This window comes from Kitasatospora sp. NPDC088783 (genome assembly GCF_044750705.1).
GTDB classification, from domain to species: domain Bacteria; phylum Actinomycetota; class Actinomycetes; order Streptomycetales; family Streptomycetaceae; genus Kitasatospora; species Kitasatospora fiedleri.
This window is the reverse complement of the sequence record NZ_JBIVKJ010000007.1, coordinates 402,766-445,202: the sequence shown is the minus strand read 5'-3', so window position 1 is coordinate 445,202 and position 42,437 is coordinate 402,766. Positions and strand designations below refer to the sequence as shown.

The window sequence follows — 42,437 nt, the reverse complement described above, 5'->3', positions numbered from 1 at the left end:
TCATGCGGACCCACTCCATCGCCGGCGTCCGCCTGCGCAGACGGGTCCGCACCACCGTTCCCGACCCGGCCGCGAGGGCTGTCCCGGACCTGTTCGAGCGGGACTTCACCGCCACCGAGCCGGGACGCAAGTACATGGGCGACATCACGTATCTGCCGCTGGCGGGCGGGGAGTTCCTCTACCTGGCCACCGTGCTGGACTGCTTCAGCCGCAAGGCCGTGGGCTGGTCGATCGCCAGCCACATGCGCACCGACCTGGTCACGGACGCGCTGCGGATGGCGGCCGCGACCCGCGGCGGCCTGGACGGCGCGGTGTTCCACTCCGACCACGGCGCGCAGTACGGGTCCAGGGCCTTCGCCGGCCTGTGCTCGCACCTGGGCGTCACCCGCTCGATGGGCGCGGTCGGCAGCAGCGCGGACAACGCGGCCTGCGAGAGCTTCCACGCCTCCCTCAAACGCGAAACCCTCCAGGGCGCCCGCGACTACGGCGACCCCGCCACCTGCCGCGGGACCGTGTTCGCCTGGCTGACCCGCTACAACACCCGCCGCCGGCACTCCGCCAACGGCCACCTCAGCCCCAACGACTACGAACACCGACACCACACCGCTAAACTCACACTCGCCGCGTGACAACCAACCGCGTGTCCACCTTCACGGGCGAAGGCCCGGGGAGGGGCAGCAGGTGGACGTGGTGGTGAGTTGGACCGGCCGATCCGCCTGCTGGCTCCAGGAGTCCCTGCGCGACACCAACGAGGCGTTCGCCAGTCGGCTCGGCATCGGGCTGCGGACAGTGGCCAGCTGGCACAAGAGCCCGGAGCTGGTACCGCGCACCGAGATGCACCAGCTGCTCGACCAAGCACTGGAGACGGCACCGCTCGCCGCGCAAAAGCGGTTCGCCCTGCTGCTCACCGAGCCCAACGGCTCGGTCACCACCGCCCAGGCCCTGCGGGTGGCCATTGCCGTGGTGGTCCGCGGGGCCGAGATGCTGCTCGTCTGCCGCCGCGACGACGAGACCGCTGGCATTCGGTGGCAGTTCCCGGCCGGCGTCATCAAACCCGGGGTGAAGCCCGAGTCGGCGGCCGTCCGCGAAACGCTGGCCGAGACGGGCGTTCACTGCGCTGTCCGCCAAGACCTCGGTGGCCGGCTCCACCCAGCGACCGGCGTGTGGTGCGAGTACTTCCTCGCCGATTACCTGGCTGGCGAGGCCCAGAACCAGGACACGGTGGAGAACGCCGACGTGATGTGGGTGCCGCGAAACTCGCTGCCCCGATTCATCCCCGTCGATACGATCTTCCCGCCCATCCTGAACGCACTGGAGGAGCCACAGCATGACTGAGCCGACCAGCACCAAGCCGGGCATTGCCGCCGCCATCGTGGTCCAGGACCACCGCGTCCTGATGGTCCAGCGCCGCATCGCCGAGGGTGAGCTGTCGTGGCAGTTTCCGGCCGGTGAGATCGAGGCCGGCGAATCGCCGGAAGCAGCTGCTGTCCGCGAGACCGCGGAAGAGGTCGGCCTGACAGTGAAGGCCACCCGATTGCTCGGCGAGCGCGTTCACCCGAAGACCGGCCGGCAGATGTCGTACGCCGCCTGCGAGGTGCTGAGCGGCACCGCCACGGTGGTCGACACCGAGGAGCTGGCCGAGCTGGCCTGGGTCACGCACGAGCAGATCGCCGAGTTCGTGCCGTACGGGCTGTTCGAGCCGGTGCAGCAGTACCTGGACGAGGTCCTGGCCCCCGAGGAACGCGATTAGGCGGGTACAGATGGACATCCATCTGTACCCGCCTAGTCATCCGCTTCCAGGATCGGCCGTACGAAGCCGGGGTCATGCGGTCCGGCGGGCGGCCACATCCGTGATGGCCAAGATGGCGATCACCACCACCAGCGCCCACATGGTCTGGCCGTGGACCTGACCAGTGGCGATGTACACCGCCAGACTGGCCGGCGCGACGCCCCGGTAGTGCACCGCAGCCCGCGCCAGCTTCTGCCGGGGGTCCGCGACCCGAAGCGTCCAGCCGTTCGGCTTCTCCACATCGTTCCTGCGCCCCTTTCGCGAGCTGGGACGAGCAATGCTCGGAACCTGTGGATCACCGCGGGAGCGGACGCGGAGGGCGTACTTTCCCGAGTGATCCTGTGATGGTCACCGAGTAGGCCCGCGTTCGCAGCGCGGGTCGGGAAGGCACGCCCGTGCTCAGCGTAGTCACCGACGACGGCTCGACCCTGTCCGGCTCCTTGATCGACGAGATCGTCCGGGAGGGCGCCCGCCGGATGCTGGCCGCCGCTTTGGAGGCCGAGGTCAACCAGTACATAGCCGAGCTGGCGGCCGAGACCAACGAGCACGGGCGGCGGCTGGTGGTTCGCAACGGCCACCACCGGCCGCGCACCGTGGTCACCGCGGCCGGGCCGGTCGAGGTCAGGGCCCCACGGGTGAACGATCGCCGGGTCGATGAGGAGACCGGTGAGCGCAAGAGGTTCTCCTCGAAGATCCTCGCGCCGTGGTGCCGCAAGTCCCCGAAAGTCTCCGAGGTGCTGCCCCTGCTCTATCTGCACGGCCTGTCGTCCGGGGACTTCGTGCCCGCGCTGGAGCAGTTCCTCGGCGGCGCGGCCGGCCTGTCGCCGGCGACCGTGACCCGGCTGACCAGGCAGTGGAGCGACGACCACGCCGCCTTCCAGGCTCGCGACCTGTCGGAGCGCGACTTCGTCTACGTGTGGGCCGACGGCGTGCACCCCAAGGTCCGGCTCGGCCAGGCGCACTCCTGCGTGCTGGTCCTGCTCGGCGTGCGGCTGGACGGCACCAAGGAGCTGATCGCGCTCGCCGAGGGGCTGCGGGAGTCCACCGAGTCGTGGGCCGACCTGCTGCGCGACTGCCGCCGGCGCGGCATGCGCGACCCCGAACTGGTCGTCGGCGACGGTGCGATGGGCCTGTGGAAAGCACTGCGGGAAGTGTTCCCGGCCGCCCGCCATCAGCGATGCTGGGTCCACAAAGCCCGCAACGCCTCGAATGCCCTGCCGAAGTCCGCACAACCGGGCGCAACCAAGGCCATGCAGGAGATCTACAACGCGGAGGACCGCGCGCACGCCGAGAAGGCGATCGAGGCATTCGCCAGGACCTACGGCGTCAAGTGGCCCAAGGCGGTCGCGAAGATCACCGACGACCGCGAGGAACTGCTCGCGTTCTACGATTTCCCGGCCGAGCACTGGATCCACCTGCGGACCACCAATCCCATCGAGTCCACGTTCTCCACCGTCAAGCTCCGCACCAAGGTCACCCGCGGCGCCGGCAGCCCGGCCGCGGCTCTCGCGATGGTTTTCAAGCTCGTCGAGTCCGCCCAGGACCGCTGGCGGGCGATCACCGGCGCCCGCCTGGTCGCCTTGGTCCGCGCCGGCGCCCGCTTCGAGAACGGCATCCTGGTCGAACGCCCGGAACCTGCGGCCGCAGCCTGACCACCGGCCGGCGCGAGGCCCGCTGATAGCCTGACGATCATGGACCTCACCCGGGTGTTGGACGCGTTCGAGACAGAGGCCGAGGCGCTCGGCAGGGAACTCGCGGGGCTGCCCGAAGCCGTATGGGACCGCCCGACACGATGTGCGCCGTGGTCCGCCCGGGAACTGCTGGGCCACGTCTGCGTCGTCCTGGACTGGGTGCCCGACATGATCGACGGCCATGCCCCCGAGACCCCGGAGGTCTCCGCGGCCGAGTACTACAGGCCGGACCGCCGCTTCAGCACCATGACCAACGCGGCCCGAATCGATCTGGGACGGGACCGTGCCGCCCGTCACCGCTCGGGAGCCGGCCTTGTCGCCGACTTCACCCGGACCTGGCAGAAGGCCCAGGAGCTGTGCCGCACGGAGGCGGAGCACCGGGTGGTGCGGACCCGCCACGGCGACGCGATGCTGCTGGCCGACTTCATGCTGACGCGCGTCTTCGAAATCGCCGTGCACGGGATCGACTTGGCCGATGCGATCGGGCTGGAGACATGGCTGACGCCACCGGCCGCGAATCTGCTGCTGGAGCTTCTCGTCGGACCGGACACGAGCGGGGTGACCGAGCTGGGATGGAGTCACGCCCGGTTTCTTCGGAAGATCACCGGACGTGAGCCGCTGGAGCCGGAGGAGTCCTCCCGGATCGCTCGACTGGACATCACCTGGCTCGCGCTGGGGTGATAAGCCCCTGACTTCCGCAATCACAGCCCGTCAGTGGCCGGTCCTCCCGTCCACAGGTTTTGACAATTGCTCAGCTGGGACAATCACAGCTCGGATCGTCATCCTCGCCAAAGGCCTGGTCACTGGACACGTCCGCCCCCTCAATGAGGTGATAGAGATCATGGTTGGACAACCGCATAGCACCCCACCCCGACCGTAAGATCGAAGTGTAAGGCAAATCTTACAGTATGCCGCCGGGTAGGTTCCCCAGGCAGCTTCAGGACCAGACGAAGGACGCCCTCATGCCGAGCGACGACAAGACGACGAACGCCGACGAGGCGGTCAAGAGGCTTGCCGCCGGCCTGTCAGCTCTGCGCCAGCGCGCTGGGCAGCCCAGCCTGCGCGAGATCGCCCGCTTGTCCAACGGGACGCTGAGCCATACGACCGCCGCGGAGGCGCTGAGTGGCAAGAGGGTTCCGTCCTGGCAAGTAGTGGCCGAGCTGATCCGCAGTCTGGACGGCGACGAGAAGGAGTTCCGCCCCTTGTGGGTGGCCGCCACAGAGAAGTCGCCGGCCCCGACGGCATCCGAGCGCGAAGACCTTCTCTTCCTCACCCGCTATCGCCGCATGGCCATCAACTACTTCAGCGCCAGCGCTCCAGGCGCTCGTAGCGACTATCGCCGCTTCTTCGACTTCTACGAACCACCACGCATCGTACGAGTTTCAGAGCCACAAGATAATAATTGCAGTGTCGAGGAATTCGACCATGCGATCCACCATGCACTGCTGCTTGGCGATACTGCCTCTGGGAAGACCATGCTCTGTCATGCCCTAGCGCTTCGACATGCCGTTGATGATAGAAGTCCAACAGCTTTCTTTGTGCCGCTACTCCGGTTCTCAGGGTTCTCCACTCCGAGTACATCAGTCGTGGGCTTCATCGAGCACAGCCTTGAGAGCGTCTTTCAACTGCGTCCGCCAGCTGGCTTGGTCGAACGTCACCTAGATCGCAAGCCAACGCTAGTCATGTTTGACGGCCTCTCTGAAATTCATAGTCAGAGCCGAGTCAATGACATGATCACAGCGATAAAGCTCTTCAGTGTTGCTTACCCAAAGGCACGAATCCTCGTCACTTCATCTGACCCCTCGCATCGCCATGCTGGTCGCCTTGATCCCAGCATTTTCATCACATACGCCTTGATGGGCACGTCCGCGGCACGAGAAAAAAAGAACACCCAGATCCCTGAACACGAAGCCATCCCCGCCGAAGTCCTATCGGCGCTTAAGGTGATTCGAGACCTGATGCACCGCTCCAGGACCGAACCAGCCTTTGGGCTACATGCAGTTACTTGGAGCTGGGGAACGCTAGAGAACTGCCTGCAAGGGATGATCCGGGATCAAGATGCACGAGACGGGGAAGATACCCACAGCGAGCCTTCCCATAGCCTCTACGGAGTGCGGCTAATTGCTGAAGCCGAGGCTCGCGGTCTAATTGCCCGAAAGGATTCTGAGCGCCTTCGCTCAGCATGGTACCTGCGGAACCAGATCGCGCATAGTCAGCAGCCATCAGCCACCTTGGCCGCGTCGGCCATCAATGATGCAGTGGAGGGTGTTGTGCAAGTCATTTATCGGCTGTACGAGACAGCTTCCCAAGGCTCCAGCCAATAGGCCACGGCCAGAATGAGATCCGGGTCTAATCCTACCGCCCGGCGGCCAACAGCTTTCCTATTTAGGTGCCACCTTCGGGACGAGTCCACGGGCCGCCAGGTCTTCCTCCAACTGCTCTGACCGCTCAAATAGCCAGTATGCCAGCCGCATGATATTGATGGGCTTGTGGCCTTTGACTTCGTTTCGCGAGAGCCACGTATCAAGTACCAACGAGACCCAACCAGTAAGCTGTGCCATAAATCCCAGTGGGTGATCGCCAACAGGCCCAACCTCCATGTCACGGCTAACAGATTTGATAACTTGCGAAGCCACCTCGTAGCGAGTCAGAAATCCTGGATGTGTTTCTCCTTGCTCACTTGTGACCCACCATGTGTCATGAATGTGGGCGAGGGCTGTTAGTCCAACGATGGAGCCCAGAGTCGCCCGGTAGGTGCGTGCGTGCGATTGGGCACCCACGAACTCGCCCATGATAATGAAAAGTGCAAGGACATCTGCACGCAGCTCGCCGAGCTGAGATGGGTTCAGTTCCTCGCCAGAAGGAAACACCACCGAGTATCGCTTCAGAGCTTGATCCAGCGCCTTGTTCACGTCAGCAGCTCGCCTATACCCATCGTCGGTGTGACCGAGGAGGTGATGGGATAACTCGTGAGCAATAACAAATTCCTCGATACACACCACCGCATCCGCATAGCTGGCCTCACTGCGCCCTGCCGGGAGCTCGTTCAGAAGCGGATGTGCGGGATGAACCTCACCTTTCTGAAGCCAACTGTCCCTGGACCGCTCAGCAACAAGGATCGGTTCGAAGCCACCGCGCTCAACCTATTCCAGGATCATGAGTAGGATCTCGTCATCCTCATCGTCAGGGTCGTCCCAGTCGATTTTGGTTCCGAGCGTCTCAAGCATCGCGAAGTATTTGCAATAGAGAACTGCATAGATCACGGCCGCCTTGGTGATGCCGTAGTTCATCTCCACCACACCAACCTCGCCGGAGCGCCACGCCTCAGCATTGGCTTCGCCGAACAGATTACGTCCGACGTAGATGTTGCGGATACGCGCCTGCCAAGCAGTCGGCAGCAAATCAGTCAGATCTTCCACCACTGCTGCGATCTCAGGACAGTTTGATCGCTGTGGCACCGTCTCGAGGTAGGCCGAGTAACGTGGATCTGCCAGAGGCTTAGAATTTCCTTGCCACTCAAAGAGCGTCTTCCAGATATTCTGGTCAGGCAGCCTCCGAATCTCGTGAAATGACTTGCGAGATTGAGAGAGACTAAGCACGGAATCCTCCAGATAGGGTTGACGAATCCATTGGGACCCAGAAAGCTCATCGGGCACCACCCCAAACCACTCACCATACGGCGAATCCAGCTGTGCGCTGGCCAATCGGAAAACTGCCGACCTGAGCCCAGGCACGGCCTCGACCCCTTCCGGCCCGCCGGCAACGGCTGGAGGGCCCCACCTCTGGCGCACTCGAAATTTGGCGCCTCAAGGGGGATACGCTTCCGGATAGCAACAAAAGGGATGTCTGGAAAATGCCTTACTGAAGCCGGACGAGGATTGACTTTTCGATCATGGAATGATATACTGGATGTTCAAGGTCGAAAGCAAAACAGCTTTTTCTTGGGACCAACGAGGCCGCCGAATCAGAGGCCTTTTGTATTTCTGGGGAGTGGACGCGCCAACCAGCGTTCGTCCGCGCGACTCGTGTTCGACTGACGCCAGATCGGTCTGAGCCTCCTTCCCACGGAGCATCTTGATCCGCTCACCCGTGGTGAAGTCCTGCCACTGACTCACTGAGCCTTTTCAAGGCGGCCACCGATCGGGTGACGGTCGGGTGCTCGCGGGCGAGGAAGAACCGGCAGAGCCCCCTGGCTGTTGAGTGAGGTATCTGACGTCTCAACTCTGTTGCCGGGGAGCCCTGGTGGTTACCTATCCTGCCGCACTGAACCTGCCGCACGCGCTCGTCGAGTGGGTCACCATGCTCATCGTCACCCGTGAGGGTGACCGCCGCTGCAAGCTCCGTCCCTCCCAGCGGGCCCTCGTCGCATTGGTCTACCTGCGCAAGCACGACACTCTCGCGCAGATCGCGGCCGGCTTCCGGATCAGCGTCGGTACCGCCCACGCCTACGTCCACCAGGTCACCGACCTGCTCGCCCGCAAGGCGCCCGGTCTGACCCGGGCCCTGCGCGAGGCCGACGCGGAGTACGTCCTGGTCGACGGCACCCTCGCCGAGTGCGACCGGGTCGGCGACGGCCGCGCGGACTACTCGGGCAAGCACCGCCGCCACGGCGTGAACCATCAGGTCATCACCGGCCCGGCAGGCAAGCTCGTGTGGATCTCCCGCGCCCTGCCCGGCCGCACCCACGACCTCACCGCAGCCCGCACCCGCGGCATCGTGAAGACCTGCGTCCGGCTCCGTGTCCCGGCCCTGGCCGACATGGCGTACACCGGTGCGGGCGGAACGTTCGCGGTGCCGGCAAGGCGCCCGCCCCGCAGCGAACTCGGCACCACACAGCGATCGTTGAACCGGGCCCACGCCCGACTCCGTTATCCGGTCGAGCGGGGCGTGGCGACGATCAAACGCTGGAGGATCTTCCGTCACGCCCGCTGCAGTCCGAACTGGCTGACGTCAGCAGCCAAAGCCATCCTCACCCTTGAGCTCCAACGCTGAAAAGGCTCATTGACGGATTCGCCGTTGGACCTGGCCGACAGGTTGGTCGGTGCCGTGACCGCCGGGGACAGCGACACGGTGCGGACCTGTCTGGAACAGGGGGCGGCGGCGGACACCCCGGGCCCGGACGGACTGCCTCTGCTCTGCACGGCCGTGGCCGGGTTCGACCACCGCGTCGCCGAAGCCCTGATTGACGGTGGCGCCGACCAGGACCGCGAACTCCCCGACGGTGGAACCCCCTTGCTGCGGGCGGTCGACACAGGCTCCCCCACTCTGGTCTCGATGATGCTGGGAAACGATCCGCGGCTTCGCCTGCCCGAGGCCTCACGGCGACAACTGCTCGACCTGGCCCGGCACTGGCACGGGACGGGCGTGGTCGAAGAACTGCGCCGTCGGACCGGAGTGGCGGAACCGGCCGTCAAGCGGCAGGTCGACGTCCCCCATCAGGGCGACGTGATCGACGAGTTCTCCCTCGGCGGGCTGACCGTACGGAACGGCCACGGCGCCATCCTCACCCACCTCGAATGGGCGTTCGGCCCGTTTCCGCCCCTCGACGAAGTGATGGGACGCGCCCTCCCCCACGCCGAGGAGGGGGACAGCAACTGGTTCGCCGCCGCCTACCACCTGGGCCTGCGCCGGGAGCCTCTCGACGGATCGGACCTCGCCGCGTTGCGCCGGCACCCGGACCCCGCCCACCGGCTCTTCCTGGCGCAGGTCGTATGGCACCGGAGTTTCCATGCCGGCCTTGGCCACTCGCCGCACACCGCCCACGATCTCGACTTCCTGGCGTCGTGGGTGCGGGAGGAACCCGACGGCCAGGTCATCGCCGCGATCCTCGACGCTTACACCGGCCGCGACCATCCGGAGCAAGAGGCCATCGGCCTGCGTCACATCGACCACCCCGACCCAGCCGTACGCAGCGAGGCCGTGTTCTGCCTGGATCGGGAACGGGCCGCACCGGTGCTGCTCGACCTCGCCCACGATCCCGCCCCCGAGGTCCGGGCCGCCCTCGCCCAGACGGTTCCCTCATGGTTCGCGTCCGACAAGCGACTCGAACCGGCGGTCCGGGACGCCCTGCTCCTGCTGATCCGCGACGAGAGCCTCGGGGTCCGGTACCACGCCGCGCAGTCCCTCTCCGGCTACGACGACCGGAGCGCTCCCGTCCTGGACGCCTTCCTCGCGCTCCTCGACGAGGACGAGGCGGAGCTGCGGCTGGAAGCGGCCTGGGCACTGGCCCTCCGCGACCACCCGCGCACCGAGGAGGCGTACGGGCGAGTCGGACCGCTTGAGGGGTTCTCGGAGCACGACCACCGGACCTCCGGCCTGTGGCGCTATCGCGCCAACCACCGGAACGGCCCGGCCTGACGGAGTTTCGCCCGCCGGGGAGTGGGTTCGGCTACTGCGGACGGAAGTAGCCCCGCGAACCGGGCGCCGACACGCGGGAGCCGTTGTCGGCGCCCGGTGGCCGGGCCCGTGCTGGCGGGCGGGCCGACCGCGAGGTTCTGTCAGCTCACTGGCGTGCCCGAGCGGGCCTGGCGCCGCCGTCAGGCCCACGCCCGCCGGGGTGGGCAAGCCGCAGGACCGTGGCCGCGCCCGACCCGCGAGAGCATCCGGGAGCCGCCTGCCGGCGCGTGCTCACGTGCCCGGCCCGGGGCCACCGCAAGGTACGGGCGGGCCGCCGAGTCTCCCCGGCGACCGTGCTGCGGCTGCTGCGGGACGAGGGCCTGCTGGAAGCGAACTACCGGCGGAACCGGCGCCGGTTCGCCGCCCGCCGCCCGCCGCCCGCCGCCCGCCGCACGACCGTCTTGGCGATCGACTCGCCATCAGGTGTCAGCCGGCGAGGATCCGCTCGACTCCCTCCCGGTAGCTCGTGACCTGGAACTCGGGAAAGCGGGCCGCGAACTTCGAGGTGTCGAAGATGTTGTCGGCGCGGTAGCGGACGAGCAGCTCGTACATCTCGTCGAGCGGCTTGACGAAGCGGCGGCCGAGGCGGAAGGCGAGCATCGGCAGCACCGTGTAGCCGATTCTGCGGCCGGTGACCTCGCCGGCGGTCCCGATGAGCTGGGCGTAGGACTGCCGGTCCGGGTCGATGGGCAGGTGCCACGTCTGGCCGTAGGCGTCCGGCGTGTTGCCGAGCAGGGCGAGAGCGCGGCTCGCGTCGGGGGTCCAGATCAGGGAGCGCTTCGCATGGGCGTCGATCGGGACGAACGGCCGCTTGCCCGCCTTGATCCGCTCGAAGACCAGGGAGTTCGTGTAGCTCTTCGTCCGGCCGGGGCCGTAGAACTCGGGCGCGCGGCCGATCAGGGCTTCGACCCGTCCGGCCTGCACGGCGTCGAGCAGCGTGGTGGCGATCCGTGCGCGGACCCGGCCTTTGCGTCCGCCCGGTGCGAATGCCGTCGACTCGGTCTGGGGCGTCGGATCCCCGGGATACATGTAGGTGTTGTCGAAGAAGACGAGCTTCGTGCCGTGTTCGGCGCAGGCGTCGATGACGTTGCGCATCATGGCGGGGAACTGCCGCTCCCACAGCTCCGAGTCCAGGGGCAGGCCGACGGTGAGGTAGGCGATGTCGCTGCCCGCGACGGCACGGCTGGTGGCGTCGGCGTCGGTGAGGTCCGCGGCCACGAGCTCGTCGGTGTCGTTCACCCTCACGGGTTTGCGGCTGACGAGGCGGATGTCCTCGGTGTGGTGGCGGTGGAGCTCGTTCACGAGCTCGTCGGCGATCGGTCCGCCGGCGCCGAGAACGGTCTGCATGGGATCTCCTTGAGGTGGGTGGTGCGGGTGTCGGCGGCAGCTCGACTGCGAGGAGTGCCGTGCCGCCACGTGACGATGCGGCCGACCACCGTGGCCGGGGCGCGGATCCGGCCGATGTGGTCGTCGGTCGAGCCCGCAGGCGCCTGGTCACCGGTGTGGTGCCAGCGTGTCACCGAGGTGGGCGGGAAGAGGCGAGCGAGGTGGTCGACTGCTCCGATCGGTGCCAACGCGCCGTCGTCCGGGCTGATGACGGGGGCCGGTGCAGTGGCCGGCCGGTCGAGCGTGTGCGGCGGCCGGCCGGTGAGCACCGTGCGCGCCCGTTCCCGCGTCGAGGTGCGCGCCCCGGGGCCGCCGAACGCCGGCTTCGGGAGGTCGCCGAACACCGCTGCCGTCGCCGGGACCGCCGGTGCCGCCGTGGCAGCGGCGTGGAGGCCCCCGTAGGGCCGCGCGGGTGACTGCGCCCGCGGGGCGGCGACCGCTCGTGCGATGTCGTCGATCTCGTCGCGGTGGGCCCGGTTCCCGCGTCGGCCCGCCTGTGGTTCGCCGCGCTCGGACCCCCGCCGGCACGGCGCTCGGGCTCATCACCCGTGTCGCTCACACTCAGCGACCAGTGGTCGGTAGTAGCCGGAGTCGGTGGCCACCGCCGGCGGGACGAGCACGATCGGCGCGCTGGTGCCGCCCCGCTCAACGTCCGCCGTGGGGCGCCGTCTGCGCGGTGACCACAGTGAAGGAGATGCCGGCGTCGCCGAGTCGGCGCAGCAGGTTCTCTCCCATCGCGGTGGCGGTGGTGACCTGGCCGGCGGTGGGTGGGTTGTCGTCGAAGGCCAGGCACAGCGCCGACTCGGCCAGCATCTTGGCCGTCTCGGTGTAGCCGGGGTCCGCGCCGCTGACCCGGGTGTGCACGGTCCGACCGCCGCCCTCGCCGATGACGTCGACGGTGAACCAGGTACGGTCGCGTCGCTCCGCCGACGGCCCTTCTCCCCGGGGGATGCGTCGGCCGATGGCGCGGCGCAGGGGAGGGACCTGCACGGCTGCCAGGGTCGCGACGAAGCCGACCAGCGCGCCGGCGACGGTGGCGACGCGTCGGACTCCGGCGTAGTGGGTGTAGGTGAAGTCGGGCCCGTAGTCCGGGCGGGCGAGTGCGGAGCGCCGTACGACGTCGGGGTCGATCGTGGGCAACGGGATCAGCCAGGCTCCGAGCGTACGGTCGCGGCGGGGGCGGCCGATGCGGGTGCGGACCTGTCGTCCGCGCGGTCGCGGTTCGAGACGGCGGCGTCCGGCCGCGGCCTGCAGCATGGCGCGCGGGCGCGCCAGCTGGCCGAGAGCGGAGTGCAGCGTGCCGCCGGAGATGGTGGCGTTGGTGCGGACCACTCCCCGAAGGGTCACCGGTACCCCGGCCGGCAGCTGCTGGACGGCGAGGAGCGCGCCGAGGTCGTGCGGGATCGAGTCGAAGCCGCAGGCGTGAACGAGGCGCGCACCGGTCCGCTCGGCCGTCGCGTGGTGCTCGACGTACATCCGGTCGACGAACTCGGGCTCGCCGGAGAGGTCGACGTAGTCCGTGCCGGCCGCGGCGCAGGCCGCGACCAGCGGTTCGCCGTGCTCCAGGTAGGGGCCGACCGTGGTGATCACGACCCGTGCGGACTCGGCGACACGGGCCAGGGACCGCGGGTCGGAGGAGTCGGCGTGCAGCAGTGCGGTGTCCTGCAGTTGCCGGTTGATCCGGACGAGACGGTCGCGAGCGGCCTCCAGCCCGGCCTGGTGGCGTCCGGCCAGGGCGAGTCCGGCTCCGGGAGGGAGGTGGGCTGCGAGGTACTCGGCGGTCAGAGCACCGGTGAAGCCGGTGGCGCCGAGGAGCACGACATCGAAGCGGCGCGGATCCGTGCGTGGGGACATCGAGGCTCGGTTCCTTCGGACGTACGATATGTTTACGGTGCTAACACAGCATAGGAGGACTAAGTAAGCGATGTCAACATCCGAGAAGAGCAGCTACCACCACGGCGATCTGCGAGCGGCGCTGCTGTCGACCGCAATGGAGATGCTGGAGAACGGCGAACCCTTCTCGCTGCGCGCCGTCGCACGCCAGGCCGGCGTGTCGCCGACCGCGCCGTACCGGCACTTCAAGGACCGCGACGCCCTGGAGTCCGCGCTGGCCGTCGAGGGCTTCCGCGACCTGCTGACCGACTTGGGCGGCGGGCGCGGCCTGCCCGCCTCGCCCTCGGACCTGGCCGAGTTCGCCGTCGCCTACGTCGCCTTCGCGCTGCGGCGCCCGGCCCTGTTCGGCGTGATGTTCGGCAAGCCCTGCGACAGCGCCGACGACGAGCGGATCAAGGCCGCCGACGCCCTGCACGAACTGCTGGCCGACGCACTGGATCGCGTCTTCCCCGGTGCGGACGCCTCGGCACTGGCGTCGGCGGGCTGGGGGCTCGCCCACGGGCTGGCCTGCCTGCACCTCGACGGCAAGCTGCACGCCGCATCGGAGGAGGAGGTCGCCGACCGGGTGCGCAGCGCCTTCCTCGCCATCACGTCGGTCGGCTCCTGACGCGCGCCACCCAGCCCTCGCGCGCCTCGCACCCTCTGTTGTTGACGGTGCTCACATCCCGTGCGACCCTCGATGTTAGTGATGCTCACATTGGAGGAGAGGGCCCATGTCATCAATCGGCGAACCGACCGGCCGGACCGTGGAGGTCGACCTCGGAGGGCGTCTCGTCCCCGTCCCCGAAGGCGGCCTCTACGACCGGTTCCGCATGGACACCGACCTCGACGAGGTCGTGCGGGACCCGCGGGTCAGCAGCGTCGACTTCTTCCGCCGGATGCCGAAGAGCCGCGTGGACTCCCGCATCGGGCCCACCCTGACGCCGAACTTCTACTACCGCATCTCCACGGCCCGGCTCACGATGCTCGCGCCGACCAGGGCGGTCCGGGCCCGCCTGCCCCGAGAGCTGGACCCGCTCGAGATCGCCCCGGGGCTCGGGGTCGTCTCCGTGATGGCCTTCCGCTACGACGTGTGCGACATCGACTTCTACACCGAGGCCGCGGTCGGCATCGCCGTGAAGCCGGCACGGCACGGTGGACTGGGCCTGCTCGACCTGGCCACCGGGCTCAAGAACGACTCCCTGCACTCCTACGTCCTCTCGCTGCCGGTCAGCACGGAGATCGCACAGGTGCGCGGCCACGACGGCTACGGGTTCCCCAAGTGGGTCACCGAGCTCGACGTCGGCATCGACACCGAGCGCACGTCCGCCAGGATCGCCAACGACCGGGGAGGGCTCGACCTCGCCCTGGCGGCGCCCACCCCGAAGCAGACCGCCCGGCCCACCGGGGCGCACGTCTCGACCCTGACCTCCTACACCACCATCGAAGGCGCCTGGCACTCCACGACCAGTCAGATCAACGTGCTCTCCTCGGGAACCACGCGGTTCCCCCGCGGCCTGGACCTACAGCTCGGCCAGGGCCGGATGAGCGACGACCTGCGTTCGCTGAAGCCGATCCGCACGATCCGGCTCGACGTCACCACCGAGGGCCAGCTGGCACTGCACATGCCCGTGCCCACCTCCGTCCGGGACCGGAGCTGAGGACGAGATGACCACCACGGACACCGGCCACCTCCGAGCCGCCCTCCCGACCTCGCTGACGCCGGCCCGCCTCGCCCGCCTGGCCGCCCTGGTGGCCGCCGGTGCCGACGCCCGGCGGGTCACCACGACCTCGCCGTACACCGGCGCGCCGCTCGCGGACCTGCCGGTCTCCACCCCCGACGACGTCGAGGACGCCTTCGCCCGGGCACGCGCCGCCCAGGCCGGCTGGGCGGCCACCCCGGTCGCCGACCGCAAGCGCATCATGCTGCGCTTCCACGACCTCGTCCTCCAGCGGCAGGAGGAAGCCCTCGACCTGATGCAGGCCGAGAGCGGCAAGACCCGCCGCGACGCCTTCCTCGAGGTCGGCGACATCGCCGTCACCGCCCGCTACTACGCGCGCAGCGCACAGCGGCTGCTCTCGCCCAAACGCCGCAAGGGCGCGATCTCGGTGCTGACCCACACCACCGAACTGCACCACCCCAAGGGCGTCGTCACCGTCGTCTCCCCCTGGAACTACCCGCTCAGCATGGCCGCCGGTGACGCCATCCCGGCCCTGATGGCCGGCAACGCCGTCGTGCAGAAGCCCGACACCCAGACCGCACTGACCGCGCTGTGGGCGCTGTCCCTGATGCGCGAGGCCGGCCTGCCGGCCGACGTCTGGCAGATGGCGGTCGGCCGCGGCAGCTCCATCGGAGACGCGCTCATGGCCGGCGGGGACTACGTGATGTTCACCGGCTCCACCGCCAGCGGACGCCGGATCGCGCGCGAGGCGGGCGAGCGGCTGATCGGCGCGTCCCTGGAACTCGGCGGCAAGAACGCCATGGTCGTCCTCGCCGACGCCGACGTCGACAAGGCCGCCGCCGGCGCCGTCGCCGCCTGCTTCCCCTCCGCCGGCCAGTTGTGCGTGTCCATCGAACGGCTCTACGTCGCCGACGAGATCCACGACGCGTTCGTCACCGCGTTCGTCGCGCGCACCCGGGCCATGCGCGTGGGCGCGGCCTACGACTTCTCGGTGGACATGGGCTCCCTGACCACTCCCTCCCAGCTCGACACCGTCAGCTCGCACGTCGACGACGCGGTGGCGAAGGGCGCCACCGTACTGGCCGGAGGCAGCGCCCGGCCCGACCTCGGCCCCCTGTTCTACGAGCCGACGATCCTGACCGGTGTGACCCCGCAGATGACGCTGTTCGACCACGAGACGTTCGGCCCCGTGGTCTCGCTCTACCGCTACCGGTCGGTCGAAGAGGTAGTGGCGATGGCCAACGCCACGCCGTACGGCCTCAACGCGAGCGTCTGGGGCCGCAACGGCGCCCGGGCCCGCAAGGTCGCGGCACGCCTGCGCGCCGGCACCGTCAATGTCAACGAGGCGTTCGCCGCGGCCTGGGGCAGCATCGACGCCCCCATGGGCGGCATGGGCGACTCCGGCCTCGGCCGCCGTCACGGCGCCGACGGGCTCCTCAAGTACACCGAGGCCCAGACCGTCGCCCACCAGCGCCTCCAGGGCTTCGCCCCGCCCCGCGGAGTCGGGCCCGAGCGGTGGGCGCGGATCCTGACCCGGGCGTTCAAGACGCTGCGCGCCCTGGGCGCCCGCTGACCCCTCCCCGGGACGGTGCGCCGCCTCGCTGTCCCGGCCCGCACGAAGGAAGATCAGTCATGACCAAGCGCGTCCTCCACGTCGTCACCAACGTCGGCCACTACGACGACCCGTCCCACGCCACGGGCCTGTGGCTCTCCGAACTCACGCACGCCTGGCACGTCTTCGAGGAACACGGCTACGAGCAGGCGCTCGTCAGCCCGGCCGGCGGCGCGGTGCCCCTCGAACCCCGTGCGCTGAAGTTCCCGAACTACGACAAGACCGCCAAAGCCTGGCGCGCCGACCCCGGGAGGATGGCGCTGCTCCGGAACACGGCGAGCCCGGACCGGATCGACTCCTCCGAGTACGACGCGATCTACTTCACCGGCGGACACGCGGTGATGTACGACTTCCCCGACAGCGAGGGCCTGCAGCGCATCACCCGCGAGATCCACGAGCGCGGCGGCATCGTCTCCTCGGTCTGCCACGGCTACTGCGGCCTGCTCAACACCCGGCTCTCCGACGGCTCCTACCTCATCGCCGGCCGCAAGATGACGGGATTCGCCTGGACCGAGGAGGTCCTCGCCCGTGTCGACAAACTGGTCCCCTACAACGCCGAGGAGAGGGCCAAGCAGCGCGGCGCGCTCTACGAGAAGGGAGCACTGCCGTTCGCCCCCTACGTCGTCACCGACGGCAACCTCCTCACCGGCCAGAACCCGGGCTCGGCCAAGGCCACGGCGAAGAAGGTCGTCCAGGCCGTCGAGGGCGACGCGTCCGAGGAGCGCGGCTGAGTCGAGACGCGGTCCCTCCGGGACAGGAGGCCGCCGGGTGGATGTCGCCGGAGGACGCGCTCCGTGCCAGCGACCGGGCAGTGGACGTCGGCAAGGGCGACGAGCACCCGCTCCGGCTCCTCGCCGAGATGCCGCATCCCGCGGTCCGCACCGAGGCCGAAGAGGTCGAGCAGTCCCAGGCACTCATCAACGAAGCGCTGGTCCACGACGGTCGCCGGGGACCAGACCCTACGGCTCCGCATGGATCGCGTCCAGCGGACCGTCGCGCCAGGCGTCGGCCACCAGTCCGACCGCGGCGGCGTCGACAAGGACTTCGCTGTGCTCGTGGTCGAGCCCGAAGTAGGTCGGCACCTCCCCGTACCCGTCCACCAGTTCGCCCGGGTCGCCGTCGAAGCCGGTGAGCGGCTCCTCCTCGACCGGCAATCTGCGCCGCGGCGGCGGAAGGTCGTCGGGGCGCTCCGGCTCGATCCCGCGGCGGGCCAGGTCCTCGAAGACGGCGTCCGGTCCGCAGTCGATGTGCTCGCTGTCGTGACGGCCGGAGCAGGGCTCCGGGCACTCCATTTCCGCGCAGGACTCCGGTTCCGGCAGTGCGGCTTCGTTGATCAGGTGGTAGACGAGACGCCGTGCCACGGCCTCACGAGCGGCGATCATCTCCAACGAGAGCCGGAAGCCTGCCTCCCGGAACTCCTCGTCCGCCGGCTCGAAAGGCGGACGAGGGGCGTCCTCGGCGGTCCAGGTAGACGCCGACTCCAGCGACACCAGCAGCCACGCCACCTCGAGCGGTTCGACGTCGTCGTCCTCGGCGAGACCCGTCACGGCTTCCGCAGCCCGCCGCACGTGTTCGAGGGGAGCCAAGTGGCGGAGACGGGCCGCGGTCCACGCCGCCGACTGCACGTGCGCCAGGTCAGCCTCCTGGACCAGCGCGCTGTCGCGGAGCCGTCGGGCCCGTTTCACCAGCCGGGTCAGGCGGTCCCGGCATCCGAGCAGGCCCGTGGTCGGAGTCGGCCCGAGCGGGACGGCCGCCCGACCGTCGAACGGCTGGTCGCACAAACAGCAGTCCGGTGCAGCGACTTGACGCGAAGTGGGTGCCATCGGCAGGACGGAGCGGATCGCGGCCCGGGCATGGGCGGGAATGTGCACGGGTGTGGCTCCGCCGGGGGGCGGAACGCGGCCGCAGTCCGGCGCGTACGCCTATCCTCGACACCGCCGCCAACGATCTGTCACCGTCCTGACAGCCAGCCCCGGAAAAGTCTGACGAAACCTGGCAACCGCCAAAGCAGGAGCGTGCAGCCGTCTGGCATCCGACCCAGGAAGGCGGCCTGTCAAGCGTGGCAGCCGCTCTGTCCCACCAACCAACCGCCACACGGCAGGAGTTGGCTCGGGCCTTGCAGGAACTGCAGCGCGCGGCCGGGCAACTGAGTTCACGCAGGATAGCGTCCTGATCGCGGACCGGCCCGACCTCCCCGGCTGCCCCAGTCACGAAGGCGTCCGCACCGCCCTCAACGGTCTCCACGTACCGAGGTGGGACACCGTTCGGGCGATCGTCGCGGTGCTGGCCGACCAGTGCGACCCACCCAGGGGTCCACAGGGCGAGGTCCGACGGTTCCAGCGCCTGTGGCGGGCGGTGCACACCGGCGAAGCGGGCACCATGAGGTCCGCCCGGGAGCTGACGCTGCACGGCTGGGGCGGCGAGAACGGCGAGTGGACGCCGGAATCGGTCGCCGGAGTGCTGCTGAATCCGTTCAACGCCGTCGAGATCCACCCGTCCCTCGCCGTCCCGCACGAGCCCGCACTGACAGAGGACGACTGGGTCAGCTCCGGGGTCCGGCTCATCGAGGAACACGGCGCGCAGTTCGCGCTGCGTGCGCTGCTGCGCATCCTCAAGGGCGACTGCATGGGGGCCGAGAGCGGCTCACCCCACGGATACCGGGACCTGGACTACGAAGCGCTGGAGATGCACCTCGGCTTCCGCTACGGCTGCCAGGAGATCGTCCGGCGCCTGCGCGCGGAGCCGAATCTGCTCCCGGCCTCGATCCGGGCCGTGCACGCCGACGACACGATGGACCGCGAGGACCGCATCGAGATGCTGCGCGCCGAGGCCGACCACAGCCTGGTGCGCGAGGTGATGACCCTGACTCCGGACACCTGGGACGAGATCTCCGAGGAGGCCCGGCACCAGGTCTTCGGCTACCTCGTGAAGAGCATGATCCCGGTCGGCCGGCCCGGCCAGCCCCCGTCGGGGCGCTTTCTGATCACCTGGCGCATCCCGGAGGCCCGCAGCCAGTAGACGCTGCGCGCCCGGCCCCGCCGGACGGGGAGGCCACGGGCCTCCGGGAGGCGGGTCGACAGGTCAGGCGGTGGCCGCGATGCGGTGGCGCGAGGCCGGCATCACATCGTCACGATCAGTAGCACCGCGTAGCGCCATGCGATGGACCGCCTGCCCGACTTCGTGGTCTCTGCTCGGCACTTCCCACCGCATCTCCTGACGGGAGAGTGTTCACCCGCGTGATTGGAGTTGCGCGGTGATGATTGAAGATGGTTGGTACTGGCCAGTTTCATTGACATTCGAGCATCGTGCTGCTGCCATTGCCGCACTACCCGCGTGGGCCGGCCCCGGCGATCGGCTCCATCCGCCTCTCGGGATGGGCCGGTTCGTGACGGCGAGAGGCCCCGGGGGCGTTCCGTTCGTCCGTTGAAGGAGTACCGGCATGAAACGCTTTCTCCGGTTCCGGCCCGTCGCCGTGTGTGCGATCGTGCTGGCGGGCTTGGTGTTGGCCCCGCAGGCGGCGCGGGCCTCGACTGGGGCGACCAGTGCTTCGGGGAGCGCGCTGGCGGTCACTCCTCCGATGGGCTACAACAACTGGGCCCGGTTCGGGTGTTCGGCCGACAACCCGAACAGCGGTGACGTCGGGCCGTCCGAGGCGCTGATCCTGGGTCAGGCGGCGTCCCTGGTCAGTTCGGGGCTGGCCGCCAAGGGGTACCGGACCGTCACCATCGACGACTGCTGGATGACGCACTCCCGCGACGCGAGCGGCAACCTGGTGGCGGACCCTGCCAGGTTTCCGAACGGGATGGCGTACATCGGTCGTCAACTACACAGCCAGGGGCTGGAGTTCGGTATCTACGAGGACATCGGCAACTCGACCTGCGGCGGCTACCCCGGCGACTACGGCCACTTCCAGCAGGACGCCGACCTGTTCGCGTCCTGGGGGGTGGACTACGTCAAGCTGGACGGCTGCAACATGCCCTCGGCCGACAACAACCTCGCCGGGTACACCAAGGACTACGCCGCCTTCGCCGCCGCGCTGAAGAAGAACGCCGGCCACCGCGACCTGGTCTTCTCGAACTCGGCGCCCGCCTACTTCTCCATCGGCCCGACCGACCTGGGCAGTTGGTACTCGATCGTCGACGCCTCCGCCAGCAGCAGCCAGCTCTGGCGCAGCGGCTACGACGTGAAGATGGCGCACGCCGGCGGAAGCGCCTGGACCAAGCCGGGCAACCAGGCGGGCGTGCTGACCCAGTACGGCTACAACACCGAACTGGCCCGCTACTCCGGCCCCGGGAACTGGAACGACCCGGACTTCCTGATCCCCGACCAGCTGACCGACGCCGAGACCCGCAGCCAGATCGCGCTGTACTCGGTGACGTCGTCGCCGCTGATCCTGAGCACCGACGTCCCCCACCTGTCGGCGGCGGCGCTGGCCGCCCTGAGCAACTCCGAGGTGATCGGCGTCGACCAGGACGCCCTGGGCGCCGGCGCCGTGCGGATGGGCGACGGGCCGGCCAACTCCGGCAGCGGCGTCGAGCTCGTGGCCAAGCCGCTGTCCGACGGCAGCCTGGCCGCCGTCGTGCTGAACAAGGGCTCCGCCGTCCAGGCCGGCTACATCCTGAGCCTGTCAGCGCTCGGCCTCGACACGGCCGGGAGCGGCTGCGGCTACACCGTCAAGGACCTCTGGGGCAACCAGGGTTGGGCCGGGAACACCTCCGCCGCCTCGGCCGGGTCGGTGGCGCTGGCGAACATCGGCAGCCACGACAACGCCATGCTGAGGATCACCCCGAACGCCGGTTGCGCCGGGTACACCCCCACCGGCCAGATATCCGCCAGCCCGCGCGGCATCAACAGCGCCCCGCTGTGTCTGGAGCGGTACGGGTCCGCCACCGCGGTGGACATCGCCACCTGCACCGGGGCGACCAAGCAGCAGTGGCGGCTGAGGGCCGACGGCACCGTCCGTCTGGTCGAGCCCGGAGCGGGCGGAACCGCCCAGTGCCTGACCGCGCCGTCCGGCACCACGACCAGTGCCGTCAACGGCCAGTCCGGACGGTGGCTGCGGGTCGACGCCTGCGGCGCCGCCGCGGACGCCGGCTACCAGAACTGGTCCTACGGGCGTGACGGCAACCTGGTCCTGGCCGGGTCCACCGCCGGCGCGGGCCTGTGCGCGGACGTCTACGGCGCGACCACCGGCACCTCCGGCACCCCGGTCGACCTCACCGCCTGCGCGGCGGCCCCGGACGCCCTGAAGGCGGCCCAGGTCTGGGCGGCACCGGTCGGCGCCTCCACCTACCAGGCCGACCGCGCCGGCACCCTCGGCGGCCAGGCGCAGGTCTCCGCCTGCGGCACCTGCCCCGACGGCAGGCTGGTCGGCTTCATCGGCGGCACCACCAACACCGGCACCCTGACCTTCGCCGACGTCGAGGTCGCCACCGCCGGCACCTACCAGTTGCAGATCGACTACATCAACGGCGACAGCGGGGCCCGCACCGGGAACATCAGCGTCAACGGCGGCACCCCGACCCCCGTCGGCTTCCCCAGCAACGGCAGCTGGACCACGGTCCAGTCGAAGCTGGTCACCGTCGGCCTGAAGGCCGGCGCCAACACCATCCGGTTCGGCAACCCCGACGGCTGGGCCGCCTCCATCGCCACCCTCAGCGTCCCCACCGTCCCCACCGGCCGGCTGTACTTCGCCGACACCGACGGCACCCTCGGCGGCCAGGCGCAGGTCACCGCCTGCCCGACCTGCCTCGACGGCAGGCTGGTCGGCTTCATCGGCGGCACCACCAACACCGGCACCCTGACCTTCACCGTCCCCGCCGAGACCACGGGCACCTACCAGCTGCGGATCGACTACATCAACGGCGACGCCGGCGCCCGCACCGGGAACATCAGCGTCAACGGCGGCGCCCCGACCGCCGTCGACTTCCCCAGCAACGGCAGTTGGACCGTCCCGCAGGCCAAGACCGTCGCCGTCACCCTCCGGGCCGGAGACAACACCATCCGGTTCGGCAACCCCGACGGGTGGGCCGCCTCCGTCTCCACCGTCACCCTCTGACCGCCGGGCCACCCGGAGAGAGCGGCACCGGGCCGCCGGATGCGCCTCCCCCGGTGGGCGATCCGGCGGCCCGGTGGTCCGTCGGCGGCAAGGGTTCGAAGACAGGCCCTAGCGGCCGAGGTTGAAGGTGAGGGCGGGGTTCGCGTTCCGGGCCAGGGTGTGGGCGAAGTCCGGCCACCAGGCGCCGGCGGCGGGGTCCTCGCTGCCGTACTCGGGGTCGGCGGGGCCCGGCGTGCCGCGGTGGCAGGTGCCGTCCGACTCGCCGATGGTCTTGACGTAGAGGTAGGCGTCGGCGAGGGGCCGGCCGGTGTCGGCGGTGGGGCGGACGCCGATGCCGCGGCCGGGGGCGTTGCACCAGGGCTCGGCGTCGGTGTACTTGCCCGCCGGGGGGATCCAGGCGCCCTGACCGTTGCGGCTGCTGTCCAGGACGTAGTGGGTGAGGTCCTTGACGGGGGGCTTCCCGACGGTCTGGTCGAACCAGGCGTCGACCCACTTCCAGGTGGAGGGGTCGGAGAAGTCCACGGCATTGCCGGGCTGTCCGTCGTTGGGGGCGGCGGGCGAGTAGTACTGGCTGGCGCAGGTGTCGGTCCGGCCGCGGGCCTCGGCCGGGCCCTCGGTGGCGTACCAGACGCAGGTGGAGACCCAGGTGGCGTACCGGTTGAGCTGGTCGGTGGGCTGGTAGTTGGAGACGTTCAGCGAGAAGCCCTGGGTCTTGGACAGGTTCGCCTTGATCAGCCGTCCGGCCAGCTCGCCGACCGGCTGCCAGTTGCTGCTGCCGCCGTCGAGGTAGACGGAGGTCTTCGGCTGGGCCTCCATGATGTCCGCCGCCGCACGGATGTCGGCGTAGCGCTGCTCGGTGCGGGTGCCGTCCGGGTCGCCCTCGGGGCAGTCCTCGGGCAGCAGGGCCAGGCCGTCGGGTTCGACGATGACGGCGGCGCGGCCGGTGCCGATGCCGTCGGCGACGCCCTGGACCCAGGCCCGGTACGCCGCCGGGTCGGCCGCGCCGCCGGCCGAGTAGAAGCTGCAGTCGCGGCCGGTGACGTTGTAGAGGACGAAGACCGGGACGGTGCCGGTGGCCTTGGCCGCCAGCATGGTCTTCCGGACGACCTTCCCGATCTCGGCGGGGGTGCCGTAGTCGAGCCAGATCGCCTGCGGCCAGCTGGCCAACTGGGCCATCCGCAGGGCGTCCTGGACCTTGCCCGCCTTGAGGTCGGCGACCGCCTGCCGGGCCGCCCCGGCCTCGGGGTCGACGTAGAAGCGGGTGTTCCCGGGCAGGGTGTGGTCGACCGCCGGAGTGCCGGACGCGGCAGCGGCCACTCCGCCGCCCAGGCCGCCGGAGGCGAGCGCCGCGCAGGCCACGGGGACGAGCAACCGTCGCACTCTGCTCATGGGGAAGGTCTCCTTCGTACGGGGTGGGGCAGGGGTGGGTGGGGGTGTGCCCGGCGGCGGGGTGTGCCCGGTGCCGGGGTCCGGCGGATCGGCGGCACGCGGGGCCGGGCGGCGCGCCGTCGAGGGCGCGGGCCGGTGGTGCGGGCGGCGGTGCGTACGTGCGCGCGGGCAGGCGGGCAGGCGGGCAGGCGGGCAGGCGGGCAGGCGGGAAGCACGAGGCGGGGCGGTCGGCAGTGCGTCGGAAGGCTCGCCAGGTGGAAGCGCTTCCAGTTTTGTCGCCGACCCGGGCCGCCGTGGGCACTCATGGTGGGGGGTGCGCGACGGACGTGTCAAGAGCCTTCCGAGCAGCCGGGCGGCGGGGGCGCCACCGCGGGCGGACGGTCGGCGGCGCTCCGGGCGACGGCGGTCAGGTGCGGTCCGGAGTGGCCGTCGAGGGGAGCCGCGGGGTGGTGTGGGTCTTCTTTTCGCAGCTCAGACAGGTGGGTGGGGTGGGTTGAGGCGGGCCCGAAGCGGCCGGGTGCCGCACGTCGAGGCGTCGGAGCGGCCCGGCGGAGGACGGTGGCGGGTGGCGGCCGGGACGGTCGGTGCGTCCGGGGTGGGGCGGGTGGCGGGTCGGCGGCCGGAAGCGCTACCGGAAAAACCGGGCATGCGCGGGTGTCGGCTCCGGTGGGTCACGATCCGGACGGCCGGGGGCGTGGGATCATCGCAGTGTCCGCCGCCACGTGAAGCCGAGGAGCAAGTGTTTCGATGGAGCCGTCGCCCAGGCGCATGCCGACCCTCGACGAAGTGGCGGAACGGGCCGGCGTCTCGCGTACCGCCGCCTCGCGCGTGATCAACAACGTGCCGCACGTCAGTCGGGCGAAGCGGGAGGCGGTGGAGCGGGCGGTCAAGGAGCTGGGCTACGTCCCCAACCCGACCGCGCGGGCCCTGGCCACCCGCAAGGTCGGCGCGGTCGTGCTGGCCGCCTCCAGCGACGAGGCCGGGCTGTTCGCCGATCCCTTCTTCGCCGAGGTCGTGGTGGGGGTGAGCGCGGCGCTGGAACAGTCCGACCTGGAGCTGATCCTGCTGCTGGCCAACACCCCGCGCGGCCGGGAACGCCTGCGGCAGACGGTCCGCTCGCGGCGGGCGGACGGCATCATGCTGATGCCGCTGGACGGCGACGACCCGCTGGGCGGGCTGGGCGAACAACCCGGAGTCCCGGTGGTCTTCGGCGGCCTGCCGCTGACCGGCGAGCCGCGCTGGTACGTGGACGCCGACAACCGCGGCGGCGCCCGGCTGGCGGCCGAGCACTTCGCCCGGACCGGTCGGCGGCGTCCGGTGATGATCACCGGCCAGGCGGACCAGCGGGTCTCGTCGGCCCGCCGACAGGGCTTCACCGAGGGCCTGTTGCTGGCCGGCGTCCCCCTGCTGGACGCGGTCTCCGGCGACTTCCAGGAGGAGGGCGGCGTCCGGGCGATGGCCCGACTCCTGGACGCGCACCCGGAGTTGGACGCGGTCTTCGCCGCCTCGGACGGCATGGCGATCGGGGCGCTCCGGGAACTGCGCCGCCGCGGACGCCGGGTGCCCGAGGACGTGGCGGTGATCGGGTTCGACGACCTGGCCAGCGCCCGGCTGACCAACCCGCCGCTGACCACGGTGCACCAGCCGGTGCGGGCCCTGGGCCACGAGATGGCCCGGATGCTGGTCGGCGCGATCGACGGCCAGGACCCGAGCCCGCTGATCCTGCCCACCCGGCTGACCGTCCGCGAATCCGCCCCGTCACCCGCCCTCCCGGCCCCGACCGCCGCCCCGGCCGCGACCCGCGGGACCCACTGAGGAGCGGGGGCGGCACCTGCGGAGACGGCCGGGAAGGAACCCGCCGCCCGCACCGGCGGCGGGCCGGTCGGGCGCGGCAGGCGCACGGGCAGGACTCCGACAGACGGCGGCAGGAGGCGGACGGCGGACGGCGGACGGCGCTGACGTTCGGCGGCGCGATCGACGGCCGGCCGGGGCTCGAACCCGCTGAGAGCCGGTCGACACCCGCAGGGGCGATCAGGGAAGGCCCACCGCCCCTGCGCCGCCGGGCAGTTCGGGGACGGCTCGGACGTCGGGGCAGGGCTCGGCGGACGGCGCCGACCTGCGGCGACAGCCCGGGCCCGAACCCGCCGGGCCGGGCCGGGGGGAGCCCGTCGACCGCTCCGACGGCGGCCGGCCGTTCGAGGGCGGAGCGGGTGCCGGGGCGGATGGCGTTGCGGGGCGGCGTGGCGCGCGACGACTGGAAGCGCTTCCAAATTTTTTCCGGTTCACCCGGGCAACGCCCTTGACACCCCGACCTCACACAGCCGAAACTTCCGGCACAGCCGTGGAAGCGCTTCCAGTATCAGGCTTCCGGCTGAAGGACCATGGAAATCCCCTCCGCATCAGCAGTCGTCCGGCCCGGCCGGCGACGCAGCGCAGCCTTGCGTCACGCCCACGAATGGGAGCGCTCCCACATGTCTTCTGTCCAGGCCCGACCGGCCCCCTCCGCGGTCTCCGCCGTCTCCGCGGACTCCACGGACTCCGTGAACCTCCCGGAGGACGCGGAGGACGTCCGCCGCTTCCCCGCCGGCTTCCTGTGGGGCAGCGCCACCTCCGCGTACCAGATCGAGGGCGCGGCGAACGAGGACGGGCGCGGCGCGTCGATCTGGGACACCTTCTGCCGCACGCCCGGCCGGGTGCACCGGGGCGACACCGGTGACGTGGCCGCCGACCACTACCACCGCTGGCGCGAGGACGTCGCGCTGATGAAGGAGCTGGGCCTCAACGCGTACCGGTTCTCGGTGTCCTGGCCGCGGGTGCAGCCGACCGGGCGGGGCCCGGCGGTGGAGCGCGGGCTGGACTTCTACCGGCGGCTGGTGGACGGGCTGCTGGAGGCCGGGATCACGCCGGTCGCCACGCTCTACCACTGGGACCTGCCGCAGGAGTTGGAGGACACGGGCGGCTGGCCGCGGCGCGCCACCGCCGAGCGTTTCGCGGAGTACGCCCGGCTGGTGGGCGAGGCGCTGGGCGACCGGGTGCGGCACTGGACCACCCTGAACGAGCCCTGGTGCTCGGCCTTCCTGGGCTACGGCTCCGGGGTGCACGCCCCCGGCCGCACCGACGCCGGTGACGCGCTGCGCGCGGCGCACCACCTCAACCTGGCGCACGGCCTGGGCACGGCGGCGCTGCGCTCCGTGCTGCCGCGCGGCGCCGAGCTGTCGGTGTCGCTCAACCTGCACCAGGTCCGGCCGCTCACCCCGAGCCCGGCGGACCTGGACGCCGCCCGGCGGATCGACGCGGTGGGCAACCGGGTCTTCCTCGGTCCGATGCTGCGCGGCGCCTACGACGAGGACCTGCTGGCGGACACCGCGCACCTGGTGGACTGGGACGGGCTGGTCCGGCCCGGCGACCTGGCCACCGCCGCCGCCCCGATCGACCAGCTGGGCCTGAACTACTACACCCCGGCGGTGGTCTCGGCGGGCGGCGGCGTCCGCAACGACGCGCACGGCCGCAGCGAGCACAGTCCGTGGTCGGGCGCCGAGGGGGTGGCGTTCCACCAGCCCCCCGGCGAGGTCAGCGCGATGAACTGGAGCATCGACCCGTCCGGTCTGCGCGACCTGCTGGACCGGGTGCACCGGGAGCGTCCGGGCCTGCCGATCGTGATCACCGAGAACGGGATGGCCTGCGAGGACTACGTCTCGCCCGAGGGCGTGGTCAACGACACCGAACGGATCGCCTACCTGCACCAGCACCTGGGCGCGGTGCACGAGGCGATCGAGGCCGGGGTGCCGGTGGCCGGGTACTTCGCCTGGTCGCTGATGGACAACTTCGAGTGGGCGTACGGCTACGCCAAGCGCTTCGGCCTGGTCTACGTGGACTTCGCCTCGCAGCGGCGCACGCCGAAGAACAGCGCGCTCTGGTACGGCCGGACCAGCCGCCGCGGCGGCCTGACCCGGCGGCCCTGAAGGAGCGCCCGCAGATGCGAACGATCGTGCGCCGTCTCGGCTTCTACCTGCTGGCCGGCTTCGCGGCGGTGACCGCCAACTTCTTCCTGGCCCGGCTGCTGCCCGGCAGCGCGCTGCAGAACGTGCTGTCCAAGCTGCGCTCGGCCAACCTCGACCAGGAGGCGGTCAAGGCCCTGGAGGCCCAGTACGGCGGGGGCCACGCGAGCCTGCTCTCGCAGTACCTCACGTACCTGGGCCACCTGCTCCGGGGCGACCTGGGCGTCTCCACCTCGCAGTCCTCGCCGGTGGCGACCATCCTGGGCGAGAGCCTGCCGTGGACGCTCGGACTGGTCGGCACGGCGACCGTACTGGCCTTCCTGGTCGGCACGGTGGGCGGCATCGTGATCGGCTGGAAGCGCAACGGGCTGCTGGACGGCCTGCTGCCGGCCACCACCTTCTTCCAGGCCGTGCCGTACTTCATCCTGGCCTTCCTGGTGATGATGACGCTGGGCTTCTTCGGCGGCCTCTTCCCGTACCAGAACGGCTACGACATCGGCCGGGACGCCGACCTGACGCCCGGGTGGAACGGCCCGTTCGTGCTCAGCGTGGTCGAGCACGGCGCACTGCCGGTGCTGACCGTGGTGCTGGCCTCGCTGGCCGGCTGGGTGGTCGGCATGCGCAACCTGATGATCACCACGATGGACGAGGACTACGTCCTGGTCGCCGCGGCGAAGGGCCTGCCGCAGTGGCGGGTGGCGGCGGTCGCCGCGCGCAACGCGATCCTGCCGACCATCGCCAACTTCGCGCTGTCGATCAGCCTGGTGGTCACCGGCTCACTGGTGACCGAGATCGTCTTCACCTACCCGGGCGTCGGCTGGCAGATCTACCAGGCCGTCCTCACCGGTGACTTCCCGCTGCTCCAGGGGATCCTGCTGGTCGTCGTGTTCACCGTGCTGGCCGTGAACCTGATCGCGGACATCGCCTACGTCGCCCTCGACCCCCGCGCCCGCAAGGAGGCCTGAGCGATGCCCCGGATGCTCCGCTCCCGCAAGGTGGCCACCGGCCTGGTGCTGCTGCTGGTCCTGCTGCTGCTGGCCCTGGTCGGTCCGCTGCTCGCCCCGCACGCGCCGGACTTCCAGGCCAACCGCAGCAGCGGCCTGCCGCTGCCGCCGTCCGCCGAGTACTGGCTCGGCACCGACCAGCAGCAGCACGACCTGTTCTCCCGGTTGCTGTCCGGCGGCCGCGACACCCTGCTGATCTCCTTCCTGGCCGGCGCGCTGGCCAACGTGCTGTCCGTCCTGGTCGGCGTCACCGCCGGGTACCTGGGCGGACTGGCCGACGAGGTGCTCTCCGCGCTGACCAACATCTTCCTCGCGCTGCCCGGCCTGCTGATCCTGATGGTGATCATGAAGCCGCTGCCGCCGTCGGAGACCTCGAACCCGTTCCTGATCGGCTCGGTGATCGCGGTCACCGCGTGGGCCTGGGGCGCCCGGGTGCTGCGGGCCCAGACGATGGCGCTGCGCGGTCAGGACTACGTCGAGGCGTCCAAGGTGATCGGCGAGCGCACCTGGCGGATCATCCTCTTCGAGGTGGTGCCGAACCTGCTGCCGATCCTGGCCTCGGCGTTCATCTTCACGGTGATCTACGGCATCGGCACGTACACCGCGCTGGCCTGGCTCGGCGTGATCAGCCCGGCCTCGGTGACCTGGGGCACGGTGCTCAACGAGGCGCAGGCGTCCGGTGCGGCGATCAACGGCTACTGGTGGTGGTACCTGCCGCCGGCGCTGGCGGTGGCCCTGGTCGGCATCGCGCTGGCGCTGATCAACTTCGGCATCGACGAGATCACCAACCCGCGGCTGTCCTCGGTGCGCGGCGGCCGGGGCGTCAAGGTCCGCTTCCGGCTGGGGCTGACCCCGGTGCTGCGGACCGCCACGGGCGACCGCGACCGGACCGAACCGCCTTCCGCGGACGGCGAGTTCACGCCCACGGCGGTGCGGACCGCCGCGAAGAGCGGAGACCCGAAGACCCTGGAGGCCCAGCCGTGACCGGCGAACCGATCCTCGAAGTGCGCGACCTGTGCGTCGACTACGGCCTGGGCGACCGGGCGGTGCGCGCCATCACCGACGCGAGCCTCACCCTGCGCCGGGGCGAGGTGCTCGGCCTGGCCGGCGAGTCCGGCTCCGGCAAGTCCACCCTGGCGTACGCGCTGACCCGGCTGCTGCGCGCCCCCGGCGTGATCACCGGCGGCGAGGTCCGCTTCCACGGCCGGGACGGCTCGCTGGACCTGCTGGCGGCCGACGCGGCCGAGCTGCGCCGGGTGCGCTGGAACCAGATCTCGGTGGTCTTCCAGAGCGCCATGCACGCCCTGAACCCGGTGGCCCGGATCGACGCCCAGCTGACCGACGCGCTGCGGGCGCACCGCGCCCGGCTGACCGCCGCGCAGCGCACCGAGCGGGCGGCGGAACTGCTGCGGCTGGTGGGCATCAGCGCGGACCGGCTGCGCAGCCACCCGCACGAGCTGTCCGGCGGCATGCGGCAGCGGGTGATGATCGCGATGGCCCTGGCGCTGGACCCGGAGATCGTCATCATGGACGAGCCGACCACCGCGCTGGACGTCGTCACCCAGCGCGAGATCCTCACCGAACTACTGCGGCTCAAGGACGAGTTGGGCTTCGCGATCGTCTTCATCACGCACGACCTGTCCCTCCTGGTCGAGCTGGCCGACACCATCGCGATCATGTACGCGGGGCGGCTGCTGGAACGCGCCCCGGCCCGGGCGCTGTTCGAGGGCCCCCGGCACCCGTACACGGCCGGCCTGCTCGACTCCTTCCCCGCGCTGCACGGCGAACGGGTGCGGATGGAGGGCATCCCCGGCTCGCCGCCCGCCCTGACCGCACTGCCGACCGGCTGCTCCTTCCACCCGCGCTGCGCGTTCGCGCTGGAGCGCTGCGCCGTCGACTTCCCGCCCACCACCGTGCCCGCGGGCGACTCCGCCGAGCGGCTGGCCGCGTGCTGGCTGCACGGGGGCGGCCGTGGACTGCCGGCACCGCCGGCCCGATCCCTGGGGAGGAACCTGTGACCGGCACCGTCGACCCCGCCGCACCCCGCGTGGTGCACGGCCCCAAGCGGCCGGGCGTCCCGGCCCTGGAGGCCCGGGGCCTGACCAAGCACTTCCCGGTGCACCGGGGGCTGCGCGGCCGCGCGGTGGTGCACGCCGCCGAGGACATCTCGCTGGCGCTGCCCGAGGCGACCGTGACGGCGGTGGTGGGCGAGTCGGGTTCCGGCAAGTCCACGCTGTCGCGGCTGCTGACCCGGCTGATCGCGCCGACCTCGGGCGAACTGCTGCTCGACGGCGAGCCGGTGGGCACCTCGGCCCGGGAGCGCCGGGCGTACACCAGCCAGGTCCACCTGGTCCTGCAGGACCCGTTCTCCTCGCTGAACGGCGTGCACGGCGTCCGCTACCACCTGGAGCGGCCGCTGAAGCTGCACCGCAAGGCACGCGGCGAGCAACTGGACTTGCTGGCAAAGGAGTTGCTGGAGCGGGTCAGTCTCACCCCGGCCGACCGCTACCTCGACAAGTTCCCGCACGAGCTGTCCGGCGGACAGCGCCAGCGGGTCGCCATCGCCCGCGGCCTGGCGGTGCGCCCCCGGGTGCTGCTGGCCGACGAGCCGGTGTCGATGCTGGACGTCTCGATCCGGCTGGGCGTGCTCAACCTGCTGGACGAGCTGCGCGAGCGCGAGCGGCTGGCCATCCTCTACGTCACCCACGACATCGCCTCGGCCCGCTACCTGGCGGACACTGTGGTGGTGATGTACGCGGGACAGGTGGTGGAGTCCGGCCCCGCGCAGCAGATCACCGACTCCCCGGCCCACCCGTACACCCGGCTGCTGCTGAGCGCCGCGCCGGACCCGCACCGCAGCGGGCCGGTGGTGCTGCGCGGCCGGGGCGCGCCGCCGAGCCTGATCGACCCGCCGGGCGGCTGCCGCTTCCACCCGCGCTGCCCGTTCGCGATGCCGGTCTGCGCCGAGGCCGCGCCGCCCGCCCTGCCGGCCGGGCCCGACCGGGTCGCGGCCTGCTGGCTGCTGAGCCCGGACCGGACGGCGGAGGCCGTGGGGCCCGCCGCCGTGGCCGAGGCCGACGGTGCCACCCCCTACCCCGGCGAGTAGCGGGCCCGTCCCGCGCCCCTGGTCCCGTACGTCCGCGTACGGCGCTTCCCACCGAAACCCCGCCCGGCGGCGTGCGACCGCCGGGACTCGACGCCGCCGCCGAGTCGGCGCCGAACCACAGAAGGAGCACGTCACCATGAGCCGTTCCACCGCTCGGAGAGCCGCCGCCCTGGTCGCGGCGATCGGCCTCGGTATCACCGCCTGTTCCGGCTCCGGCGCGGGCTCGGGCAAGGCCGCGAAGGACCGCACCCTGGTGGTGGAGTCCAACCCGGTGCCCTCCTTCACCGAGAACTACAACCCGTTCGACGGCAACTCCTTCCTGACTCTCGCCAACGCCCGCTCGCTGGTGTGGGAGCCGCTGTTCCAGTTCAACACCCTCACCGAGCAGGACCCGATCCCGTGGCTGGCCCAGGGCTACGAGTGGTCGAACGGGAACAAGACCCTCAAGCTGACGCTGGCCCCGGGCGTCAAGTGGAGCGACGGCCAGGCGTTCTCCTCGGCCGACGTCAAGTTCACCTTCGAGCTGCTGAAGGCCAACCCGGCGGCCAACGGCGGCGGCGCCCCGCTGCCCGGCACCATCGAGACGCCCGACGCCGACACCGTGGTGATGAGCTTCGACGTCCCGCAGAAGGCCAACTTCGCCGGCATCGCCAACCAGCTGATCGTGCCCCAGCACGTCTGGTCCGGCGTCCAGGACCCGGCCACCGCGGTGATCAAGGCCGACCGGCTGATCGGCACCGGCCCGTACCTGCTGGACAAGTTCACCAGCCAGAACGTCACCTTCAAGGTCAACCCGCGGTTCCGCGAGACCCCGAAGGTCAAGCGGATCTCCTTCCCCGCCTACGCCACCAACGACGCGGCCGCCCTGGCGCTCAGCTCCGGCGAGATCGACCTCGCGGGCAACAACATCAACAACGTGCTGAACACCTTCGTCGGGAAGAACCCGCAGCACCACCACCTGTTCCAGGAGGACGCGCCGTACTTCCCGGCGTCCAACACGGCCTCGCTCTTCCTCAACACCAAGAGCGGGAGCGCCCCGGCGCTGGCCGACCCGGCGGTGCGGCAGGCGATCAGCGCGGGCATGAACCGCAAGGCGTACACCAGCCAGTGCGAGACCGACTACGCGCTGCCCGCCACCTCCTCCAGCGGCCTGCTGCTGCCCAACGACGCCAAGGCGCTGGACCCGGCGCTGAAGGACGACCTCAAGCCGGAGGCCGACGCCGCCGAGGTCGACTCGCTGCTGGGCGCGGCCGGCTGGAGCAAGACCGACGGCAAGTGGACCAAGGACGGCAGGACGATCAAGTTCACGATCATCGACCCGAACTCGTTCACCGACTACTGGTGCGCGGCCCAGGCGATGGCCAAGGACCTCGACGCGCTCGGCTTCGACGTCGACGCGAACGGCGCGTTCGACTTCAACAGCTGGAACACCGCGATCACCACCGGAAAGTACGACGCGGCGATCCACTGGGGCCAGGGGGGCACCGCCTACCAGCGCCTGCAGTACGTGCTGGACCCGCGGATGGGTGCCGAGACCGGCAAGGTCGCGGCGGGCGACTTCAGCAAGTACGACCCGGCGAAGTCGCTGGACGCGGTGAAGGCCTTCGAATCGGCGGCCGACCCGGCGGCCGAGCAGGCCGCGCTGCACGACCTGCAGCGGATCATGTCGCAGGACGTGCCCGCCGTGCCGGTCTTCTACGGCCCCGCCTGGTACGAGTACAACGACACCCAGTTCACCGGCTGGCCGAACGAGAGCGACCCGTACATGAACCCGTCGCCCAACAGCCAGGCGTACGAGTACATCATCCTCAAGCTGGCCCCGCGCGACTGACCCGCGCACCGGGCGGCAGAGCCGTACGCCCACGGGTGGAAGCGCTTCCGGACCCGCCGGACGGGAGCGCTTCCCCCACCACCCCGGAGTTCCGCGCGCGACACGACGGACCCCCACCGGCGTCCGCGCGCGGCGCACCACAGGCACCACAGGCACCATCCCCCACCCACCCGTGCCCCAAGGAGGCCGACCATGCGATCCTCTGCGCAGTCCCGTCAACTCCGCGGCCGTCGCTGGCTGCTCGCCCCGCTCGCCGCGCTCGCGCTGACCGTCAGCCCGATCGCCAGCCCCGCCGCCAACGCCGCCATCGGCGGCAGCTTCACCGACAACTTCGACTCCTTCGACACCGGCCGCTGGCACAAGGCCGACGGCTGGACCAACGGCGGCATGTTCAACGCCGGCTGGCGCGCCGACCACGTCTGGTTCAACGGCGGCGTGATGGGCGAGAACCTCGACACCGCCACCTGCCCGAGCGGCTGCTCCGGCCGGCCCTACGCCTCCGGCGAGTTCCGCTCCAACGACCTGTTCTCGTACGGGCGTTTCGAGGCCCGGCTCCAGGCCGTGAAGAACCCGGGCACGGTCACCGGGTTCTTCACCTACACCGGACCGAGCGACAACCAGCCCTGGGACGAGATCGACGTCGAGATCCTCGGCAAGAACCCGACCCAGCTCCAGACCAACTACTTCACCAACGGCGTCGGCGGCCACGAGACCGTCATCGACCTCGGCTTCGACGCCTCCGCCGGGTACCACAACTACGCCATCGAGTGGTGGAACCAGGGCACCATCAACTGGTTCGTCGACGGCAAGCTCGTCCACCAGGAGAACGGCTCGCGCGGCGCCCTGCCCACCCACCCGATGCGGCTCATCGCCAACCTGTGGCCCGGCACCGGGGTCGACAGCTGGCTCAGCCCCTTCACCTACCCGGGCACGCCGCTCACCGCCCGCTACGACTGGATGAAGTACACCAAGTACTGAGCGCCGGCCGGTGCGGCGTTGAAGCGGTAGGACGGTGAGCCGTCCGGCGCGGGGTCCCCCACCCCGCGCCGGGCGGCTTTCGCGCGTTCGCATGTCCGCGCGTTCGTGCGTTCGTGCGTCCGCGGCCGGGCGGGCCGGGGTCAGGCGGTGGCGGCGGCCGGGTCCGGGGCGGTGGCGGGCTCCGGGGTGGCGGTGCGGCGGCGGGTCGGGAGGAGGGCGTCGAGGGCGAGGGCGCCGGGGCCGGTGGCGGCGAGGAGCAGGAAGGTCCAGGCGAAGAGGGCGGCGCTCTCGCCGCCGTTCTGGATCGGGAGCAGGCCGTTCTCCTGGTGGACGGAGAAGTAGGCGTAGGCCATCGAGCCGGAGCAGACCACGGCGGCCGTCCGGGTGCCGAGGCCGAGCAGGACCAGGGTGCCGCCGACGAGTTGGATGACGGCCGCGTACCAGCCGGGCCAGGACAGCGTCTCCACCGTGCCGCCGCCCTTGGCGCCGCCCAGGACGCCGAACAGCGAGGCCGCGCCGTGGCAGGCGAAGAGCAGGCCGGTCACGGCGCGGGTCAGGCCGACGAGGTAGGGGCGGGCCGCTTCGACCGTGTGGTGAGGAGCGGACGGGGACATGGGGGCCTCCATGGGCGCATGCGACGCGTTCAGCGCGTTCACAGCAGAAACTTAGGTTAGCCTCACCTATTTTTGATTGAAGGCGCAACCATCCTCGCGAATTCTCCACAACCGGACGGCCACGGGCCGCTCACGCACCGGAGCGGCCGGGCGGGGTGAGGGGCGGTGCGGGGGGTGGGAAATCGGCTTGGCGGGGCAGGTCCCCTAGGATACCTTGGCTCAAGCCTAGGATACCTTGGCTCAAGCCTAGGGTTCCTAGGCGCGAGCAGGAGCGGAGAGGGCGAGAGGCATCATGAAAGCGCTGACCGAACCGGCGATCCGGGCGTCGTTCGTCAACTGCACCAAGGGCGAGGCGAGTCGGCTCGCGCTGCCCCGGGGCCTGGCCGAACTGCCGTGGGAGGAACTGGACTTCCTGGGGTGGCGGGACCCCGGAGCTCCCGACCGGGGGCACCTGGTGGCCGAGCACGGCGGGCGGCTGGTGGGCGTCACGCTGCGGCGGGCGCAGCGGGCGGGGGCCGGGGCCCGGCAGGGGGCCATGTGCTCGATCTGCCGGACGGTGCACGCGGCGTCCGGGGTGGCGCTGCTGACGGCACGGAAGGCGGGGCGGCCGTCCGGGGAGGAGTACGCGTCGGCGGGCGAGTACTTCTGCGGCGACCTGGCGTGCTCGCTGTACGTGCGGGGGCACCGGCGGGCGTCGGCGGGCGGGGTGCGGATGCGGGAGAGCCTGAGCACCGAGGAGCGGGTCGCCCGGGTCCGGGTGAACCTGGCCGCGTTCCTGGACCGGGTGGTGCGGCCGTGAGCGGCGGGGCGGAGGCGGGAACGGAGGCGAGGGCGGGGGCGGGGGCGGGCGCTCCGGTGGCGCGGGCGTCCGTCGACGGCAGGTGGTGCGGCCTGCGCTGGTGCGGGCGGCGCTGGTGTTCGGGGTGGGGGCGTTCGCCCCGCTGACCGGTGCCGTGGCGGACGGTCCGGCGGCGAACGTCCAAGCGCCGAACGTCCAAGCGCCGAAAGGGAGTTTCGGCGGCGGCGCGCAGGGGTTCAGCGGGCCGGGGGCCAGTTCTCCAGGAGGTGGTGCAGGCCGGTGGTGATGCGCCGCCAGGAGTCGGCGGCGGCGCGCGGGTGGTTGAAGCCGCCGGCGCTCTCGATGCCGATGAAGCCGTGGAAGGTGCTGCGCAGGAGGCGGGCGGCGTCGGTCAGGTCGGGTTCGTCGAGGCGGTAGTGGCGCATCACCGCGTAGGTCAGTTCGATGCTCCGGGCGAACACCGCGGTGTCGGTGAACCGGTCGGGGTCCAGCGGCAGTTGGGTGGCGGCGTAGCGACCGGGGTGGGCCAGCGCGTAGTGCCGGTAGGCGTCCGCGAAGGCGGTCAGCGCCTCGCCGCCGGAGCGGCCGGCGATGGCGGCGGCCAGCGCCTGGTTCAGCTCGTCGGAGGCCAGCAGGGCGACCCGGACCCGGATCTCCTGGAGGTTCTTGACGTGCGAGTAGAAGCTGGCGTCCTTCACCCCGAACCGGCGGGCCAGCGCGGAGACGGTGACCTTCTCGATGCCGACCTGGTCGGCGAGTTCGGCGGCGGCGCGGGTGATGCGTTCGACCGTCAGCCCAGCGTGCGCAGCCATGTTCCCCGTCCTGTGCGCGGCCCTTCGAGCGGGTGGCCAGTTTATCGGGATTCGGGTGCGACCTTTTCCGGCGCCGCCGCGTCGGTATCGGGTGGGACGTCGGCGCGGGGAGTACGGCCGGGGTTCCGCAGGGCCGGGGAGAGATCAACCGATAACCCGGCAAATGGTAATGTTCATGCCAAAATGGGGGCGCGGGTGACGTGTGCCCCCGGCCGATCCGCACCCTGGAGCACCCTTGCCCGGACGCCCGCCCCGCCACCACCGGTACCGCCGCAGCCTGCCGCTGGCCGCCGCGGTCCTCGCCGCCTCCCTGCTCGCCGGCTCGGCCCAGGCCGACGACCCGGCCCCGGCCGACGCCACCCTGACCGCCGACCTCGACGCCCTGCTGTCCGACTCCCGGCTGGCCAACGCCCAGACCGGCGTCGAGGTGCTGGACGCCGCCACCGGGCAGGTGCTGTACGCCCGGCAGCCGCAGGCGCTGCTCACCCCGGCGTCCACCATGAAGACGGTGACCTCCACCGCCGCGCTCGACCTGCTCGGCGCGGACTACCGGTTCACCACCGAGGTGCGCACCACCGGCAGCCGGTACGGCTCCAAGGTGGTCGGCGACCTGGTGCTGCGCGGCGGCGGCGACCCCACCCTGCTGGTGCAGGACCTCGACGACCTGGCCGCGCAGGTCGCGGCGTCCGGGATCACCACCGTCACCGGCCGGGTGCTGGCCGACGGCACCCGCTACGACAGCACGCCGCTCGGCCCCGGCTGGGCCTGGGACGACGAGCCGTACTCGTACAGCCCGCAGATATCCGGGCTGACGGTCGCCAACGACCCCGAGTACCTGATGGACACCGTGCAGGTGACGGTCGCGCCGGGCGCGGTCGCCGGGCAGGCGGCGAAGGTCACCCTGAACCCGGCCGAGGCGCCGATGGCGTTCGCCGGGTCGGTGGCCACCGGCGCGGCGGGCAGCGGCTCGTCCGTCGAGGTGGACCGCGGGCGCGGCAGCAACGAGCTGGCGCTGTCCGGCAGCATCGCGGCCGGGGCCGCGCCGGTCACCTCCTGGGTGACGGTCGAGGACCCGTCGACGTACGCGGGCCGGGTGTTCGCGGGCGCGCTGGCCCGGCACGGCGTGCGGGTGGCGCACGGCGGCGCGCAGGCGGCGACCGGGCAGGAGGGCTCGCAGCCGCTGGTCTCGCACCGCTCGCAGCCCCTGGCCGAACTGGTCGTCCCGATGCTGAAGATCAGCAACAACGGCATGGCCGAGCACCTGACCAAGGAGATCGGCAAGGTCAAGGGCGGCCGCGGCGACTGGGCGACCGGCATCGCCCAGGTCCAGGCGTTCCTGAAGGCCAACGGGCTGGGCACCCCCGCCGGGCGGCAGGTCGACGGCTCCGGCCTGTCCCGCTACGACCTGATCACCCCGGCCAAGATGGCCGACCTGCTCCGGCTGGTCCAGGACCGGCCCTGGTTCGGGGCCTGGTACGACGCCCTGCCGGTGGCCGGCAACCCGCAGCGGATGGTCGGCGGCACGCTGGCCGCCCGGATGACCGGCACCAAGGCCGCGAACAACGTGCACGCCAAGAGCGGCTCGATGGGCGGCGTCGACAACCTGGTCGGCTACGCCACCGCCCCCGACGGCCGCCGCCTGGTCTTCGCCGTGCTGATCAACGACTTCGCCGGCACCAGCCCCCGCCCGGTCCTGGACGCGATCGCCGTCCGCCTGGCCACCGGCCCCGCCACGACGCCCGCGGCCGGCACCCCCCAGCAGAAGGCCAGGTCACTGAACGCCCCGGCCGCGGACGACGGCTACACCGGCACCCGCTGGGAGGACTGCGAGGCCGTCGCCCACTGCTGAGCCCCGCCGAGCCCTTCCCGCCCCGGACCCCGCCGCACCGCGCGGCGGGGTCCGGGGCGGTTTTCGGCGGCTGCGGATTTCACACGGCCGTCATCCATCAAACGGTTGATTGACGCGGGTGGCGCGCGTACGCTCCCCGCCATGACCGAGCCACCGGCGCCGAGCGCGCCGCAGAGCCAGGCCGACCTGAGTCGGGAGCGGATCGTCGCGGCGGCGACCACGCTGTTCGCGGAGCGCGGGTACGACGGGACGACCACCCGGACGATCGCCGCCGCCGCGGGGTTGAACGTCGCCACCGTCGCGTACCACGTGGGCGGGAAGGGCGAGTTGTACCGCGAGGTGATGCGGCGGGCGCACGAGGCCGAGCGGGCGGCGGTGGCGGGGGCGCTGCGGGAGTTCGGGGCGCGGGCGGGGGCGGACCCGGCGGGGGCGGCGGTCGCCTTCGCGGACCGGTACCTGGACTTCTGCCTGGAGCGGCCGGACGTGCCCGCGCTGTGGATGCGGCGCTGGCTGGCGGACGCCGCCGAGTTCGCCGGCCTGGAGGAGGAGTACACCCGGCCGCTGCTGGAGTCGGTGCGCGACGCGCTGGCCGCCGCGCTGCCGGGAGTTCCGCCGGAGCGCGCCGAGTTGGCGGTGTGGACGGTGCTGTGGACGGTGCACGGCTTCTGCCGGTCGATGATCCGCGGGCAGGTCCCCCGGTTCCGGGCCCACCTGCACGCGCTGGTGCTGCGCGAGCTGGGGATCGGGGGGACGCCGTGAGCGCCGGGGGCATAGGCCGGCGGGAGCTGGCCGGGTACGCGCTCGGCTCGGTCGGGACGGGCATCCACGCGACCGTCCCCGGCCTGCTGCTGCTGTACTTCATGACCGACGCGCTGGGCGTGCCCGCCGGGGTCGCAGGCCTGGTCGTGGCGCTGCCGAAGGCCTGGGACGCGCTGTTCAACCCGACCGTCGGCGCCGCCAGCGACCGGGAGGCGCTGCGCACCGGCCGCCGCGGCCGGATCCTGCTGGCCGGCGCGCTCGCGCTGCCCGTCGCCTTCGCCGCGATGTTCCTCTCCCCGCTGACCGGCGCCGGCGCCGCCGCCTGGGTGGCCGTCACCTTCGTGCTGGCCTCCAGCGCGTTCGCCCTGTTCCAGGTCCCGTACGTGGCGCTGCCCGCCGAGATGTCGGACCGCCCCGAGGTGCGCACCCGGATCACGGTGTGGCGGATCGTCTGCCTGACCGTCGGCATCCTGGTCGCGGGCGGCCTGGCCCCCGCCCTGGTGTCGCTGGCCGGGGGCGGGCGGCGCGGGTACGCGGTGATGGGCGCGGTGATCGCCGTCCTGCTGCTGGCGACGCTGCTGGTGCCCGCGCTGGGCGCCCGCCGGGTGGCCGCCCGGCCCGGCCCCGAGCCGCTCGGCCTGCGGGCCGCGCTGCGCACCGCGCGCGGCAACCGGGCGTTCTTCGCGCTGCTGGGCGCGTTCGTGCTGCAGGCCGCCGCGGTGGCGATCATGCTGGCCGCCGCCCCGTACACCGCCGCCTACTGGCTGGGCGGCTACGGCCTGACCTCGGTGCTGTTCGTCTGCCTGGTCGCGCCGAGCGCCGTCGCCGTGCCGCTGTGGGGCCGGGCCGCGGCCCGCTGGGGCCGGCTGCGCTGCCTGGGCGCCGCGACCGCGCTGTTCGCGCTGGCCGCCGCCGCGCTGTGGCCCACCGCCGGGACGGGGGCGGCGCGGGTCACCGCCACCCTGGTGCTGTGCGCGCTGATCGGCGTGGCGTACGCGGCGCTCCAGGTGCTGCCGCTGTCGCTGCTGCCGGACACCGTGCACGCGGACGCGGCGCGCACCGGGCGCCTGCAGTCCGGGGCGTTCACCGGCCTGTGGACGGCGGGCGAGACGGCCGGGCTGGCCGCCGGGCCCGGACTGTTCTCGCTGGCGCTGGCCGCCGCCGGTTTCGCCTCCTCCACCACCGACCACCCCGTCGCGCAGACCGCCACCGCCCGGGCCGGCGTCCTGCTCGGCTTCAGCCTGGTCCCGGCCGTGCTGATGCTGGCCTCGCTGCCCGCCCTGCGGGCGTACGGGCGGCGGCGGGCCGCCGTTCCCGCCGTTGTCGTCGATTCGCTTGCTGGAGAACTCTCGTGACGGACCGTCAGAACGGGCTGCCGGCCGCCGGCCGCCCCGCCGAGGAGCTGCTCGCCGAGCTGCGCGCGCTCACCGCCGCCGACCTGCCCACCCGCGGCGGGCGCACCACCGCCTACACCTACGACGCCGGGCGGCCCGAGGTGCGGGCCGCCGCGGAGGGCGCGTACCTGGCCATGCTGGAGGTCAACGGCCTCGACCCGACCGCGTTCCCGAGCACCGTCGCCCTGGAGCGGCAGGTGGTCGGCGCGGTCGCCGCCCGGCTCGGCGGGGACGGGCGCACGCCCGGCATCTTCACCAGCGGCGGCACCGAGTCGATCCTGCTCGCCGTCAAGGCCGCCCGGGACGCCCGGCCCGAGGTCGCCGAGCCGGAGATCGTGGTGCCCGCGACGGCGCACGCCGCGTTCTTCAAGGCCGGGACGTACCTGAGGGTCAAGGTCGTCGCGGTGCCGGTCGACCCGGCGACCTTCCGGGCGGTGCCGGAGGCGGTGGCGGCGGCCTGCACCGACCGGACGGTGCTGGTGGTCGCCTCCGCGCCCTCGTACGCGCACGGGGTGGTCGACCCGGTGGCCGCGATCGCCGCGGCGGCGGCCGAACGCGGCCTGCCCTGCCACGTGGACGCCTGCGTGGGCGGCTGGCTGCTGCCCTGGCTGGCCGAGGCCGGGGCCGAGGTCCCGCCGTTCGACCTGTCGGTGCCCGGCGTCACCTCGCTCTCCTGCGACCTGCACAAGTTCGGGTACGCGCCCAAGGGCGCCTCCGTGCTGCTCTTCCGCGACCAGGCGATGCGGCTGGCCGCGTACTTCGCCTGCGCGCAGTGGCCCGGCTACCCGGTGGTCAACTCCACCGTCCAGAGCAGCAAGGGCGCCGGACCGCTGGCCGGGGCCTGGGCCACCCTGCAGGCCCTCGGGGCGGACGGCTACCGGGAGTTGGGGCGTTCGGCGCTCGCCGCGACCCGGCGGCTGATCGCGGGCGTCGGGGAGATCGACGGGCTGCGGGTGCTCGGCTCACCGGACGCCACGCTGGTCGCGATCGGCACCGAGGGCGAAGACCCCTTGGACCTCTGGGAGTTGGCGGACGAGTCGCGCGAGCGCGGCTTCTTCCTGCAACCCCAGCTGAGCGTCGACGGCCTGCCCGCCAGCCTGCACCTCACCCTCACCGGAGTCAGCGGGGAGGGCGTCGAGGACCTGCTCGCGGCCCTGCGCGCGAGCGTCGCCGCCGTCCGGGCGCGCGGACCGGTGGCACCGCCCACCGAGATCCTCGCCCTGCTCGACCAGCTCGACTTCACCACCCTGGACGACGCGACCTTCGCCGCCCTCCTCCCGGCCACCGGCCTCGACCTCTCCCCCGGCTCCACCACCCGGATGGCCGGCGTCAACCGCCTCCTCGACGGCCTCCCCCCGCACCTGCGCGACCGGCTCGCCACCCGGTTCCTCTCCGCGCTGTACAGCCCCTACCTGGAC

At 71.4% G+C, this 42,437-nt stretch carries 37 protein-coding genes (1 of these 37 running past the window's edge); 27 read left to right on the top strand and 10 right to left on the bottom strand.

What is annotated here, in order from left to right; all coding sequences use genetic code 11:
* From ACIP60_RS22190 to ACIP60_RS22180, 3 genes are all read left to right on the top strand, one after another.
* Window positions 1-629, top strand: a 629-nt coding sequence (locus ACIP60_RS22190; protein ID WP_400687001.1) for an IS3 family transposase, incomplete at its 5' end; no start/stop codon positions are given.
* Between the two features lie 52 nt (window positions 630-681).
* Complete coding sequence (locus ACIP60_RS22185) at window positions 682-1,335, top strand: NUDIX hydrolase (protein ID WP_400686999.1); 654 nt, start codon at window positions 682-684, stop codon at window positions 1,333-1,335.
* Window positions 1,328-1,750: an NUDIX hydrolase gene (locus ACIP60_RS22180; RefSeq protein ID WP_400686997.1), complete on the top strand. Its 423-nt coding sequence runs from the start codon at window positions 1,328-1,330 to the stop codon at window positions 1,748-1,750. The genes ACIP60_RS22185 and ACIP60_RS22180 overlap by 8 nt, the downstream gene beginning before the upstream one ends.
* A 72-nt stretch (window positions 1,751-1,822) precedes the next feature.
* Here ACIP60_RS22180 and ACIP60_RS22175 read toward each other — a convergent pair whose 3' ends face one another.
* Window positions 1,823-2,029, bottom strand: a complete 207-nt coding sequence (locus ACIP60_RS22175) for a hypothetical protein (protein ID WP_400686995.1) — start codon at window positions 2,027-2,029, stop codon at window positions 1,823-1,825.
* A gap of 155 nt (window positions 2,030-2,184) precedes the next feature.
* Here ACIP60_RS22175 and ACIP60_RS22170 point away from each other — a divergent pair, with 155 nt between their 5' ends.
* The 3 genes from ACIP60_RS22170 (at window position 2,185) to ACIP60_RS22160 (ending at window position 5,804) form a co-directional block, all read left to right on the top strand.
* On the top strand, window positions 2,185-3,441 hold the full coding sequence (locus tag ACIP60_RS22170; protein WP_400686993.1) for an IS256 family transposase: 1,257 nt from the start codon (window positions 2,185-2,187) through the stop codon (window positions 3,439-3,441).
* Window positions 3,442-3,480: 39 nt separating this feature from the next.
* Window positions 3,481-4,161 (top strand): maleylpyruvate isomerase family mycothiol-dependent enzyme, encoded by a 681-nt coding sequence (locus ACIP60_RS22165; RefSeq protein WP_400686991.1) that lies wholly within the window; start codon window positions 3,481-3,483, stop codon window positions 4,159-4,161.
* 281 nt (window positions 4,162-4,442) lie between these two features.
* A complete protein-coding gene (locus ACIP60_RS22160; protein WP_400686989.1) occupies window positions 4,443-5,804 on the top strand; it encodes an NACHT domain-containing protein in 1,362 nt (453 codons plus the stop codon).
* A 57-nt stretch (window positions 5,805-5,861) separates the two neighbouring features.
* Here ACIP60_RS22160 and ACIP60_RS22155 read toward each other — a convergent pair whose 3' ends face one another.
* Together ACIP60_RS22155 and ACIP60_RS22150 are read right to left on the bottom strand one after the other, a co-directional pair.
* Window positions 5,862-6,392: a hypothetical protein gene (locus tag ACIP60_RS22155; RefSeq protein WP_400686987.1), complete on the bottom strand. Its 531-nt coding sequence runs from the start codon at window positions 6,390-6,392 to the stop codon at window positions 5,862-5,864.
* A 231-nt stretch (window positions 6,393-6,623) separates the two neighbouring features.
* The gene (locus tag ACIP60_RS22150; protein WP_400686985.1) at window positions 6,624-7,184 is read right to left on the bottom strand and encodes a hypothetical protein; all 561 of its coding nucleotides are present in this window, start codon (window positions 7,182-7,184) and stop codon (window positions 6,624-6,626) included.
* Window positions 7,185-7,722: 538 nt separating this feature from the next.
* Here ACIP60_RS22150 and ACIP60_RS22145 point away from each other — a divergent pair.
* Together ACIP60_RS22145 and ACIP60_RS22140 are read left to right on the top strand one after the other, a co-directional pair.
* Window positions 7,723-8,472 carry a transposase family protein gene (locus ACIP60_RS22145; RefSeq protein ID WP_400686983.1) on the top strand — a complete coding sequence of 250 codons (750 nt, stop codon included), beginning with the start codon at window positions 7,723-7,725 and terminating at the stop codon, window positions 8,470-8,472.
* Between the two features lie 54 nt (window positions 8,473-8,526).
* The gene (locus ACIP60_RS22140) at window positions 8,527-9,837 is read left to right on the top strand and encodes a HEAT repeat domain-containing protein (protein ID WP_400686981.1); all 1,311 of its coding nucleotides are present in this window, start codon (window positions 8,527-8,529) and stop codon (window positions 9,835-9,837) included.
* A 465-nt stretch (window positions 9,838-10,302) separates the two neighbouring features.
* Here ACIP60_RS22140 and ACIP60_RS22135 read toward each other — a convergent pair whose 3' ends face one another.
* The 3 genes from ACIP60_RS22135 to ACIP60_RS22125 all read right to left on the bottom strand — a co-directional run bounded on the left by ACIP60_RS22135 (window position 10,303) and on the right by ACIP60_RS22125 (window position 13,116).
* A complete protein-coding gene (locus ACIP60_RS22135; RefSeq protein ID WP_400686979.1) occupies window positions 10,303-11,223 on the bottom strand; it encodes an NAD-dependent epimerase/dehydratase family protein in 921 nt (306 codons plus the stop codon).
* The gene (locus ACIP60_RS22130) at window positions 11,175-11,606 is read right to left on the bottom strand and encodes a hypothetical protein (protein ID WP_400686977.1); all 432 of its coding nucleotides are present in this window, start codon (window positions 11,604-11,606) and stop codon (window positions 11,175-11,177) included. Before ACIP60_RS22130 ends, ACIP60_RS22135 begins: the two co-directional genes overlap by 49 nt.
* Before the next feature lie 301 nt (window positions 11,607-11,907).
* Window positions 11,908-13,116: a saccharopine dehydrogenase family protein gene (locus tag ACIP60_RS22125; protein ID WP_400686975.1), complete on the bottom strand. Its 1,209-nt coding sequence runs from the start codon at window positions 13,114-13,116 to the stop codon at window positions 11,908-11,910.
* 70 nt (window positions 13,117-13,186) lie between these two features.
* On the opposite strand from ACIP60_RS22125, the gene ACIP60_RS22120 reads away from it, so the two are divergent.
* The 4 genes from ACIP60_RS22120 (at window position 13,187) to ACIP60_RS22105 (ending at window position 17,159) form a co-directional block, all read left to right on the top strand.
* A complete protein-coding gene (locus tag ACIP60_RS22120) occupies window positions 13,187-13,762 on the top strand; it encodes a TetR/AcrR family transcriptional regulator (protein ID WP_400686973.1) in 576 nt (191 codons plus the stop codon).
* A 106-nt stretch (window positions 13,763-13,868) separates the two neighbouring features.
* Complete coding sequence (locus tag ACIP60_RS22115) at window positions 13,869-14,795, top strand: acetoacetate decarboxylase family protein (RefSeq protein WP_400686971.1); 927 nt, start codon at window positions 13,869-13,871, stop codon at window positions 14,793-14,795.
* A 7-nt stretch (window positions 14,796-14,802) separates the two neighbouring features.
* Window positions 14,803-16,389 carry a succinic semialdehyde dehydrogenase gene (locus ACIP60_RS22110; RefSeq protein ID WP_400686969.1) on the top strand — a complete coding sequence of 529 codons (1,587 nt, stop codon included), beginning with the start codon at window positions 14,803-14,805 and terminating at the stop codon, window positions 16,387-16,389.
* A 59-nt stretch (window positions 16,390-16,448) separates the two neighbouring features.
* The gene (locus tag ACIP60_RS22105; RefSeq protein ID WP_400686967.1) at window positions 16,449-17,159 is read left to right on the top strand and encodes a type 1 glutamine amidotransferase domain-containing protein; all 711 of its coding nucleotides are present in this window, start codon (window positions 16,449-16,451) and stop codon (window positions 17,157-17,159) included.
* Window positions 17,160-17,387: 228 nt separating this feature from the next.
* Here ACIP60_RS22105 and ACIP60_RS22100 read toward each other — a convergent pair whose 3' ends face one another.
* Complete coding sequence (locus ACIP60_RS22100) at window positions 17,388-18,299, bottom strand: hypothetical protein (protein WP_400686965.1); 912 nt, start codon at window positions 18,297-18,299, stop codon at window positions 17,388-17,390.
* A 508-nt stretch (window positions 18,300-18,807) separates the two neighbouring features.
* Between ACIP60_RS22100 and ACIP60_RS22095 the strand changes: the two genes are divergently transcribed.
* Together ACIP60_RS22095 and ACIP60_RS22090 are read left to right on the top strand one after the other, a co-directional pair.
* Window positions 18,808-19,446: a hypothetical protein gene (locus tag ACIP60_RS22095; protein ID WP_400686963.1), complete on the top strand. Its 639-nt coding sequence runs from the start codon at window positions 18,808-18,810 to the stop codon at window positions 19,444-19,446.
* A gap of 421 nt (window positions 19,447-19,867) precedes the next feature.
* On the top strand, window positions 19,868-22,486 hold the full coding sequence (locus ACIP60_RS22090; RefSeq protein ID WP_400686961.1) for a CBM35 domain-containing protein: 2,619 nt from the start codon (window positions 19,868-19,870) through the stop codon (window positions 22,484-22,486).
* A gap of 108 nt (window positions 22,487-22,594) precedes the next feature.
* Here the strand turns inward: ACIP60_RS22090 and ACIP60_RS22085 are convergent, their stop codons facing one another.
* On the bottom strand, window positions 22,595-23,875 hold the full coding sequence (locus tag ACIP60_RS22085; RefSeq protein WP_400686959.1) for a glycoside hydrolase family 6 protein: 1,281 nt from the start codon (window positions 23,873-23,875) through the stop codon (window positions 22,595-22,597).
* Window positions 23,876-24,622: 747 nt separating this feature from the next.
* Between ACIP60_RS22085 and ACIP60_RS22080 the strand changes: the two genes are divergently transcribed.
* The 8 genes from ACIP60_RS22080 (at window position 24,623) to ACIP60_RS22045 (ending at window position 34,792) form a co-directional block, all read left to right on the top strand.
* Entirely contained in the window at window positions 24,623-25,690 is a 1,068-nt protein-coding gene (locus ACIP60_RS22080; RefSeq protein WP_400686957.1) for a LacI family DNA-binding transcriptional regulator, read from the top strand.
* Window positions 25,691-26,346: 656 nt separating this feature from the next.
* Entirely contained in the window at window positions 26,347-27,837 is a 1,491-nt protein-coding gene (locus tag ACIP60_RS22075; protein WP_400686955.1) for a GH1 family beta-glucosidase, read from the top strand.
* 14 nt (window positions 27,838-27,851) lie between these two features.
* Window positions 27,852-28,838, top strand: coding sequence for an ABC transporter permease (locus ACIP60_RS22070; RefSeq protein ID WP_400686953.1), 987 nt, complete (start codon window positions 27,852-27,854; stop codon window positions 28,836-28,838).
* A 3-nt stretch (window positions 28,839-28,841) separates the two neighbouring features.
* On the top strand, window positions 28,842-29,861 hold the full coding sequence (locus ACIP60_RS22065) for an ABC transporter permease (RefSeq protein ID WP_400686951.1): 1,020 nt from the start codon (window positions 28,842-28,844) through the stop codon (window positions 29,859-29,861).
* Window positions 29,858-30,895 carry an ABC transporter ATP-binding protein gene (locus ACIP60_RS22060; RefSeq protein ID WP_400686949.1) on the top strand — a complete coding sequence of 346 codons (1,038 nt, stop codon included), beginning with the start codon at window positions 29,858-29,860 and terminating at the stop codon, window positions 30,893-30,895. The genes ACIP60_RS22065 and ACIP60_RS22060 overlap by 4 nt, the downstream gene beginning before the upstream one ends.
* Before the next feature lie 32 nt (window positions 30,896-30,927).
* On the top strand, window positions 30,928-31,983 hold the full coding sequence (locus ACIP60_RS22055; protein ID WP_400687029.1) for an ABC transporter ATP-binding protein: 1,056 nt from the start codon (window positions 30,928-30,930) through the stop codon (window positions 31,981-31,983).
* Between the two features lie 136 nt (window positions 31,984-32,119).
* Window positions 32,120-33,814 carry an ABC transporter substrate-binding protein gene (locus ACIP60_RS22050; RefSeq protein ID WP_400686947.1) on the top strand — a complete coding sequence of 565 codons (1,695 nt, stop codon included), beginning with the start codon at window positions 32,120-32,122 and terminating at the stop codon, window positions 33,812-33,814.
* Between the two features lie 192 nt (window positions 33,815-34,006).
* Window positions 34,007-34,792: a glycoside hydrolase family 16 protein gene (locus tag ACIP60_RS22045; RefSeq protein WP_400686945.1), complete on the top strand. Its 786-nt coding sequence runs from the start codon at window positions 34,007-34,009 to the stop codon at window positions 34,790-34,792.
* 140 nt (window positions 34,793-34,932) lie between these two features.
* Here ACIP60_RS22045 and ACIP60_RS22040 read toward each other — a convergent pair whose 3' ends face one another.
* Entirely contained in the window at window positions 34,933-35,406 is a 474-nt protein-coding gene (locus ACIP60_RS22040; protein WP_400686943.1) for a DoxX family protein, read from the bottom strand.
* A gap of 292 nt (window positions 35,407-35,698) precedes the next feature.
* On the opposite strand from ACIP60_RS22040, the gene ACIP60_RS22035 reads away from it, so the two are divergent.
* Window positions 35,699-36,205: an FBP domain-containing protein gene (locus ACIP60_RS22035; protein ID WP_400686941.1), complete on the top strand. Its 507-nt coding sequence runs from the start codon at window positions 35,699-35,701 to the stop codon at window positions 36,203-36,205.
* A 236-nt stretch (window positions 36,206-36,441) separates the two neighbouring features.
* Here the strand turns inward: ACIP60_RS22035 and ACIP60_RS22030 are convergent, their stop codons facing one another.
* Entirely contained in the window at window positions 36,442-37,017 is a 576-nt protein-coding gene (locus ACIP60_RS22030) for a TetR/AcrR family transcriptional regulator (RefSeq protein ID WP_400686939.1), read from the bottom strand.
* A 235-nt stretch (window positions 37,018-37,252) separates the two neighbouring features.
* Between ACIP60_RS22030 and dacB the strand changes: the two genes are divergently transcribed.
* From dacB to ACIP60_RS22010, 4 genes are all read left to right on the top strand, one after another.
* Complete coding sequence (gene dacB, locus ACIP60_RS22025; RefSeq protein ID WP_400686936.1) at window positions 37,253-38,866, top strand: D-alanyl-D-alanine carboxypeptidase/D-alanyl-D-alanine-endopeptidase; 1,614 nt, start codon at window positions 37,253-37,255, stop codon at window positions 38,864-38,866.
* A 141-nt stretch (window positions 38,867-39,007) separates the two neighbouring features.
* The gene (locus ACIP60_RS22020) at window positions 39,008-39,625 is read left to right on the top strand and encodes a TetR/AcrR family transcriptional regulator (RefSeq protein ID WP_400686934.1); all 618 of its coding nucleotides are present in this window, start codon (window positions 39,008-39,010) and stop codon (window positions 39,623-39,625) included.
* On the top strand, window positions 39,622-40,980 hold the full coding sequence (locus tag ACIP60_RS22015; protein WP_400686932.1) for an MFS transporter: 1,359 nt from the start codon (window positions 39,622-39,624) through the stop codon (window positions 40,978-40,980). The genes ACIP60_RS22020 and ACIP60_RS22015 overlap by 4 nt, the downstream gene beginning before the upstream one ends.
* A protein-coding gene (locus ACIP60_RS22010; protein WP_400686930.1) for a pyridoxal phosphate-dependent decarboxylase family protein crosses the window boundary here: on the top strand, window positions 40,977-42,437 show its 5' portion. The gene runs 6 nt beyond the window's last position; only the first 1,461 of its 1,467 coding nucleotides appear in the window; the start codon lies at window positions 40,977-40,979; its stop codon lies beyond the right edge, outside the window. The genes ACIP60_RS22015 and ACIP60_RS22010 overlap by 4 nt, the downstream gene beginning before the upstream one ends.

Excerpts from the sequence above, each read along its gene's own strand:
- ACIP60_RS22165 (WP_400686991.1), top strand. The coding sequence starts at position 3,481 with ATGGACCTCACCCGGGTGTTGGACGCGTTCGAGACAGAGGCCGAGGCG.
- ACIP60_RS22105 (WP_400686967.1), top strand. The coding sequence starts at position 16,449 with ATGACCAAGCGCGTCCTCCACGTCGTCACCAACGTCGGCCACTACGAC.
- ACIP60_RS22080 (WP_400686957.1), top strand. The coding sequence starts at position 24,623 with ATGGAGCCGTCGCCCAGGCGCATGCCGACCCTCGACGAAGTGGCGGAA.
- ACIP60_RS22050 (WP_400686947.1), top strand. The coding sequence starts at position 32,120 with ATGAGCCGTTCCACCGCTCGGAGAGCCGCCGCCCTGGTCGCGGCGATC.
- ACIP60_RS22020 (WP_400686934.1), top strand. The coding sequence starts at position 39,008 with ATGACCGAGCCACCGGCGCCGAGCGCGCCGCAGAGCCAGGCCGACCTG.
- ACIP60_RS22085 (WP_400686959.1), bottom strand. The coding sequence starts at position 23,875 with ATGAGCAGAGTGCGACGGTTGCTCGTCCCCGTGGCCTGCGCGGCGCTC.
- ACIP60_RS22110 (WP_400686969.1), top strand. The coding sequence starts at position 14,803 with ATGACCACCACGGACACCGGCCACCTCCGAGCCGCCCTCCCGACCTCG.
- ACIP60_RS22095 (WP_400686963.1), top strand. The coding sequence starts at position 18,808 with ATGAGGTCCGCCCGGGAGCTGACGCTGCACGGCTGGGGCGGCGAGAAC.
- ACIP60_RS22160 (WP_400686989.1), top strand. The coding sequence starts at position 4,443 with ATGCCGAGCGACGACAAGACGACGAACGCCGACGAGGCGGTCAAGAGG.
- ACIP60_RS22070 (WP_400686953.1), top strand. The coding sequence starts at position 27,852 with ATGCGAACGATCGTGCGCCGTCTCGGCTTCTACCTGCTGGCCGGCTTC.
- ACIP60_RS22120 (WP_400686973.1), top strand. The coding sequence starts at position 13,187 with ATGTCAACATCCGAGAAGAGCAGCTACCACCACGGCGATCTGCGAGCG.
- ACIP60_RS22090 (WP_400686961.1), top strand. The coding sequence starts at position 19,868 with ATGAAACGCTTTCTCCGGTTCCGGCCCGTCGCCGTGTGTGCGATCGTG.
- ACIP60_RS22135 (WP_400686979.1), bottom strand. The coding sequence starts at position 11,223 with ATGCAGACCGTTCTCGGCGCCGGCGGACCGATCGCCGACGAGCTCGTG.
- ACIP60_RS22040 (WP_400686943.1), bottom strand. The coding sequence starts at position 35,406 with ATGTCCCCGTCCGCTCCTCACCACACGGTCGAAGCGGCCCGCCCCTAC.
- ACIP60_RS22030 (WP_400686939.1), bottom strand. The coding sequence starts at position 37,017 with ATGGCTGCGCACGCTGGGCTGACGGTCGAACGCATCACCCGCGCCGCC.
- ACIP60_RS22065 (WP_400686951.1), top strand. The coding sequence starts at position 28,842 with ATGCCCCGGATGCTCCGCTCCCGCAAGGTGGCCACCGGCCTGGTGCTG.
- ACIP60_RS22125 (WP_400686975.1), bottom strand. The coding sequence starts at position 13,116 with ATGTCCCCACGCACGGATCCGCGCCGCTTCGATGTCGTGCTCCTCGGC.
- ACIP60_RS22075 (WP_400686955.1), top strand. The coding sequence starts at position 26,347 with ATGTCTTCTGTCCAGGCCCGACCGGCCCCCTCCGCGGTCTCCGCCGTC.
- ACIP60_RS22115 (WP_400686971.1), top strand. The coding sequence starts at position 13,869 with ATGTCATCAATCGGCGAACCGACCGGCCGGACCGTGGAGGTCGACCTC.
- ACIP60_RS22035 (WP_400686941.1), top strand. The coding sequence starts at position 35,699 with ATGAAAGCGCTGACCGAACCGGCGATCCGGGCGTCGTTCGTCAACTGC.
- ACIP60_RS22180 (WP_400686997.1), top strand. The coding sequence starts at position 1,328 with ATGACTGAGCCGACCAGCACCAAGCCGGGCATTGCCGCCGCCATCGTG.
- ACIP60_RS22045 (WP_400686945.1), top strand. The coding sequence starts at position 34,007 with ATGCGATCCTCTGCGCAGTCCCGTCAACTCCGCGGCCGTCGCTGGCTG.